Origin of the sequence: Klebsiella sp. CB_Kp196, assembly GCF_040061575.1 — a bacterium.
Lineage (GTDB): Bacteria > Pseudomonadota > Gammaproteobacteria > Enterobacterales > Enterobacteriaceae > Klebsiella > Klebsiella michiganensis.
Genome location: NZ_JBEAFH010000057.1, coordinates 1 through 57,671, shown reverse-complemented (window position 1 = coordinate 57,671; position 57,671 = coordinate 1). Strand labels below are relative to the sequence as shown.

General features: G+C 54.9%; 44 protein-coding genes and 2 pseudogenes (1 of these 46 running past the window's edge). 30 read left to right on the top strand and 16 right to left on the bottom strand.

Going from position 1 to position 57,671, the window contains the following annotated elements; all coding sequences use genetic code 11:
* The 9 genes and pseudogenes from rpsA to ABLU87_RS20750 all read left to right on the top strand — a co-directional run.
* Positions 1-391, top strand: the 3' end of a protein-coding gene (rpsA, locus tag ABLU87_RS20790) for a 30S ribosomal protein S1 (RefSeq protein ID WP_004100702.1). The gene continues 1,283 nt to the left of window position 1, outside the view; the window shows 391 of its 1,674 coding nt (coding positions 1,284-1,674); its start codon lies off the left edge, out of view; the stop codon is at positions 389-391.
* 150 nt (positions 392-541) lie between these two features.
* Entirely contained in the window at positions 542-829 is a 288-nt protein-coding gene (ihfB, locus tag ABLU87_RS20785; protein ID WP_004100704.1) for an integration host factor subunit beta, read from the top strand.
* Between the two features lie 215 nt (positions 830-1,044).
* Positions 1,045-3,301 (top strand): annotated as a pseudogene (locus ABLU87_RS20780) (ComEC family protein).
* A 45-nt stretch (positions 3,302-3,346) separates the two neighbouring features.
* Positions 3,347-5,095 (top strand): lipid A ABC transporter ATP-binding protein/permease MsbA, encoded by a 1,749-nt coding sequence (gene msbA, locus ABLU87_RS20775; protein ID WP_048261067.1) that lies wholly within the window; start codon positions 3,347-3,349, stop codon positions 5,093-5,095.
* Complete coding sequence (gene lpxK / locus ABLU87_RS20770) at positions 5,092-6,072, top strand: tetraacyldisaccharide 4'-kinase (protein ID WP_014228643.1); 981 nt, start codon at positions 5,092-5,094, stop codon at positions 6,070-6,072. The genes msbA and lpxK overlap by 4 nt, the downstream gene beginning before the upstream one ends.
* 45 nt (positions 6,073-6,117) lie before the next feature.
* Positions 6,118-7,347 (top strand): winged helix-turn-helix domain-containing protein, encoded by a 1,230-nt coding sequence (locus ABLU87_RS20765; protein ID WP_109240764.1) that lies wholly within the window; start codon positions 6,118-6,120, stop codon positions 7,345-7,347.
* A gap of 52 nt (positions 7,348-7,399) precedes the next feature.
* Positions 7,400-7,582 (top strand): protein YcaR, encoded by a 183-nt coding sequence (ycaR, locus tag ABLU87_RS20760; protein WP_004130952.1) that lies wholly within the window; start codon positions 7,400-7,402, stop codon positions 7,580-7,582.
* Complete coding sequence (gene kdsB, locus ABLU87_RS20755) at positions 7,579-8,325, top strand: 3-deoxy-manno-octulosonate cytidylyltransferase (protein WP_032748911.1); 747 nt, start codon at positions 7,579-7,581, stop codon at positions 8,323-8,325. The genes ycaR and kdsB overlap by 4 nt, the downstream gene beginning before the upstream one ends.
* Before the next feature lie 141 nt (positions 8,326-8,466).
* Positions 8,467-9,360, top strand: a complete 894-nt coding sequence (locus ABLU87_RS20750; protein ID WP_014228646.1) for a YcbJ family phosphotransferase — start codon at positions 8,467-8,469, stop codon at positions 9,358-9,360.
* Here the strand turns inward: ABLU87_RS20750 and elyC are convergent.
* Entirely contained in the window at positions 9,337-10,116 is a 780-nt protein-coding gene (gene elyC, locus ABLU87_RS20745) for an envelope biogenesis factor ElyC (protein ID WP_032748912.1), read from the bottom strand. The two genes, ABLU87_RS20750 and elyC, sit on opposite strands and share 24 nt — an antisense overlap.
* A 121-nt stretch (positions 10,117-10,237) precedes the next feature.
* Here elyC and cmoM point away from each other — a divergent pair.
* From cmoM to ABLU87_RS20710, 7 genes and pseudogenes are all read left to right on the top strand, one after another.
* Positions 10,238-11,024: pseudogene (gene cmoM, locus ABLU87_RS20740) on the top strand (tRNA uridine 5-oxyacetic acid(34) methyltransferase CmoM).
* Positions 11,021-12,343, top strand: a complete 1,323-nt coding sequence (gene mukF, locus ABLU87_RS20735; protein ID WP_014228648.1) for a chromosome partition protein MukF — start codon at positions 11,021-11,023, stop codon at positions 12,341-12,343. The pseudogene cmoM and the gene mukF overlap by 4 nt, the downstream one beginning before the upstream one ends.
* The gene (gene mukE, locus ABLU87_RS20730; RefSeq protein ID WP_004100725.1) at positions 12,324-13,028 is read left to right on the top strand and encodes a chromosome partition protein MukE; all 705 of its coding nucleotides are present in this window, start codon (positions 12,324-12,326) and stop codon (positions 13,026-13,028) included. The genes mukF and mukE overlap by 20 nt, the downstream gene beginning before the upstream one ends.
* A complete protein-coding gene (gene mukB / locus ABLU87_RS20725) occupies positions 13,028-17,476 on the top strand; it encodes a chromosome partition protein MukB (RefSeq protein ID WP_109240763.1) in 4,449 nt (1,482 codons plus the stop codon). Before mukE ends, mukB begins: the two co-directional genes overlap by 1 nt.
* A gap of 183 nt (positions 17,477-17,659) precedes the next feature.
* Positions 17,660-19,453: a L,D-transpeptidase gene (gene ldtD / locus ABLU87_RS20720; RefSeq protein ID WP_046878173.1), complete on the top strand. Its 1,794-nt coding sequence runs from the start codon at positions 17,660-17,662 to the stop codon at positions 19,451-19,453.
* A gap of 300 nt (positions 19,454-19,753) precedes the next feature.
* Entirely contained in the window at positions 19,754-20,305 is a 552-nt protein-coding gene (locus ABLU87_RS20715; RefSeq protein ID WP_004130967.1) for a YcbK family protein, read from the top strand.
* 13 nt (positions 20,306-20,318) lie between these two features.
* Positions 20,319-20,966, top strand: a complete 648-nt coding sequence (locus ABLU87_RS20710) for an MBL fold metallo-hydrolase (RefSeq protein WP_014837967.1) — start codon at positions 20,319-20,321, stop codon at positions 20,964-20,966.
* A 59-nt stretch (positions 20,967-21,025) separates the two neighbouring features.
* Here the strand turns inward: ABLU87_RS20710 and ABLU87_RS20705 are convergent, their stop codons facing one another.
* The 4 genes from ABLU87_RS20705 to pncB form a co-directional block, all read right to left on the bottom strand.
* Entirely contained in the window at positions 21,026-22,216 is a 1,191-nt protein-coding gene (locus ABLU87_RS20705; RefSeq protein WP_109240762.1) for an amino acid aminotransferase, read from the bottom strand.
* Between the two features lie 187 nt (positions 22,217-22,403).
* Positions 22,404-23,489, bottom strand: coding sequence for a porin (locus ABLU87_RS20700; RefSeq protein ID WP_014228653.1), 1,086 nt, complete (start codon positions 23,487-23,489; stop codon positions 22,404-22,406).
* A 591-nt stretch (positions 23,490-24,080) separates the two neighbouring features.
* Positions 24,081-25,481, bottom strand: coding sequence for an asparagine--tRNA ligase (gene asnS / locus ABLU87_RS20695; RefSeq protein WP_004849497.1), 1,401 nt, complete (start codon positions 25,479-25,481; stop codon positions 24,081-24,083).
* A 303-nt stretch (positions 25,482-25,784) separates the two neighbouring features.
* Entirely contained in the window at positions 25,785-26,987 is a 1,203-nt protein-coding gene (gene pncB / locus ABLU87_RS20690) for a nicotinate phosphoribosyltransferase (protein ID WP_196942096.1), read from the bottom strand.
* A 327-nt stretch (positions 26,988-27,314) separates the two neighbouring features.
* Between pncB and pepN the strand changes: the two genes are divergently transcribed.
* The gene (gene pepN, locus ABLU87_RS20685; protein WP_014228655.1) at positions 27,315-29,930 is read left to right on the top strand and encodes an aminopeptidase N; all 2,616 of its coding nucleotides are present in this window, start codon (positions 27,315-27,317) and stop codon (positions 29,928-29,930) included.
* A 65-nt stretch (positions 29,931-29,995) separates the two neighbouring features.
* On the opposite strand, the gene ssuB is transcribed toward pepN, so the two are convergent.
* Genes ssuB through ssuE form a run of 3 tightly spaced genes read right to left on the bottom strand, consistent with a single transcriptional unit; the run spans position 29,996 to position 32,189 of the window.
* A complete protein-coding gene (gene ssuB, locus ABLU87_RS20680) occupies positions 29,996-30,769 on the bottom strand; it encodes an aliphatic sulfonates ABC transporter ATP-binding protein (protein ID WP_014837971.1) in 774 nt (257 codons plus the stop codon).
* Positions 30,766-31,557, bottom strand: coding sequence for an aliphatic sulfonate ABC transporter permease SsuC (gene ssuC, locus ABLU87_RS20675; protein ID WP_004849501.1), 792 nt, complete (start codon positions 31,555-31,557; stop codon positions 30,766-30,768). Before ssuC ends, ssuB begins: the two co-directional genes overlap by 4 nt.
* A gap of 56 nt (positions 31,558-31,613) precedes the next feature.
* Positions 31,614-32,189 carry an NADPH-dependent FMN reductase gene (gene ssuE, locus ABLU87_RS20670; protein WP_009653287.1) on the bottom strand — a complete coding sequence of 192 codons (576 nt, stop codon included), beginning with the start codon at positions 32,187-32,189 and terminating at the stop codon, positions 31,614-31,616.
* 248 nt (positions 32,190-32,437) lie between these two features.
* Here ssuE and pyrD point away from each other — a divergent pair, with 248 nt between their 5' ends.
* A complete protein-coding gene (gene pyrD / locus ABLU87_RS20665; RefSeq protein ID WP_004130996.1) occupies positions 32,438-33,448 on the top strand; it encodes a quinone-dependent dihydroorotate dehydrogenase in 1,011 nt (336 codons plus the stop codon).
* A gap of 168 nt (positions 33,449-33,616) precedes the next feature.
* Positions 33,617-34,159: a cell division protein ZapC gene (gene zapC, locus ABLU87_RS20660; RefSeq protein ID WP_004849504.1), complete on the top strand. Its 543-nt coding sequence runs from the start codon at positions 33,617-33,619 to the stop codon at positions 34,157-34,159.
* Here zapC and ABLU87_RS20655 read toward each other — a convergent pair.
* The gene (locus tag ABLU87_RS20655; RefSeq protein ID WP_032720969.1) at positions 34,156-35,265 is read right to left on the bottom strand and encodes a YcbX family protein; all 1,110 of its coding nucleotides are present in this window, start codon (positions 35,263-35,265) and stop codon (positions 34,156-34,158) included. The genes zapC and ABLU87_RS20655 overlap by 4 nt on opposite strands.
* A gap of 98 nt (positions 35,266-35,363) precedes the next feature.
* On the opposite strand from ABLU87_RS20655, the gene rlmKL reads away from it, so the two are divergent.
* The 6 genes from rlmKL (at position 35,364) to rmf (ending at position 43,285) form a co-directional block, all read left to right on the top strand.
* Positions 35,364-37,469, top strand: coding sequence for a bifunctional 23S rRNA (guanine(2069)-N(7))-methyltransferase RlmK/23S rRNA (guanine(2445)-N(2))-methyltransferase RlmL (gene rlmKL, locus ABLU87_RS20650; protein WP_014228658.1), 2,106 nt, complete (start codon positions 35,364-35,366; stop codon positions 37,467-37,469).
* 12 nt (positions 37,470-37,481) lie between these two features.
* The gene (locus tag ABLU87_RS20645) at positions 37,482-39,389 is read left to right on the top strand and encodes an ABC transporter ATP-binding protein (RefSeq protein ID WP_004849507.1); all 1,908 of its coding nucleotides are present in this window, start codon (positions 37,482-37,484) and stop codon (positions 39,387-39,389) included.
* 14 nt (positions 39,390-39,403) lie between these two features.
* On the top strand, positions 39,404-40,672 hold the full coding sequence (gene pqiA / locus ABLU87_RS20640; RefSeq protein ID WP_049079884.1) for a membrane integrity-associated transporter subunit PqiA: 1,269 nt from the start codon (positions 39,404-39,406) through the stop codon (positions 40,670-40,672).
* Entirely contained in the window at positions 40,662-42,299 is a 1,638-nt protein-coding gene (gene pqiB, locus ABLU87_RS20635; protein ID WP_025107496.1) for an intermembrane transport protein PqiB, read from the top strand. The genes pqiA and pqiB overlap by 11 nt, the downstream gene beginning before the upstream one ends.
* Positions 42,299-42,862: a membrane integrity-associated transporter subunit PqiC gene (gene pqiC, locus ABLU87_RS20630; RefSeq protein WP_064377398.1), complete on the top strand. Its 564-nt coding sequence runs from the start codon at positions 42,299-42,301 to the stop codon at positions 42,860-42,862. The genes pqiB and pqiC overlap by 1 nt, the downstream gene beginning before the upstream one ends.
* A gap of 255 nt (positions 42,863-43,117) precedes the next feature.
* Positions 43,118-43,285 carry a ribosome modulation factor gene (gene rmf / locus ABLU87_RS20625; RefSeq protein ID WP_004100764.1) on the top strand — a complete coding sequence of 56 codons (168 nt, stop codon included), beginning with the start codon at positions 43,118-43,120 and terminating at the stop codon, positions 43,283-43,285.
* A 64-nt stretch (positions 43,286-43,349) separates the two neighbouring features.
* On the opposite strand, the gene fabA is transcribed toward rmf, so the two are convergent.
* Both fabA and ABLU87_RS20615 read right to left on the bottom strand, forming a co-directional pair.
* On the bottom strand, positions 43,350-43,868 hold the full coding sequence (fabA, locus tag ABLU87_RS20620; protein WP_004849514.1) for a bifunctional 3-hydroxydecanoyl-ACP dehydratase/trans-2-decenoyl-ACP isomerase: 519 nt from the start codon (positions 43,866-43,868) through the stop codon (positions 43,350-43,352).
* A 69-nt stretch (positions 43,869-43,937) separates the two neighbouring features.
* Positions 43,938-45,695, bottom strand: a complete 1,758-nt coding sequence (locus ABLU87_RS20615) for a Lon protease family protein (protein WP_032749746.1) — start codon at positions 45,693-45,695, stop codon at positions 43,938-43,940.
* A gap of 185 nt (positions 45,696-45,880) precedes the next feature.
* Here ABLU87_RS20615 and matP point away from each other — a divergent pair, with 185 nt between their 5' ends.
* The gene (gene matP, locus ABLU87_RS20610) at positions 45,881-46,333 is read left to right on the top strand and encodes a macrodomain Ter protein MatP (protein ID WP_014228663.1); all 453 of its coding nucleotides are present in this window, start codon (positions 45,881-45,883) and stop codon (positions 46,331-46,333) included.
* Positions 46,334-46,435: 102 nt separating this feature from the next.
* Here matP and ompA read toward each other — a convergent pair whose 3' ends face one another.
* Both ompA and sulA read right to left on the bottom strand, forming a co-directional pair.
* A complete protein-coding gene (gene ompA, locus ABLU87_RS20605; RefSeq protein ID WP_004849520.1) occupies positions 46,436-47,506 on the bottom strand; it encodes a porin OmpA in 1,071 nt (356 codons plus the stop codon).
* A gap of 353 nt (positions 47,507-47,859) precedes the next feature.
* On the bottom strand, positions 47,860-48,369 hold the full coding sequence (sulA, locus tag ABLU87_RS20600) for an SOS-induced cell division inhibitor SulA (RefSeq protein ID WP_122117201.1): 510 nt from the start codon (positions 48,367-48,369) through the stop codon (positions 47,860-47,862).
* 462 nt (positions 48,370-48,831) lie between these two features.
* On the opposite strand from sulA, the gene ABLU87_RS20595 reads away from it, so the two are divergent.
* Positions 48,832-49,455 (top strand): TfoX/Sxy family DNA transformation protein, encoded by a 624-nt coding sequence (locus ABLU87_RS20595; RefSeq protein WP_046878167.1) that lies wholly within the window; start codon positions 48,832-48,834, stop codon positions 49,453-49,455.
* On the opposite strand, the gene yccS is transcribed toward ABLU87_RS20595, so the two are convergent.
* Positions 49,443-51,578 (bottom strand): YccS family putative transporter, encoded by a 2,136-nt coding sequence (gene yccS / locus ABLU87_RS20590; protein ID WP_122117202.1) that lies wholly within the window; start codon positions 51,576-51,578, stop codon positions 49,443-49,445. The genes ABLU87_RS20595 and yccS overlap by 13 nt on opposite strands.
* 17 nt (positions 51,579-51,595) lie before the next feature.
* A complete protein-coding gene (locus ABLU87_RS20585) occupies positions 51,596-52,042 on the bottom strand; it encodes a YccF domain-containing protein (protein ID WP_004849527.1) in 447 nt (148 codons plus the stop codon).
* A 122-nt stretch (positions 52,043-52,164) separates the two neighbouring features.
* On the opposite strand from ABLU87_RS20585, the gene helD reads away from it, so the two are divergent.
* Positions 52,165-54,219 carry a DNA helicase IV gene (helD, locus tag ABLU87_RS20580; protein WP_032695058.1) on the top strand — a complete coding sequence of 685 codons (2,055 nt, stop codon included), beginning with the start codon at positions 52,165-52,167 and terminating at the stop codon, positions 54,217-54,219.
* A 28-nt stretch (positions 54,220-54,247) separates the two neighbouring features.
* Here helD and mgsA read toward each other — a convergent pair whose 3' ends face one another.
* Positions 54,248-54,706, bottom strand: a complete 459-nt coding sequence (gene mgsA / locus ABLU87_RS20575; RefSeq protein WP_014228668.1) for a methylglyoxal synthase — start codon at positions 54,704-54,706, stop codon at positions 54,248-54,250.
* 154 nt (positions 54,707-54,860) lie between these two features.
* On the opposite strand from mgsA, the gene ABLU87_RS20570 reads away from it, so the two are divergent.
* On the top strand, positions 54,861-55,274 hold the full coding sequence (locus ABLU87_RS20570) for a CoA-binding protein (RefSeq protein WP_014228669.1): 414 nt from the start codon (positions 54,861-54,863) through the stop codon (positions 55,272-55,274).
* Between the two features lie 602 nt (positions 55,275-55,876).
* Positions 55,877-57,671, top strand: a 1,795-nt coding sequence (locus ABLU87_RS20565) for an Ig-like domain-containing protein (RefSeq protein WP_348870738.1), incomplete at its 3' end; no start/stop codon positions are given.

The window sequence follows — 57,671 nt, the reverse complement described above, 5'->3', positions numbered from 1 at the left end:
TATCTCTCTGGGCGTTAAACAGCTCGCAGAAGATCCGTTCAACAACTGGGTTGCACTGAACAAGAAAGGCGCAATCGTAAACGGTAAAGTCACTGCAGTTGACGCTAAAGGCGCAACCGTAGAGCTGGCTGACGGCGTTGAAGGTTACCTGCGCGCTTCTGAAGCTTCCCGTGACCGCGTTGAAGATGCAACTCTGGTTCTGAGCGTTGGCGACGACGTTGAAGCTAAATTCACCGGCGTTGATCGTAAAAACCGCGCAATCAGCCTGTCTGTTCGTGCGAAAGACGAAGCTGACGAGAAAGATGCAATCGCAACTGTTAACAAACAGGAAGATGCAAACTTCTCCAACAACGCAATGGCTGAAGCTTTCAAAGCAGCTAAAGGCGAGTAATCTTAGTCTTTCGGGTTACAACAACCTGAATTACGACGAGTTTACTTGACAGATTGCAGGATTCGTCCTGTAATCAAGCACAAAGGGCGGCTACGGCCGCCCTTGTTTAAGCTGTTAGCTAATTTTGCCTTGAAGGAAACCGGAGGAATAATGACCAAGTCAGAATTGATAGAAAGACTTGCCAGCCAGCAATCTCACATTCCTGCGAAAGCAGTGGAAGATGCTGTTAAAGAAATGCTGGAGCATATGGCCTCAACGCTTGCTCAAGGCGAGCGCATTGAAATCCGCGGTTTCGGCAGCTTCTCTCTGCATTATCGAGCACCCCGCACCGGGCGTAACCCAAAGACTGGCGATAAAGTTGAACTGGAAGGTAAATACGTTCCCCACTTTAAGCCGGGCAAAGAATTACGCGACCGCGCCAATATTTACGAAGAGTAAGTTTCGCCGATCGGCGACAACATACTTAAACGTTAAAAAAGCACCTTCGGGTGCTTTTTTTATGCCTTTAAATCTCTCTTTGAAGTGACCTCACAAAACGCGGGTTCTGTTGCGTTAACGCGGTAGATTTTGCGGATGGCGCGGCGCAGTTCCTTTCCTTGCCTGGCGACACACTCCCCGTTTAGCGTAACACTCCCTCTGACAGGGAGGTGCTAATGCGTTTACCACAACTTGCCGGCTGTGTGATTATCGGTATTCTGCCGCTGCTCTGGCTGCCAGTGCTGCCCGGGCGGTGGGTTATCTGGGGGCTCATGGCCCTGGCGCTACTTATTGCGCAATGTCGACGCAGACCTGCGCAATATGCGGCATTGATAACGCTGTTTTTTGTCTGGGGAGCCCTCAGCGCAGGCGAGGTGCTGTGGCCGACGGAGAGGTTAACGGACAGGAATCGCCAGGTTGACGTTGAGCTAACCGCAACGGACGGGCAGACAACGCATCAGGGGAAGATTATCCGTCTGGATGGGCGACGGCTGTTTCCTGCGCCAGGGATTAGCCTCTACGGCAGCTACCTGCCAGAAACGCCCTGCGCAGGTCAGGTTTGGGCAATGACGCTGCGCGCGCGTCCGGTACACGGACAGCTCAACGATGGCGGGTTTGATAGCCAGCGTCATGCATTGTCGCAGCATCGTCCGTTAACCGGACTCTTTATCACCGCTGACGTTCGGGTGCGGACCTGTAGTTTGCGGGCGCGTTATCTTGCTTCGCTGAATCAAACGCTGAACGCGTTGCCGTGGCAATCGGTGATGCTAGGGTTAGGCATGGGGGAGCGTCTGGCAATACCGCGCGAGATAAAGACCCTGATGCAGGAAACCGGGACATCGCACCTGATGGCGATTTCTGGCTTACATATCGCGCTAGGGGCTTCACTGGGCTGGTTGCTGCTCAGAGGTGTGCAGTTTTTTCTCCCGTGCCGCTGGCTTGGCTGGCGGGCGCCGCTGCTCGTTGGCCTGGCGAGCGCGATTTTTTACGCCGGGCTGACCGGCATGCAGCCACCCGCGTTGCGCACCTGCGTCGCGCTGGCCGCCGGCTGCGCGCTGCGGCTATCCGGAAAACGCTGGTCGCCATGGCAGCTATGGGTCTGCTGCATTGGCGCAATACTGTTTGCCGATCCGCTGGCGGTGTTGTCCGAAAGCCTCTGGCTTTCCGCGTTTGCCGTTGCGGCGCTTATCTTCTGGTATCAGCTGGCGCCGATGCCGGGCGGCAAAAGGAGCGGGCTACTGCGTCAAAGCCTCGCGTTATGTCATCTGCAGATCGGTTTAATGTTTTTACTTGCTCCTCTACAGATCGCACTTTTTCACGGCATCAGCCTGACGTCCGTGCTGGCCAACTTGATTGCCGTGCCGCTGGTGACCTTTGTCGTTGTCCCGCTAATTCTGACCGCGATGTTTTTACACCTCTGCGCGCCGTTTATCATTGAGATGGCGGTCTGGCAATCGGCGGACCGTGTACTGGCCGCGCTATTCTGGTTCTTACGAAAGCTGCCGCCCGGCTGGCTGGCGCTGGATGCGCGCTGGCTTGGGATAAGCTTGCTGCCGTGGCTGGCGTTAATCGTCTGGCGTTTTCATGCGTGGCGCACGTTGCCCGCGTTTTGTTTAGCATTTCTTGGGCTATTGAGCTGGCCCTTCTGGCAGAGTACGGCTGCTAACGAATGGCGAGTCACCATGCTGGATGTCGGGCAGGGGCTGGCAATGGTGATTGAACACGAGGGCGCGGCGCTTCTCTATGATACCGGCCTGGCCTGGCCCGAGGGAGACAGCGGTCAGCAGATCATTATTCCCTGGCTACGCTGGCATCATTTGCAGCTTGAAGGCGTCGTTCTCAGCCACGAGCATCTCGATCACCGCGGCGGGCTAATTTCGGTGTTAAAGGCGTGGCCCCGGATATGGGTGCGAAGCCCTTTAGGCTGGGCGGGTCATTTAGCCTGCCAGCGCGGAGAAACCTGGCAGTGGCGGGGTTTAACCTTTCGCGCGCTCTGGCCGCTGCCCGGAGCGACAGCGCAGGGGAATAATCGCTCGTGCGTGGTGCGTATTGATGACGGTAAACACAGTATTCTGCTGACCGGGGATATCGAAACGCCCGCGGAACGGGCGATGATTAGCCGCTACTGGCAACATCTTACGTCTACACTTATCCAGGTCCCCCACCACGGCAGTAATACCTCGTCGGGAATCGCCCTGCTGCGGAGCGTTGGCGGAGAAGCTGCGCTGGCTTCCGCTTCGCGCTATAACGCATGGCGCATGCCATCAACCAAAGTGATTCAGCGCTACCGAAAACAGAGCTATCAGTGGTTCGACACGCCGCATCAGGGGCAAATTACGGTGGTTTTTTTCTCCGGATAGCTGGCAAATCCATGGCTTACGGGATCAAGTTTTACCGCGATGGTATCATCAGTGGTTTGGCGGGAAGGCGTAGAACGGGTAGAATATGCGGCTATTTCAACACAAGCTGGTTTATTGAATGCAGAACGATAAAGATCTCTCCACGTGGCAGACCTTCCGCCGACTCTGGCCGATTATAGCGCCGTTTAAACCCGGGCTAATCGTGGCAGCGGTAGCGTTAGTGCTTAACGCGGCTAGTGATACCTTCATGCTATCGCTTCTTAAACCGTTATTGGATGATGGTTTTGGTAAAACGGATCGCTCGGTGCTGATATGGATGCCGCTGGTGGTGATCGGGTTGATGGTTCTGCGCGGCATTACCAGCTACGTTTCGAGCTACTGTATCTCCTGGGTTTCCGGCAAGGTCGTGATGACGATGCGCCGTCGTTTATTCAGCCACATGATGGGGATGCCGGTTGCCTTCTTTGACAAACAGTCCACCGGGACGCTGCTATCGCGTATTACCTATGATTCCGAGCAGGTCGCGTCTTCTTCCTCCAGCGCGCTGATTACCGTTGTGCGCGAAGGCGCGTCGATTATTGGCCTGTTCGTCATGATGTTCTACTACAGCTGGCAGCTGTCGGTGATTCTGATCGTGCTGGCGCCGATCGTGTCTATCGCGATTCGCGTGGTCTCGAAGCGTTTTCGTAATATCAGCAAGAATATGCAGAACACCATGGGCCAGGTGACGACCAGCGCAGAGCAGATGCTGAAAGGGCATAAAGAAGTGCTGATGTTTGGCGGTCAGGCCGTCGAAACCAAACGTTTTGATAAAGTCAGCAATAAAATGCGCCTGCAGGGGATGAAAATGGTCTCCGCGTCGTCAATTTCTGACCCGATTATTCAGCTGATCGCCTCTCTGGCCCTGGCTTTCGTGCTTTATGCTGCCAGCTTCCCGAGCGTAATGGAGACGCTGACGGCGGGTACCATCACCGTTGTCTTCTCTTCAATGATCGCGCTGATGCGCCCGCTGAAATCACTGACTAACGTCAACGCGCAGTTCCAGCGCGGGATGGCCGCTTGCCAGACGCTTTTCGCTATCCTTGACTCCGAGCAGGAGAAAGATGAAGGCACGCGGGTTATCGAACGCGCGAAGGGCAACCTCGAATTTAAAAACGTCACCTTCAGATACCCGGGACGTGAAGTCGCCGCGCTGCGCAATATAGACCTGAATATTCCGGAAGGGAAAACCGTGGCGCTGGTAGGGCGCTCGGGTTCGGGTAAGTCGACCATCGCCAGCCTGATTACGCGTTTCTACGATGTCGATGATGGGCAGATCTTACTGGACGGCCACGACCTGCGTGAATACACCCTGAGCTCCCTGCGCGATCAGGTTGCGCTGGTGTCGCAAAACGTTCATCTCTTTAACGATACCGTAGCGAATAACATCGCCTACGCGCGTACCGAAGAGTACAGCCGCGAGCAGATAGAAGAAGCCGCTCGTATGGCTTATGCCATGGACTTTATCAACAAAATGGACAATGGCCTGGATACGATTATCGGGGAAAACGGTGTTATGCTTTCCGGCGGTCAGCGCCAGCGTATCGCTATCGCTCGCGCCCTGCTGCGTAACAGCCCGATACTGATCCTCGACGAAGCCACATCGGCGCTGGATACCGAATCGGAACGCGCTATTCAGGCGGCGCTGGACGAACTGCAGAAAAACCGCACCTCGCTGGTGATTGCCCACCGTCTGTCGACGATTGAGCAGGCCGACGAGATCGTGGTGGTGGAAGATGGCCAGATCGTTGAACGCGGCAGCCATACCGACCTGCTTGAGCACAAGGGCGTTTACGCCCAGCTGCATAAGATGCAGTTCGGCGCATGATTGCACGCATCTGGTCCGGTGAGTCGCCCTTATGGCGGCTGCTGCTTCCGCTCTCCTGGCTCTATGGCCTGGTGAGCGGGTTGATACGGCTGAGCTATAAACTGGGTTGGCAAAAAGCCTGGCGAGCGCCGGTGCCTGTGGTGGTGGTGGGTAATCTGACCGCGGGCGGTAATGGTAAAACGCCGGTTGTCGTCTGGCTGGTGGAACAGCTCCAGCAGCGCGGTATTCGCGTTGGCGTCGTTTCACGCGGCTACGGCGGTAAAGCGGCGAGCTATCCGCTGCTGCTGAATACGGCTACCCCCACAGCGGAAGCGGGCGATGAGCCGGTGCTGATTTACCAGCGTACCGGCGCGCCGGTTGCCGTCTCGCCGGTACGCAGCGATGCGGTACAGGCCCTGCTCGCCGCCCACGATCTTCAGCTTATCGTCACAGACGATGGCCTGCAGCACTATAAGCTGGCGCGCGACAAAGAAATTGTGGTGATTGACGGCGTGCGCCGTTTTGGCAACGGCTGGTGGCTGCCTGCCGGCCCCATGCGCGAGCGCGCTTCGCGTTTACGCAGCGTGGATGCGGTTATCGTTAACGGCGGTCTCGCCCGTCCGGGAGAGATCCCGATGCAGCTTCGCCCCGGGCAGGCGGTAAATCTGCTGACCGGCGAACGCCGGGATGCGGCGGCGTTGGACAACGTGGTGGCGATGGCCGGAATCGGCCACCCGCCGCGCTTCTTCGCCACCCTTGAAAGCTGCGGCGTCAGTCCGGTAAAAACCGTCGCCTTAGCCGATCATCAGGCATTGGCGCAGAGCGCAGTCGCCGCGCTGGCGACGCCGCAGCAAACCCTGCTGATGACCGAAAAAGATGCGGTGAAGTGCCGCGAATTTGCTCAGGCAAACTGGTGGTATCTTCCGGTCGACGCGATAATGACTGACCAACGCGCGCAGCGGTTGCTCACGGACTTAGTTACCCTGGCGCAACGCTAATTGTCGTATCACCGCTTGCGCCGGAACCCTTAACGGAGAAGCTGCATGCCGGTATTGTCCCTCTCGCTTAAAGAAGCCCGCCATCTTCACCTTGCCGCTCAGGGGCTGCTAAAAAAGCCCCGTCGCCGCGCAAAGCCCGGGGATATTCTGCAGACCATTAAGCAGATGTCTCTGCTGCAAATCGATACCATCAACGTTGTTGCGCGCAGTCCTTATCTGGTGCTGTTCAGCCGCCTCGGCCACTATCCGCAGCGCTGGCTGGACGAGGCGCTCCGCGCCGGCGAGCTGATGGAGTACTGGGCGCACGAAGCCTGCTTTTTACCGCGCAGCGACTTTTCACTGGTGCGTCACCGCATGCTGACGCCGGATAAAATGGGCTGGAAATATCACAAAGCGTGGATGACCGAACACGCCGAGGGCATTCAGGCGCTGTTGGCGCATATAGCCGAAAATGGCCCGGTTCGCTCGGCCGACTTCGAGCATCCGCGCAAAGGCGCCAGCGGATGGTGGGAGTGGAAACCGCATAAGCGCCATCTTGAAGGCTTATTCACCGCCGGTGAAGTGATGGTTATCGAGCGGCGTAATTTTCAGCGCGTTTACGATCTGACGCAGCGGGTCATGCCGGACTGGGACGATGAGCGCGACGGGCTCTCTCAGGAGCAGGCTGAAGCCATGATGTTACGTAATAGTGCTCGCAGCCTGGGGATTTTTCGCGCGCAGTGGCTGGCGGATTATTATCGTCTGCGTCAGCCCCCGCTGCCGCTACTGCTGGTGAGCTGGCAGGAGGAGGGGCTGGTGGTGCCGGTTAACGTTGAAGCGCTGGGCGAAATGTGGCTCCACCGTGATGCTCTGGCGCTGCTGGAATCTTCTCCCGGCGGTAGGCTCGCCGCCAGCCGCAGCGCGGTGCTTTCGCCTTTCGATCCGGTAGTCTGGGATCGCAAACGAGCGGAACAGCTGTTTAACTTTACCTATCGCCTGGAGTGCTACACGCCCGCGCCGAAACGGCAGTATGGCTATTTCGTATTACCGCTGCTGCACCAGGGGAGACTGGTTGGCAGAATGGATAGCAAAATGCACCGCAAAACCGGCGTTCTGGAAATTATCGCCCTGTGGCTGGAGGAGGGCGTCAAGGTGACGTCGGGTCTGGAGAGCGGGCTAAAACGCGCCATTGATGATTTTGCCCTCTGGCAGGAAGCCACGCGGGTGAGCTGCGGGAAGCTGCCGGCGGAACTTTTTGCCGGGCGGCAACAGGGTTGGGAAATTGACGCTGCCTGAGCCCACGTGTGATATGCTGCTGAAGAATCTATTCGGTCCATCTGGAGGAATCATGGATCACCGTTTACTTGAAATTATCGCCTGTCCGGTTTGTAACGGTAAGCTGTATTACAGCCAGGATAAGCAAGAACTGATCTGCAAACTTGATCGCCTGGCTTTTCCGCTGCGTGAAGGCATTCCCGTACTGCTGGAAACCGAAGCCCGCCCGCTTCCTGTAGAAGAGAGCCAGTCATGAGTTTCGTGGTTATTATCCCCGCGCGCTTTGCTTCTACCCGCCTGCCAGGAAAACCGCTCCAGGATATCAACGGCAAGCCGATGATTGTCCATGTTCTGGAACGCGCTCGCGAATCCGGGGCCGAGCGGATTATCGTTGCTACCGACCATCCGGACGTGGCCCGCGCGGTGGAAGCCGCCGGCGGTGAAGTCTGCATGACCCGTGAAGATCATCAGTCAGGCACCGAACGCCTGGCCGAGGTGGTTGAAAAATGCGCCTTCAGCGATGACACCATCATTGTGAATATTCAGGGCGATGAGCCGATGATCCCGCCCGCGATCGTGCGCCAGGTAGCCGAGAATCTGGCTGCCAGCACCAGTGGTATGGCAACCTTAGCGGTGCCAATCCACGATGCGGAAGAGGCGTTTAATCCAAATGCGGTGAAGGTCGTCATGGATGCTGAGGGCTACGCGCTCTATTTTTCCCGCGCCACCATTCCGTGGGATCGCGATCGTTTCGCTAAATCCCGCGAGGCTATCGGTGATTCGCTGCTGCGTCATATCGGTATTTATGGCTATCGCGCCGGTTTTATTCGTCGCTATGTGAGCTGGGCGCCGAGCCCGCTGGAGCAAATAGAGATGCTCGAGCAGCTGCGCGTGCTGTGGTATGGCGAGAAAATCCATGTCGCGGTGGCGGAAGTGGTTCCCGGTACAGGTGTCGATACGCCGGAAGATCTGGAGCGCGTTCGCGCGGAGCTGCGTTAATCCCCCCATCCCCTCCGCCAGGAGGGGATATCCCCAGGCCGTTATTCCATACTTTTTTACGTCAATTTTGATCTCACCCGATGACAACCCCGGCCCAGGCGCTCATTATGAAACCGGTAGTATTCATAGGGGTAATCAGAAATGGAACAGTTGCGTACCGAGCTGAGCCACCTGCTGGGTGAAAAACTAAGCCGCGTGGAGTGCGTCAGCGAGAAACCGTCGTCGGCGCTGTGGTCGCTATATGATGCGCAGGGAAACCCAATGCCGCTGCTGGCGCGCAGCTTTACGACGCCGGGCGTGGCGCGTCAGCTGGCGTGGAAGATATCAACCCTGGCGCGAAGCGGCACCGTCCGTATGCCGGTTGTCTACGGCGTGATGACGCACGACGAGCATCCGGGTCCCGATGTACTGCTGATTGAACGACTGCGCGGCGTCTCGGTTGAAGCCCCCGCCCGCACGCCGGAGCGCTGGGAGCAGCTGCAGGAGCAGATCGTGGAAGCGCTGCTGGCCTGGCATCGTCAGGATAGCGGCGGCTGCGTCGGGATGGTCGATAGCACTCAGGAAAATCTCTGGCCGTACTGGTACCGCCAGCGCGTGGAGGTGCTATGGAGTACGCTGAATCTTTATCAGGATACCGGCCTGACGATGCAGGACAAACGCATCCTGTTCCGCACGCGCGAATGCCTTATGGATTTGTTTAAAGGTTTCAATGATAACTGCGTGCTGGTACACGGTAGCTTCACGCTGCGCAGCATGCTTAAAGATCCGCGCAGCGATCAGCTGCTGGCGATGGTGGGGCCGGGCATGATGCTCTGGGCGCCGCGGGAATACGAGCTTTTCCGTCTGGCCGAGAGCGGTCAGGAAGAGGAGCTGCTGTGGCACTATCTGCGCCGGGCGCCGGTGGCGGAAGCGTTTCTCTGGCGGCGCTGGCTGTATCTGCTGTGGGACGAAGTGGATAATCTGGTGAATACCGGACGCTTTGACCGCGTCCGGTTTGACCTGGCGGCAAAATCAATCCTGCCCTGGCTCGCCTGAAGAACCTTTTAGCCACTGCCAGATGCGGCCTAACGTTTCGTAACCCACCCGATCGCTATGCATGAGCCAGACGGGCGAAGGAATAGCCCGCTCCCACGGGTTAAGCGGTGACTCAATCGCCAGCTGGTTGGCCGGCGCGGGCAGGGGAGTTAGCCCGGCGCGGCGAAAGAAAATCATCGCCCGCGGCAGATGAGAGGCGGAGGTGACCAGCAGGAACGGCGCATCGCCTATCGCCATCTTCACCGCAGCGGCTTCCTCTTCGGTATCTTTGGGTTTATCCAGAACAAGGATTTCGCTGCGCGGTATGCCCAGGCTCTCTGCCACTCTGGCCCCGGCTTCTGCCGTACTGACCGGATTTGTTTTTGCCGCTGCGCCGGTAAAGATGAGTTTCGAGCCCGGATTTTCATACCACAGGCGGATCCCCTCCGTCAGCCGCGGCAGGCTATTATTGATGAGATTGGAACTGGGCGCCCAGTCCGGATTCCAGGTGTAGCCTCCGCCAAGCACGACCACGTACTGCACGCGCTTTTCACCTCGCCACGTCGGGTACTTATCTTCAATTGGCTTGAGCAGGCTATCGGCGACCGGTTGCAGGCTCAACAGCAGCAACAGCAGCCAGCCGAGGCTGACGCAGAGCTTGCCGGTGCGCTGGAAACGGCTAAACCACAGCAGGGCTATGCCGAACGCAATGAGCAGCAGCAGCAGGGGAAGCGGCAGCATCATACCGCCTAAAACCTTTTTCAGCGTAAAAAGCATGCCGTACGGTTCCTTTTTTAACCATATAACCAAAGATATGCCCGGATCTTACAACAGATCGCTTCATTCTCCGCGCGGGTATGACAAAATAGCGGCTTTGTGTTGGCGTGTGGAGTCACCCGTGCAGGATCGTAATTTCGATGATATTGCTGAAAAGTTTTCGCGCAATATATACGGCACCACCAAAGGCCAGCTGCGGCAGGCGATCCTCTGGCAGGATCTGCAACCGCTGCTGGACCGGCTGGGGCCTGGGCCATTGCGAGTTCTTGACGCGGGCGGCGGCGAAGGGCAGACGGCGATCAAAGTGGCGGAAATGGGGCATCACGTCACGTTATGCGATCTCTCTGGTGAAATGGTGGCTCGTGCCCGGCAGGCGGCTGCCGATAAAGGTGTGATCGACAACATGCATTTTGTACAATGCGCGGCTCAGGATATTGAGCAGCATTTGGAAAGTCCGGTCGATCTGATACTGTTTCATGCGGTGCTGGAGTGGATAGCCGAACCACAGGCGATGTTGCGTACCCTTTGGTCGATGCTGCGCCCCGGCGGCGCGTTGTCGCTGATGTTCTACAATGCTAACGGTCTGTTGATGCACAATATGGTCGCCGGAAATCTCGACTATGTGCAAATCGGCATGCCGAAAAAGAAAAAACGCACGCTGTCGCCGGACTATCCGCGCGATCCGCAGCAGGTTTACGGCTGGCTGGAAGAGATTGGCTGGCAGATTACCGGCAAGACCGGCGTGCGGGTGTTTCATGATTATCTGCGTGAAAAACACCAACAGCACGATAAATTTGCGGCGCTGCTGGAGCTGGAAACGCGCTACTGTCGCCAGGAGCCGTATATTAGCTTAGGCCGTTATATTCACGTCACCGCGCTTAAGCCGCAGATGCAAGGATAAACTATGAGTGAATTTTCCCAGACAGTCCCCGAACTGGTTGCCTGGGCCAGGAAAAATGATTTTTCTATTTCGCTGCCGGTCGACAGACTCTCTTTTCTGCTGGCGATTGCCACGCTGAACGGCGAGCGGATGGAAGGGGAAATGACCGAGGGAGAACTGGTGGATGCGTTCCGCCACGTGAGTGATGCGTTTGAGCAGACCAGCGAAACCATCAGCCAGCGCGCCAATAATGCCATTAACGATATGGTGCGCCAGCGTCTGCTGAACCGCTTTACCAGCGAAATCACCGAGGGTAACGCTATTTATCGCCTGACGCCGCTGGGCATTGGGATCACCGACTACTATATTCGCCAGCGCGAGTTCTCCACCCTGAGACTGTCGATGCAGCTATCCATCGTTGCCAGCGAACTCAAGCGCGCCGCCGACTCGGCAGAAGAGGGCGGCGATGAGTTCCACTGGCATCGTAACGTTTTCGCTCCGCTGAAGTACTCGGTAGCGGAAATCTTTGACAGCATTGACCTGACTCAGCGAATCATGGATGAGCAGCAGCAGCTGGTGAAAGATGATATTGCCCAGCTGCTGAACAAAGACTGGCGGGCGGCGATCTCCAGCTGCGAGCTGCTGCTGTCGGAAACGTCCGGCACCCTGCGGGAACTGCAGGATACCCTGGACGCGGCGGGCGATAAGCTGCAGGCAAACCTGCTGCGTATCCAGGATTCGACCATGGCGCGCGACGATCTGAATTTTATCGATCGTCTGGTGTTCGATCTGCAAAGCAAGCTGGATCGTATCGTCAGCTGGGGGCAGCAGGCGATTGACCTGTGGATCGGCTACGATCGCCACGTGCATAAATTTATCCGTACCGCCATTGATATGGATAAAAACCGCGTCTTCGCACAGCGTCTGCGTCAGTCGGTGCAAACCTACTTCGACGCCCCCTGGGCGCTCACCCATGCGAATGCCGATCGTCTGCTTGATATGCGCGATGAAGAGATGGCGCTGCATGATGAAGAGGTCACCGGGGAACTTCCAACGGATCTGGAGTACGAAGAGTTTAACGAAATTCGCGAACAGCTGGCGGCGCTGATTGAAGGACAGCTGGTGGTCTATAAAGAGAAGGGACTGCCGCTGGATCTTGGCCTGGTGGTACGCGAATATCTGTCGCAGTATCCGCGCGCGCGCCACTTTGACGTCGCGCGTATTGTGGTTGACCAGGCGGTACGTTTGGGCGTAGCGCAAGCAGATTTCACCGGACTGCCGGCAAAATGGCAGCCGATTAATGATTACGGAGCCAAGGTACAGGCGCATGTCATCGACAAATATTGAACAAGTGATGCCGGTTAAACTGGCGCAAGCGTTGGCTAATCCGTTATTTCCGGCGCTGGATAGCGCCCTGCGCGCGGGCCGTCATATCGGCCTTGACGAGCTGGATAATCACGCATTTTTAATGGATTTTCAGGATTACCTGGAAGAGTTTTATGCTCGCTACAACGTCGAGCTGATTCGCGCGCCGGAGGGTTTTTTCTATCTGCGCCCGCGGTCGACCACGCTGATCCCGCGCTCGGTGCTCTCCGAGCTGGATATGATGGTGGGTAAAATTCTCTGCTATCTCTACCTCAGCCCGGAGCGTCTGGCCAACGAGGGCATCTTCACTCAGCAGGAGCTTTACGACGAACTGCTGACCCTCGCAGACGAAGCCAAGCTGCTCAAGCTGGTCAATAACCGTTCTACCGGGTCCGACCTTGACCGCCAGAAGCTGCAGGAAAAAATGCGCGCTTCGCTCAACCGCCTGCGCCGCCTCGGCATGGTGTGGTTTATGGGCCATGACAGCAGCAAATTCCGCATCACCGAATCGGTGTTTCGCTTCGGCGCCGACGTGCGCGCCGGTGACGATCCGCGCGAAGCCCAGCTGCGTATGATCCGCGACGGTGAAGCGATGGCGCTGGAAAATCGCCTGCAGCTTAATGATGAGAATGAAGAGAATCAGCCGGATAGCGGGGAGGAAGAGTAATGATTGAACGCGGTAAGTTTCGCTCGCTGACGCTGGTTAACTGGAACGGTTTTTTTGCCCGTACCTTTGATCTTGATGAATTAGTGACCACGCTTTCCGGCGGTAACGGCGCCGGTAAATCCACGACCATGGCCGCCTTCGTCACCGCACTGATCCCGGACCTGACGCTGCTGCACTTTCGTAACACCACGGAAGCGGGGGCGACCAGCGGCTCGCGCGATAAAGGCCTGCACGGTAAGCTGCGCGCTGGCGTCTGCTACTCCGTGCTGGACGTGATCAACTCCCGCCACCAGCGCGTGGTGGTCGGCGTTCGTCTACAGCAGGTCGCCGGTCGCGATCGTAAAGTCGATATCAAGCCTTTTGCGATCCAGGGCCTGCCAACCTCCATCCAGCCAACTCAGCTGCTGACCGAAACTCTTAACGAACGCCAGGCGCGCGTGGTGACGCTCAACGAGCTGAAAGATAAGCTCGAAGCGATGGAAGGGGTGCAGTTCAAGCAGTTTAACTCTATTACCGAGTATCACTCGCTGATGTTCGACCTGGGCGTGGTGGCTCGCCGCCTGCGTTCGGCTTCGGATCGTAGCAAATACTATCGCCTGATCGAAGCCTCGCTGTACGGCGGTATTTCGAGCACCATTACCCGCTCGCTGCGCGACTACCTGTTGCCGGAAAACGGCGGCGTGCGTAAGGCGTTCCAGGATATGGAAGCGGCGCTGCGTGAAAACCGCATGACGCTGGAAGCTATCCGCGTGACGCAGTCGGACCGCGATCTGTTCAAGCATCTGATCAGCGAAGCCACCAACTACGTTGCCGCCGACTATATGCGTCACGCTAACGAGCGACGCATTCATCTCGACAAGGCGCTGGAGTATCGTCGCGATCTGTTCACCTCCCGCGCTCAGCTCGCGGCGGAACAGTATAAACACGTCGATATGGCCCGCGAGCTGCAGGAACATAACGGCGCGGAAGGCGATCTGGAAGCCGATTATCAGGCCGCCAGCGACCATCTGAACCTGGTGCAGACCGCTCTGCGCCAGCAGGAAAAAATCGAGCGCTATGAAGCGGATCTTGATGAACTGCAGATTCGCCTCGAAGAGCAAAATGAAGTCGTCGCGGAAGCGGTTGACCAGCAGGAAGAGAACGAGGCCCGCGCCGAAGCTGCCGAGCTGGAAGTGGATGAGCTGAAAAACCAGCTTGCCGACTACCAGCAGGCGCTGGACGTGCAGCAGACTCGCGCGATTCAGTACACCCAGGCGCTGCAGGCGCTGGAGCGGGCAAAAGCCCTCTGCCATCTGCCGGATTTAACGCCGGAGAGCGCCGACGAGTGGCTGGAAACTTTCCAGGCGAAAGAGCAGGAAGCGACGGAGAAAATGCTGTCGCTGGAACAGAAGATGAGCGTGGCGCAAACCGCGCACAGCCAGTTTGAACAGGCTTACCAGCTGGTGGTGGAGATCAACGGCCCGCTGGCGCGTAATGAAGCCTGGAGCGTGGCGCGCGAGCTGCTGCGCGAAGGCGTTAATCAACGTCATCAGGCCGAACAGGCGCACGGGCTGCGCAGTCGTCTGACGGAGCTTGAACAGCGTCTGCGTGAACAGCAGGATGCCGAACGCCAGCTCAATGAGTTCTGTAAGCGCCAGGGCAAACGCTACGATATTGACGAGCTGGAAGCCCTGCACCAGGAGCTGGAAGCCCGCATCGCATCCCTTTCCGACAGCGTTTCCACCGCCAGCGAACGGCGGATGACCCTGCGTCAGGAGCTGGAACAGCTGCAGTCGCGGACGCAAACGCTGATGCGCCGCGCGCCCATCTGGCTGGCGGCGCAGAACAGCCTCAATCAGCTGTGCGAGCAGAGCGGCGAGCAGTTTGAGTCAAGCCAGGACGTCACCGAATATCTCCAGCAGCTGCTGGAGCGTGAACGCGAAGCTATCGTGGAGCGCGATGAAGTCGGGGCCCGCAAGCGCGCTATCGACGATGAAATTGAGCGTCTTAGCCAGCCGGGCGGTTCAGAAGATCAGCGCCTGAACGCGCTGGCGGAACGTTTTGGCGGCGTACTGCTGTCGGAAATCTACGATGACGTGAGTCTCGATGATGCCCCGTATTACTCCGCGCTCTACGGTCCTTCCCGCCACGCCATTGTGGTACCGGATCTGTCGCTGATTGCCGATCAGCTGGAAGGTCTCGAAGATTGTCCCGAAGATCTCTACCTGATCGAGGGCGATCCGCAGTCCTTTGATGACAGCGTATTCAGCGTCGATGAGCTGGAAAAGGCGGTGGTCGTTAAGATTGCCGATCGTCAGTGGCGCTATTCACGCTTCCCGACGCTGCCGCTGTTTGGCCGCGCCGCGCGTGAAAGCCGCGTTGAAACGCTGCACGCCGAGCGCGAAAGCCTGTCCGAGCGCTTTGCGACCCTGTCGTTTGATGTGCAGAAAACCCAGCGCCTCCATCAGGCGTTCAGCCGCTTTATCGGTAACCATCTTGCGGTGGCCTTTGAGGACGACCCGGAAGAAGAAATCCGTAAACTGAATACGCGTCGCGGCGAACTGGAGCGGGCGCTGACCGCCCATGAGAGCGATAACCAGCAGAACCGGGTGCAGTATGAGCAGGCAAAAGAGGGCGTATCCGCACTCAACCGCCTGCTGCCGCGTCTGAATCTGCTGGCCGATGACTCGCTGGCCGATCGCGTGGATGAGATCCAGGAACGCCTTGACGAAGCGCAGGAAGCCGCGCGCTTCGTCCAGCAGCATGGGAATCAGCTGGCAAAACTGGAGCCGATCGTTTCCGTGCTTCAAAGCGACCCGGAGCAGTTTGAACAGCTGAAAGAAGATTACGTCTATTCGCAGCAGACTCAGCGCGACGCGCGTCAGCAGGCATTTGCGCTGACCGAAGTGGTGCAGCGTCGCGCCCACTTTAGCTACTCCGATTCCGCAGAGATGCTGAGCGGTAATAGCGATCTGAACGAGAAGCTGCGCCAGCGTCTGGAGCAGGCTGAGGCGGAGCGCGCCCGTACCCGCGAAGCGCTGCGTACCCACGCCGCGCAGCTCAACCAGTACAACCAGGTGCTGGCATCGCTGAAAAGCTCCTACGACACCAAGAAAGAGCTGCTCAACGACCTGCATAAAGAGCTTCAGGACATTGGCGTGCGCGCCGACGCCGGCGCCGAAGAGCGCGCTCGTCTGCGCCGCGATGAGCTTCATGCTCAGCTCAGCAACAACCGCGCGCGGCGGAACCAGCTCGAAAAAGCATTGACCTTCTGCGAAGCGGAAATGGATAACCTGACCCGCAGGCTGCGCAAGCTGGAGCGCGATTACTGCGAAATGCGCGAACAGGTGGTCAGCGCTAAAGCCGGCTGGTGTGCGGTCATGCGCCTGGTGAAAGACAACGGCGTGGAGCGTCGCCTGCATCGTCGCGAGCTGGCCTACCTTTCGGCAGATGAACTGCGCTCGATGTCGGATAAGGCGCTCGGCGCGCTGCGTCTGGCGGTCTCGGATAACGAACACCTGCGCGATGTACTGCGTATTTCTGAAGATCCGAAACGCCCGGAGCGTAAAATCCAGTTCTTTGTCGCCGTTTATCAGCATCTGCGCGAGCGTATTCGCCAGGATATCATCCGCACCGACGATCCGGTGGAAGCGATTGAGCAGATGGAGATCGAACTCAGCCGTCTGACGGAAGAGCTGACCAACCGCGAGCAGAAGCTGGCCATCAGCTCCCGCAGCGTGGCCAATATTATCCGCAAGACTATCCAGCGCGAGCAAAACCGTATTCGTATGCTCAACCAGGGGCTGCAGAGCGTCTCCTTCGGCCAGGTCAACAGCGTGCGTCTGAACGTCAACGTGCGGGAAACCCACTCGATGCTGCTGGACGTGCTGTCAGAACAGCATGAACAGCATCAGGACCTGTTTAACAGCAATCGTCTGACCTTCTCGGAAGCGCTGGCGAAGCTGTATCAGCGCCTCAATCCGCAGATTGATATGGGGCAGCGTACGCCGCAGACCATCGGTGAAGAACTGCTGGACTACCGCAACTATCTGGAGATGGAAGTGGAAGTTAACCGTGGTTCCGACGGCTGGCTGCGCGCGGAATCCGGTGCGCTATCGACCGGTGAGGCTATCGGTACCGGGATGTCGATTCTGGTGATGGTGGTACAGAGCTGGGAAGATGAATCCATGCGCCTGCGCGGTAAGGACATTTCGCCGTGTCGTCTGCTGTTCCTTGATGAAGCGGCGCGTCTGGATGCTCGCTCTATCGCGACGCTGTTCGAGCTCTGCGATCGTCTGGAGATGCAGCTGATTATCGCGGCGCCGGAAAATATCAGCCCGGAAAAAGGTACCACCTATAAGCTGGTGCGTAAGGTCGTGAATAATCACGAGCACGTGCACGTCGTCGGGCTGCGTGGCTTCGCACCGCAGCTGCCCGAAACGCTGCCGGGAACGGCAAATGCTTCATAGGATGGTACAATAACCAGCCAAAGGGCGACGCGATGTCGCCCTTTTTGTTATCCGTTCCTGTATTTTAGGATTGTATAATCTTTTAACTTCTTTACATTTGGGAAGGCAAAAGCGTTTTCGTCTTCATATACTGAAAGTAAGCCCCATTTTAGCGGGCAGCAATGTGTTAACAGGGGGCAAGGGATGTTGCTAAAGAAACGGTATGGTCGTCAATTGTCTGCGCTCAGCCTGAGCCTGGCGTTTGCATTTGCTCCACTGTTCAATGTCCAGGCTGAAGAGCCTGAAGTGGTACCATCGGATAGCTCTGCCACCATCAGCGAGCTCTCTTCCGCGCTAAGCCAAAGCGCAAACCAATCCGCGGCGGTCGCCCAAATGGCCGGCGAGCAGGCTCTTTCTGCCGATGCGGCAGCGAAGAGCCGCGCCGGGATTCAGGCGGTACTGCCGTCCGGTTATCAACCCGTATTTATGAATCCGCTGGTATCGCTGTATGCGTCCAGGGATATGAAACCGATGTGGGATAACCGCGAGGCGGTGCAGGCGTTTCAACAGCAGCTGGCTGAGGTTGCTATCGCCGGTTTTCAGCCGCAGTTCACCACCTGGGTTGAGCTGTTGACCGACCCGGCAGTGAACGGTCTGGCGCGGGATGTCGTTCTGTCTGACGCCATGATGGGCTATCTGCATTTTATTAGCGGTATTCCGACTCAGGGCAACCGCTGGCTGTATGGCACGAAACCGTATGCCATGTCGACGCCGCCTCTGTCGGTGATTAACCAGTGGCAGGTGGCGCTGGATAACGGTTCGCTGCCGCAGTTTATTGCGGGTCTGGCTCCGCAGCATCCGCAGTATGCCGCAATGCATCAGGCGCTATTAGCTCAGGTTGCCGATTCCCGTCCCTGGCCGCAGCTCACCGGTAAGACGTCGCTGCGCCCGGGGGAATGGAGCAACGATGCCGGCGCGCTGCGCGAAATTTTACAGCGCACCGGTATGCTGGATGACGCGGCAAAAATTTCGTTGCCCGGCGATGAGGTGGTGAGTCCGTCCGCCGGGAAAAAGGCCAAGAGCAGCGGCCGTGGCGTTTACGATCGCCAGTTAGTGGAGGGCGTTAAGCGCTTCCAGGCGTGGCAGGGACTGGGCGCAGACGGCGTGATTGGTCAGGCGACCCGCGACTGGCTCAACGTTTCTCCTGCGCAGCGCGCCGGCGTGCTGGCATTGAATATCCAGCGTTTGCGCCTGCTGCCGGGTAATCTGGCGACCGGAATTATGGTGAATATTCCCGCCTTTTCGCTGGTCTATTACCAGGACGGTAGCCAGGTGCTGGCATCGCGGGTTATCGTTGGCCGTCCGGACCGCAAAACCCCTATGATGAGCAGTGCGCTGAACAACGTTGTGGTCAACCCGCCGTGGAACGTTCCGCCGACGCTGGCGCGCAACGATATTCTGCCGAAGGTGCGCAATAACCCAGGCTATCTTGAGCAGCACGGCTATACGATGATGCGCGGCTGGAATAGCAAAGAGACTATCGACCCGTATCAGGTGGACTGGGAAACGATAACCGCATCGAATCTGCCGTTCCGCTTCCAGCAGGCTCCCGGCGCGCGCAATTCGCTGGGGCGCTATAAATTCAATATGCCAAGTTCAGATGCGATATATTTGCACGATACGCCCAATCACAATCTGTTCCAGCGTGATGGACGCGCGCTGAGTTCCGGGTGCGTGCGCGTGAATAAAGCCTCAGAACTGGCCAATATGCTGCTTCAGGATGCTGGCTGGAATGATGCGCGTATTTCAGATGCGCTTAAACAGGGGAATACCCGCTACGTTAATATTCGCCAGAATATCCCGGTTAATCTCTATTATTTGACCGCGTTCGTCGGCGCTGATGGACGTACACAATATCGAACAGATATTTACAATTACGATCTCACCGCGCGATCCAGCGCACAAATTCTACCTAAAGCTGAACAATTAATCAGATAAATGAAGTAGTTCAACGGATTTGGTTGTCCTACCTCTGTGTGAAAACGGGCCTTGCACGCTGCAAGGCCCGAGTTTACTGGGGTTAGGCTACCTTGACGTTGGCAATAATGCCCGGTAAGGTGCCTTTCGTGCGCCAGAAGTGCATATACATATAATCCTGCAAAGGCGCTGTGGCAGTAAGCAGCCCGTTCTCCATAGCTGATATTTATTAGCCGTAGGGGAGCGAGCGCGTGCTGGCGGCTAACGGGCGCATTGCGGGAAAAGTATATTACGATTCATTTACCTGTAGACCTGATTATCATGGACAAATTTGACGCTAATCGCCGCAAACTGCTGGCGTTAGGTGGAGCCGCGCTCGGTGCTGCTGCCATTCTGCCTGCGCCGGCATTTGCCACCCTCTCGACCCCCCGACCGCGTATTTTGACGCTGAACAACCTGCATACCGGTGAATCACTCAAGGCGGAGTTTTTCGATGGCAGAGGCTATATTCAGGATGAATTAGCAAGACTTAATCATTTTTTCCGTGATTATCGCGCGAATAAGATTAAGTCCATCGATCCCGGTTTGTTCGATCAACTCTATCGTTTGCAGGGATTACTTGGTACCAACAAGCCTGTCCAGCTTATTTCCGGTTATCGTTCTGTTGATACCAATAATGAGCTTCGCGCGCGCAGCCGGGGTGTGGCAAAACACAGCTACCACACTAAAGGCCAGGCCATGGATTTTCATATTGAAGGCATTTCGTTAAGCAATGTTCGCAAAGCCGCGTTATCTATGCGCACAGGTGGTGTAGGATACTACCCACGTAGCAACTTTGTGCATATTGATACCGGGCCAGTACGGCACTGGTAACGAAAGGAGCCTCATGAACTATCGTATTATTCCGGTTACCGCGTTCGCGCAGAACTGTTCTTTAATCTGGTGTGAACAAACCAAACTGGCGGCGCTGGTCGATCCCGGCGGTGATGCTGAGCGAATCAAACAGGAAGTCGCGGCGGCAGGCGTTAGCCTGATGCAGATTCTGCTCACGCACGGTCATCTCGATCACGTTGGTGCGGCGGCGGAGCTGGCACAACATTATGGCGTGCCGATTATTGGGCCGGAAAAAGAAGATGAGTTCTGGCTGGAAGGACTACCGGCGCAGAGCCGGATGTTCGGTCTGGAAGATTGCCAGCCGCTGCAGCCGGATCGCTGGCTGAACGAAGGCGATACGGTCAGCGTGGGAAATATTTCCCTGCAGGTGCTGCACTGCCCAGGCCATACGCCGGGGCACGTGGTCTTCTTCGATCCTGCTTCCCGACTGTTGATTTCTGGCGATGTGATTTTTAAAGGCGGAGTAGGGCGTAGCGACTTCCCTCGCGGCGACCATAGCCAACTGATCGATGCGATTAAGCGCAAGCTGTTGCCGCTGGGCGATGACGTGTCGTTTATTCCGGGTCATGGACCGATGTCGACCCTTGGCTATGAGCGTCTGCACAACCCATTCCTGCAGGATGAAATGCCGGTCTGGTGACCTAAACCAGCATATAAAAAAGGCCGCACATGCGGCCTTTTGTTTGCCCTGCGCTGAGATTACAGTACGGCAACAATCGCTTCGCACAGCGGCGCCATGTTGTCGGGCGTCATACCGGCGACGTTTATACGTCCGGACGCCACCGCGTAAATTCCGAACTCTTCACGCAGACGCAGTACCTGCTCTTTGGTCAGGCCGCTGAACGAGAACATCCCGTTTTGCTGAATGATGAAAGAGAAATCGCGGCTGGCGCCTTTTTCCTGCAGGGTATTAACGAACAGCAGACGCATACGCTGGATGCGTTGACGCATGTCGGTCAACTCTTGATCCCAGATGGCGCGCAGCGCGTCATTGCTGAGAATGGTCGCCACTACCGAGGCGCCGTGAGCGGGCGGGTTTGAGTAGTTCGCGCGGATAACCGACTTCATCTGGCTGAAAGCGCGGTCTACCGCTTCCTGGTCAGCGGCGACCAGCGTACAGGCGCCCACGCGCTCGTTGTACAGGCCGAAGTTTTTCGAGTAGGAGCTGGCAACCAGCAGCTCTTTATGCAGAGCGGCGAAAGCGCGCAGGCCTTCAGCATCTTCTTCCAGGCCGCGGGCAAAGCCCTGGTAGGCAAAGTCAAACAGCGGCAGCCAGCCTTTCTCTACGGAGAGCTGCGCCAGCTGTTGCCACTGCTCCAGCGTCGGATCGATACCGGTTGGGTTATGGCAGCAGCCGTGGAACAGAACCACGTCGCCGGCCTGCGCTTCGTTCAGGCTGGCCAGCAGCCCCTCGAAGTCGAGTTTGTGATTAGCGGCATCGTAGTAGGTGTATTCGCGCACTTCCAGCCCGGCTGAATTGAACACGCTTTTATGGTTCGGCCAACTGGGGTTGCTCACCCAAATACGTTTAACGTCGGTGTTCTTCGCCAGAAAATCGGCGGCGACGCGCAGGCCACCTGTACCGCCGGGCGTTTGCGCGGTGCGGGCGCGTTTATCATTGATAATTGCGCTTCCTTTCCCGAACAGAAGCTCCTGGGTGCAGCGGCCAAATTCCGGAATACCATCGATACCCAGATAATTTTTAGTGGTTTCATTTTCCAGCAGATACTGCTCTGCTTTTTTCACGCTAGTCAGGACCGGTGTTTTACCCGTTTCATCTTTATAAACACCAATTCCAAGATTAATTTTTGTTGGGCGGTCATCGGCACGAAACAGATCGGCCAGGCCCAGAATTGGGTCGGCAGGGGCGGCGGTAATGTTCTCAAACATGACGAGGTTCCATTGTGATTACTGAAGGGAAATCCGCTATCAGGTTAACGGGAGTTATGTTAATTGCCAACCGTTTGCGACAAAAAGCGAGAAGGTTTTTGAAAGTTACGATCTTCCTCTCAGGAAAGCAGAAAAGCAGGACCGAAGTCCTGCTTTTTAGGCATATCACGAAGGGGTGTACTGCAGATTAGAACTGGTAAACGATACCCACTGCGGCCTGGTCGTCGGTCGCAACGCCAGCGGCTTTGGTGTAATCGTTGTCGTTCAGCTGGTTGAATTTATACGCAGCGTAGACGTTCATGTTTTTGTTGAAGTAGTACCAGGTACCCACTTCGACGTATTTAACCAGGTCAGCATCGCCGCCGGAGAAGCCAGCGCGAGAGCGCAGGTCTTTACCTTTAGTCTGTACGTAGCCGATGGACGGACGCAGGCCGAAGTCGAACTGATACTGAACAACGGCTTCGAAGTTCTGAGTTTTATTAGCGAAGTAGTTGCCTTCGTTTTCCGGCGTCATGTTGTAAGTCTGAGAGTACATGACCGCAGCATAGACGTTGTTCGCGTCATACTTAGCGGAGGTTGCCCATGCTTCAGCTTTTTCGCCCTGACGGTCAGCTTTCTGATCGCCGCTACGGTTGGAGTTCGCATAGCCTGCAGACAGCGCAATGCCGTTGTCAAACGCGTAGGTTGCCGCGGTGCTGAAGCCGTCGCCGTTTTGTTTCTTAACATCACGGCTAGAAGCGTCGTTTTTACCCTGGTACTGCAGCGCGAAGCTCAGGCCGTCAACCAGACCGAAGAAGTCAGAGTTACGGTAGGTGGCTACGCCGTTGGTACGCGCGGTCATGAAGTTGTCGGTGTAGCTCCAGCCGTCGCCGCCCCATTCAACCAGCATATCGGTTGCCGCTTCAACGTCGTAGATGGCGCCGTAGTTACGACCGTAGTCGAATGAACCGTATTCACCGGCTTTTAAGCCTGCGAAAGCCAGACGAGTTTTGGTGGTCTGTTTACCTTCAACATTGGACGCATCCATGTTGTATTCCCACTGACCGTAGCCAACCAGCTGATCGTTGATCTGGGTTTCGCCTTTCAGGCCGATACGGGCGTAGGTGGTATCATCGCTGCTGGTGTCGCCGTTGGTGGTCCAGACGTGCTCGCCAACCATTTTTCCGTAGAAGTCCAGTTTGTTGCCGTTTTTGTTATAGATTTCTGCAGCGTTAGCTGCACCGGCTACCAGCAGGGCAGGAATTACCGCTGCCAGAATTTTGCGCTTCATCATTATTTATTACCCTCATTTATATTTTTTTATGAACACTTGCCACTGCCGTCAATAAGTTTCGTCAATAAAAATTTACAGAACTATTGATGATAGTTTGGTGTCTGGAGGCATCTTTCCATTCAGAACAACGTTTCGCTAGCCTGAAAATGCTACCAATATCGCATATGAGTAACAAGAGGAAATCCTATGTAACTAAATATGTATTTTTGGGAACTTTGTGAACTCAATCAACATTCCGCCCCTGTTCGCCGATTAAATCACCTGTCTTTATATATCTATATGAATTAATTATGATTAATTTAGATAAGAGAGGGTTTGTGCATTTTACGTCAGCATTTTGCTTTATTTTTATTCAAATCTTGTCGTTGCAAGTTGTGCTGTGGTTGGTTAAAAAGCGATCAATATAATCAGCATGTTTGCCAATTTATGAACATAAGGTGCGGTTTTAATTAGCGGTCGCTAATGAAATAGTGCGTAACATAATTGTGAATCAGGATGGTTGATGTTTAAGTTTCCTGATATTCGTTAACGTAAATTGACATAAAAAAAGGCCAGCTTGCGCTGGCCCTGGATGAAAATTGCAGAAAAAAATCAGAAAGTCGCGTTACGCGGGGTCCGCGGGAACGGAATGACGTCGCGAACGTTCTGCACGCCGGTCACGTAGGCGATAAGACGCTCAAAGCCCAGACCGAAACCGGAGTGCGGTACGGTGCCGTAACGGCGCAGGTCGCGATACCACCAGTAGTCTTCTTTATTAAGACCCATTTCCGCCATACGCGCGTCAAGCACGTCCAGGCGCTCTTCACGCTGGGAGCCACCGATAATTTCACCGATGCCCGGCGCCAGAACGTCCATTGCGGCGACGGTTTTACCGTCTTCGTTAAGGCGCATATAGAACGCCTTGATGTCTTTCGGGTAGTTTTTCACCACCACCGGAGCTTTAAAGTGCTCTTCCGCCAGATAGCGTTCGTGCTCGGAGGAGAGATCCACGCCCCAGTAGACCGGGTTTTCGAACGACTTACCGCAGTTTTCCAGAATGGTGACCGCGTCAGTGTAATCAACCTGGGCAAAATCAGCGGAAACGAAACGCTGCAGGCGGTCGATAGCGTCTTTATCAACGCGTTCGGCAAAGAACTGCATGTCGTCTGCGCGCTCTTCGAGAACGGCTTTGAAGACGTACTTCAGCATCGCTTCCGCCAGACCTGCCACATCGTTCAGGTTAGCAAAGGCGACTTCCGGCTCCAGCATCCAGAACTCCGCCAGGTGGCGGCTGGTGTTGGAGTTTTCCGCACGGAAGGTCGGGCCAAAGGTGTAGATTTTGGACAGCGCGCAGGCGTAGGTTTCGCCGTTCAACTGGCCGGAAACGGTCAGGAACGACTCTTTGCCGAAGAAGTCTTTATCGAAATCGACTTTGCCCTGTTCGTTGCGCGGCAGGTTTTCCAGATCCAGCGTTGACACGCGGAACATCTCGCCGGCGCCTTCAGTGTCGGAAGCGGTAATCAGCGGAGTCGAAACCCAGAAGAAACCCTGCTCGTCGAAGAAACGGTGCAGCGCCTGCGCCAGGGTATGGCGAACGCGCGCCACCGCGCCAATCAGGTTGGTGCGCGGGCGCAGGTGGGCAACTTCACGCAGGTACTCGATGCTATGGCGTTTAGCCGCCATCGGATAAGTATCCGGATCTTCCACCCAGCCGCTGACTTCCACGTGGCTGGCCTGGATTTCAAAGCTCTGGCCCTGGCCCTGAGATGCCACGACTTTACCGGTCACCACGACCGAGCAGCCGGTGGTCAGGCGCAGCACTTCCTGATTGTAATTGGGAAGAGAATTACTAATAACGGCCTGTACAGGATCAAAGCAGGAACCGTCATAGACGGCGAGGAAAGAAAAGCCAGCTTTAGAATCTCGGCGGGTACGCACCCATCCGCGCACGGTGACTTCGCTGTCAACGGCAACGCGGCCCTGGAGTACGTCGGCTACAGGCACAACGCTCATAATAGTCTCTCTTGTTAGTCCAATAGAAAAATCTGTATTCCCCTGCAACAGGGGGATATCTATGTTACCTGTCATCTTCCATCAGACAAGTAGATTTCGCACAAGAAAGGGGGGTTTTAGGAAATAAATAAGGAGATAGCCTACTTTGCTGCGTGAGAGCCTGATATTCAGAGAGATTCGTTCATTGCGATTATCCCATGCAGGGCGACCGGGGTTCTTAATGCTTGATAACGTCTGGGGGTGATAAGCGGAGGCAAATAAAAATGCGCCCGTTTTGGCGGACGCATTTTGTCTTTATATGACCTAGCTGGCTTTTTTAACCGGCGGTAGATCGAAGGCTTTGCGCAGCGCGCGGACGAAAGCTTTATCGTGACAAATCGTTTTACCCGGGCTATCCGAAAGTTTCGCCACCGGTTTACCGTTGCACTCCACCAGCTTGATAACAATATTGAGCGGCTTCACCTGAGGAATATCGCAGGTTAAACGCGTGCCGATACCGAAGCTCAGATTCACCCGCGATGAGAAGTGGCGATAGAGATCAACCGCTTTTGTCAGGTCGAGATTGTCGGAAAATACCAGCACTTTGCTCAGCGGGTCGATGCCCAGCTTTTTGTAGTGGGCGATAGCCTTCTCGCCCCATTCCACCGGGTCGCCGGAGTCGTGGCGCAGCCCCTGATAGCGGGTCGCAAACTCCGGCCCGAAATCGCGCAGAAAAGCGTCCATCGTAATGCAGTCGGTCAGCGCAATCCCCAGCCGATCGGGATACTCTTCCAGCCAGGCAGCGAGAGCCGCGCGCTGGCTGCTCGCCAGGTTCGGGCTGATCTGCTGATGCGCCTGGAACCATTCGTGAGCCTGGGTCCCCATTGGGGTCAAATTCAAACGCCGCGCCAGATCGTAATTGCTGGTACCGGTGAACCAGGATTCTTGCTGAAGACGCTGAACAATCGCCTGCTGCACCTCGCGGGAGAAGCGGCGGCGGGTACCGAAATCCATCAGGCGGAAGCCCGACATATCGATATCAGCAGTGAGGCGGTTAAAGTCAGTCAGCTTATGCTCAAGGGTGTCCAGCGCGAGATCGACGCTGATTTCCGGCGAGCGGTAGCGATGAACCAGCTCGCTTATCACCGCCAGCAGCGGAACTTCCCACATAATAACTTCAAGCCAGGGGCCGGAAAGGCGAATATTCAGCTTGCCGTTGTCATTGATGACCGTGACCTGGCGCGGGTCGTAGCGGAAGCCGCGTAGCCACTCGAGATAGTCTGGCGCAAAGAAGGGCAGGCTCGACAACCAGTGATATTCATCGTCCTGCAGTCTCAGGTCGCGCATCGTCTCAACCTGCTCGCGAATCGCATCGGCGTAGATGCCGAGCAGATCGTCCCCGCGGCAGCGGAACTCCGCCGCAACCTGTACATCATTGTAGCGGTGGAAGACAGCCTGCTGCATGTGCAGCTTGTAGGCATCCGTATCAAGCAACGAGTGCAGTACAGGAGAAGTGGATTGGGTCATGGTGCGCAGTAGCATCCTCTCACTGGAGCGTTTCCATCAAAACCAAAGCGGTAAAAGGAGGCGGAGTATACCTGTAATACCCGACGCTGTCCCGCGGTGACGGCTGATGGCGACGCTGACGGTCATTTGCGAGGCCTAGTTTAATATATTGAACACGCATCACACCACAAGCTTTGCGCCTGGTCGAGCGCATTTCGTGCCTCTTGTGTTATCAAAATGTAGCAATTTTCATGTTTAGCATTGAAAAGATGAAGATTCTGCATAGCGAGATTTGCGCAACAGGAATAGACTGAGTCGACACTTTACAGGACACGCTAAAGGTTTTTTATGACACAACAGCCCCAAGCCAAATACCGCCACGACTACCGTGAGCCGGAGTATCTGATTAGCGATATCGATTTGACCTTTGACCTGGATGCCGCGAAAACCGTTGTGACGGCTGAGAGCAAGGTCTCCCGCCACGCGGCTACGTCTGATGTGCCATTGCGTCTGGATGGCGAAGACCTGACGTTGGTCTCTCTGCGGATTGATGGTCAGCCGTGGAGCGACTACAAGGAAGAAAATAACCAGCTGGTGATTAGCGGGTTGCCGGAACATTTCACTCTGACCATCGTCAATGAAATCAGCCCGGCGGCGAATACCGCGCTGGAAGGGCTATATCAGTCCGGCGAAGCGCTGTGTACCCAGTGCGAGGCGGAAGGCTTCCGCCACATTACCTGGTATCCGGACCGCCCGGACGTTCTGGCGCGCTTCACCACCAAAATCATCGCCGATAAAGCAAAATACCCGTTTCTGCTCTCCAACGGTAACCGCGTGGCCCAGGGCGAGCTGGAAAATGGCCGTCACTGGATCCAGTGGCAGGACCCGTTCCCAAAACCGTGCTACCTGTTTGCGCTGGTGGCCGGTGATTTTGACGTCCTGCGCGATACCTTCAAAACCCGTTCGGGGCGTGAAGTGGCGCTGGAGCTCTACGTTGACCGCGGTAACCTTGACCGCGCGCCGTGGGCGATGACCTCGCTGCAAAATTCGATGAAGTGGGACGAAACCCGCTTTGGTCTCGAGTACGACCTCGACATCTATATGATTGTCGCCGTCGACTTCTTCAACATGGGCGCCATGGAGAACAAAGGTCTTAACGTCTTTAACTCCAAATACGTACTGGCGCGTACCGATACCGCGACCGATAAAGATTACCTGGATATCGAGCGCGTGATTGGTCATGAATATTTCCATAACTGGACCGGCAATCGCGTGACCTGCCGCGACTGGTTCCAGCTCAGCCTGAAAGAGGGGCTGACCGTCTTCCGCGATCAGGAATTCAGCTCCGACCTCGGCTCGCGCGCGGTGAACCGCATCAATAACGTACGCACCATGCGCGGCCTGCAGTTTGCCGAAGACGCCAGCCCGATGGCGCATCCGATTCGCCCGGATAGCGTGATCGAGATGAACAACTTCTATACCCTGACGGTGTATGAGAAGGGAGCGGAAGTGATCCGCATGCTGCATACCCTGCTGGGCGAAGAAAATTTCCAGAAAGGCATGCAGCTCTATTTTGAGCGCCACGACGGCAGCGCCGCGACCTGCGACGACTTTGTCCAGGCGATGGAAGACGCTTCCAACGTCGATCTGTCCCACTTCCGCCGCTGGTATAGCCAGTCCGGTACGCCGATTGTCACCGTCCATGATGACTACAACCCGGAAACGGAGCAGTACACGCTGACCATCAGCCAGCGCACGCCGCCGACCGCTGAGCAGGCGGAGAAGCTGCCGCTGCATATTCCGTTCGACATCGAGCTGTACGATAACGAAGGCAAGGTAATCCCGCTGCAGAAGGGCGGTCACCCGGTGCATCACGTGCTGAACGTCACCCAGGCGGAGCAGACTTTTGTTTTCGACAACGTTTACTTCCAGCCGGTCCCGGCGCTGCTTTGCGAGTTTTCCGCGCCGGTGAAGCTGGAGTACAAATGGAGCGATCAGCAGCTGACCTTCCTGATGCGCCACGCGCGGAATGATTTCTCCCGCTGGGACGCGGCGCAGAGCCTGCTGGCGACCTATATCAAACTCAACGTCAACCGTCACCAGCAGGGGCAGCCGCTGTCTCTGCCGATTCACGTCGCCGATGCGTTCCGCGCGATTCTGCTGGATGAGAAGATCGATCCGGCGCTGGCGGCTGAGATCCTGACGCTGCCTTCAGCGAATGAAATGGCGGAGCTGTTTGCGATTATCGATCCGCTTGCCATCGCGGCGGTGCGCGAAGCGCTGACCCGCACGCTGGCGAAAGAGCTGGCTGACGAGTTCCTGGCGGTTTACAACGCCAACAAGCTCGACGGCTACCGCGTTGAGCATGCCGATATCGGTAAGCGTTCTCTGCGTAATACCTGCCTGCGCTACCTGGCGTTTGGCGATACCGAGCTGGCGGATAAACTGATTAGCGCGCAGTATCACCATGCGGACAATATGACCGACGCGCTGGCGGCGCTGGCGGCGGCCGTAGCGGCCCAGCTGCCGTGCCGCGATGCGCTGATGCAGGAATATGACGACAAGTGGCACCAGGACGGACTGGTCATGGATAAATGGTTTATCCTGCAGTCCACCAGCCCGGCGGATAACGTCCTGGAGACGGTTCGCGGCCTGTTGCATCATCGCTCGTTCAGCATGGGTAACCCGAACCGCGTCCGTTCTCTGATCGGCGCCTTTGCCGGCAGCAACCCGGCGGCGTTCCATGCAGAAGACGGCAGCGGCTATCAGTTCCTGGTCGAGATGCTGACTGAGCTGAACAGCCGCAACCCGCAGGTGGCTTCGCGTCTGATTGAGCCGCTGATTCGTCTGAAACGCTATGACGAGAAACGTCAGGCGCTGATGCGCGGGGCGCTGGAGCAGTTGAAGGGTCTGGAGAATCTTTCCGGGGATCTGTTCGAGAAAATCAGTAAAGCGCTGGCGTAACGCCAGCGCGAGTCCAAACCTGTAGCCCCGCTAAGCGCAGCGCGAGCGGGGGAACGTCGCAGTCGTTAACCGTGGCTCACTAAGCGTGGCGAGGATTCGTTCTTGCCGCGCTGCATCACCCGATTCAGTACTTCCGCTTCCAGTTCGGCCAGCTTCGCTGAACCCGTGCGTCGCGGACGGGGAATGTCCACCAGCAGATCCAGCCCTATCTTCCCCTCTTCAATCAGCAAAACGCGATCGGCCATCGCCACCGCCTCGCTGACATCGTGGGTGACCAGCAGAACGGTAAATCCGTGCTCCTGCCACAGCGAAACAATCAGATCCTGCATCTCCAGGCGAGTGAGGGCGTCCAGCGCGCCCAGCGGTTCATCAAGCAGTAATAATCCGGGGCGATGAATTAACGCGCGAGCCAGCGCCACGCGCTGCTTTTGCCCGCCGGAAAGCGCCGCGGGCCATTCACCGGCGCGGTCTTCAAGGCCGACGCTCGCCAGCGCCTTGAGCGCCGCCTCGCGCCACTGCCCCTTCAGCCCGAGGCCGACATTGTCGATCACCGTTTTCCACGGCAGCAGGCGGGAATCCTGGAACATCATCCGGGTATCCTCCTGGATTTGCGCCAGCGGCGTCGAACCCGCCAGCAGCTGCCCGGCGTTGGGTTTTTCCAGCCCGGCCAGCAGCCGCAGCAGGGTGCTTTTACCGCCGCCGCTGCGTCCGACCACCGCGACAAATTGCCCGGTGGGAATATGCAGATCGAGTTCATTCAGAATCGTCTTGCTGCCGTAACGCTTGCTTACGCCGTTTAGCAGTAGCGGGATCCCCGGATTAAGACGCGCGGTTGTCATGCGTTGGCCTCCTGAAGGTGGTAAGCCGGATTCCAGCGCAGCCAGACGCGTTCAAGAAGCTGTGCGCTGAAGTCGGCCAGTTTGCCGAGAATAGCGTAAAGAATAATGGCGACGACCACGACATCGGTCTGCAGAAATTCGCGGGCATTCATCGCCAGATAGCCGATACCGGCGTTAGCCGAGATGGTTTCAGCCACGATCAGCGTTAACCACATCAGGCCGAGCGCAAACCGGATGCCGACCATAATGGAGGGCAGGGCGCCCGGCAGGATCACGTGACGGAACAGAGCAAAACCCGATAAGCCATAGCTGCGGGCCATCTCCACCAGACCCCGGTCAATGTTTCGAATACCGTGCCAGGTGTTGATATAAATCGGGAACATCGTCCCCAGCGCCACGAGGAAAATTTTGGCGCTTTCATCGATGCCGAACCATAAAATCACCAGCGGAATCAGCGCGAGGTGCGGTACGTTGCGCAGCATCTGAATGGAGGTGTCCAGCAGGCGTTCGCCCCAGCGCGACAGGCCGCTGATAAGCCCGAGAACCAGGCCAATGGAACCGCCGATGCTGAAACCAATAAGCGCCCGCCATGAGCTGATGGCCAGATGTTGCCAAAGCTCGCCGCTGGCGGAGAGCGTCCAGAAGGCTTTGAGCACCCCTTCCGGTGACGGCAAAATACGGGTAGAGAGCCAACCAACGGAAGAGGCGAATTGCCATACAATCACGCTGCCAACCGGCAAAAGCCAGGGGGCTATGCGGATCAGGAGTTTTTGCGAAAGCGTCGCCATACAGTGTTCCTTTATTCTTTAGCGTTTTGCCTGGTGATGGGCATCAACGCTGAACTTTAAACGTGCTCAACCCGCTGTAAGGTTTTCAGCGCCGGCGCGCGGCTGCTGGGGCGATGCAGCGCCTGCCAGAAGGTTTCCAGCGCCTGGTCGAGGCGGCCCTGCAGATTCGGGGTAAACTGCGGTTTATGCTGATAATCCGTAACCTGGCTATCGTCAGCGAAAACGCCGTGGAGGATCTCCTGGGCTTTCAGCGCGTTGAGTACCGGTTTTAAGGCGTAATCCACCGCCAGCATATGGGCGATGGTTCCGCCGGTAGCCAGCGGCAGAACGATTTTGCCCTCCAGCGCGCGCTCCGGCAGCAGGTCCAGAAGCGTCTTTAACGCGCCGGAAAAAGAGGCCTTATAGACGGGCGTCGCAATGATCAGCCCATCGGCGCCGGCAAGCTGTTCATTTAACGCATGGAGGGCTGGGTTATCAAAGCGAGCGTAGAGCAGGTCTTCCGGAGCGAAATTCTGCAGATGCCAGTGGCAGACCTCGATATCCGCCGCCGAAAGCGTCTCTCTGGCGTATTCCAGAAGCGCGCTGGAGCGGGAAGGGTAGCGCGGGCTGCCCGCAAGTGTGATGACTCGCATACTCTCTCCTTATAACTAAATATTTGCATTTATCTATAATTGATAACATTTAGCCGCAGTGTGACAGAGCGCTTTTATTTCCCTAAATGATTTATCCGGCGTTGGATTGTCAGAAAGTGCATAACGAGCGGGAGAAAAGTAAACGTTTGCGTCGGAGGTAAGATTTTTTGTCGTAGGTCAATTCCCTTTCCGGGGTGGATCGCACATAATACGCCCCCGGTTTGCACACCGGGAATCCAGGAGAGTTCATGTACTACCCCTTCGTTCGTAAAGCCCTTTTTCAGCTCGATCCTGAGCGCGCTCATGAAGTCACTTTTCAACAATTACGCCGTGTTTCGGGTACCCCGCTGGAAATGTTGGTTCGCCAGAAGGTACCGACAAAGCCGGTAACCTGTATGGGGCTCACATTTAAGAACCCGCTGGGCCTGGCCGCCGGGCTGGATAAGAACGGCGAGTGCATTGATGCCCTCGGGGCGATGGGTTTTGGTTCCATTGAAATTGGTACCGTGACGCCGCGTCCACAGCCGGGCAACGATAAGCCAAGGATCTTCCGCCTGGTCGATGCCGAAGGTTTGATCAACCGCATGGGCTTTAATAACCACGGTGTTGATAACCTCGTGGAGAACGTAAAAAAGGCGCATTTTGACGGCATTCTGGGTATTAATATTGGCAAGAATAAAGATACACCGGTAGAACAAGGCAAAGATGATTATCTGATTTGTATGGAAAAAATCTATGCTTATGCCGGCTATATCGCCATTAATATCTCCTCGCCGAATACCCCAGGCTTGCGTACTTTACAATACGGAGATGCGCTGGACGATTTGCTTTCTGGTATTAAAAATAAGCAACGCGAGCTACAAGAGAAACATCAAAAATATGTTCCTGTGGCCGTAAAGATCGCTCCGGATCTTTCCGTCGAAGAATTGATCCAGGTAGCGGACAGTTTAGTCCGGCATAATATAGATGGCGTCATTGCCACCAATACCACTCTGGATCGATCGCTGGTGCAGGGGATGAAACATTGTGATGAAACCGGTGGCCTTAGCGGACGTCCATTGCAGCTGAAGAGTACGGAAATTATCCGCATGCTGTCTGCGGAATTAAATGGCCGCCTGCCAATTATCGGAGTCGGCGGTATTGACTCGGTGATTGCCGCCCGGGAAAAGATAGCCGCCGGAGCGACGCTGGTGCAGATTTATTCCGGATTTATTTTTAAAGGCCCGCCGCTGATTAAAGAAATTGTTACCCATATCTAATCTTTTCCCCCTCTGATACTCCTCCAGGGCTTTATTTATAGCCCTGGTTGTTTTATATTCCTTCATTGTTGCTTATTTAGACATTTTAGTCTTTTCTTAATTTTTGAAATATTCTGTAGCAGTTTACCTGTTTATTACAGACGGAAGTGGAAGAGGACGGGGGTAGAAATGCGGATCAAACCTGACGATAACTGGCGCTGGTATTACGATGAAGAGCATGACCGCATGATGCTCGATCTGGCTAATGGTATGTTATTCAGATCGCGTTTTGCTCGCCGCATGTTGACGCCCGACGCCTTCGCGCCTTCCGGATTTTGCGTTGATGACGCAGCGCTCTATTTTTCATTTGAAGAAAAGTGCCGCGATCTTGAATTATCAAAAGAACAGCGCGCTGAATTAGTACTCAATGCGCTGGTCGCTATTCGTTTTCTCAAGCCGCAAATGCCGAAAAGCTGGCATTTCAACACGCATGAAGAGAGCTGGCAGCCCGGCGTTGGCGATGCCGCCAGCGCATGGCTCAGCGATACCGGCCAGCAGGTGAATCTGCTGGTGGTTGAGCCCGGAGAAAACGCCGCGCTGTGCCTGTTAGCCCAGCCCGGTCTGACGCTTGCCGGGCGGGTGATGCAGCTCGGCGACGTGATTAAAATTATGAACGACAGGCTGCAGCCGGCGCCAGGCGTCGCCAGCTACAGCCTGGGTCAGGCGGTTTAAGGCGCCAGCCTCACCGCGGTTTTCGGCACGCAGCTACAGCATAAAATGGTGCCATCTGCGGCGACCGCGTTTTTCTTCAGCGCGCTGACTTCTCCTTCTTCCAGCCGGATGCGGCAGCTGCCGCAAATCCCAGCCCGGCAGGAGTAAGGAATACGAATTCCCTGTTGTTCCAGCTGCTCCAGCAAGATTTGCTGATTATTACCGGTAAAACTCACTCCCTGCCACGCTATTTCCACCGTCGCGTTCTCCTGCGCTTCAGGTGCCGGCGTAGTATCACTCTCGCCTGCGCCGTAGGCCTTCGCCGGGCCGCTGGCCAGCACTTCTAACGCATCGCCCACGCGGATTACGCCGCTATTTCGCGCGATCAGGTTCTGGCCAAAATCGACATCGCCGTTATCCAGCGCCGTGCGGAAACGCTGCAGCGTGCTTAAGGGCTCCCCGGAAGGATGCTTTTGCCCGCGCTCCGGGCTGACGGTGGTCAATACGCAGCGGCTGCACGGTTTGACGACATCAAAAATGACCTCGCCAATGCGCACCACTTTCCACGTATCTTCTTCCCAGGCGGCCGCGCCGGTCACCAGCAGATTTGGGCGAAATTGTTCTATGCTTACGCTGGCCGGACAGCGATTTTGCAGATCGCGCAGCGAGGCCTCATTGGCCAGCAGATAGGGAAAACCGTCGGCAAAAGAGAGGGGGACGGCATCGTGACGTTTTACCCTGCGGCTAAGCGCTGGCCCCAGCCAGCGGAGCTGAACGCTGCGGTTGAAGAACCCGCTTAGCCACTGGTTCACCCGGTCCGGGGCAATCAGGGCGGTAAAATGGTTGCCCCAGACTTCGGTCGGCTCCTGCTGTACGGAGAAATCGCTGAAGCGCACCATCGCGCTGCTGCCGTCCGGCGCGGTCAGATGCAGACCATCATGGAGCGGCGCGGGAATAAATTTGACCATTTGCGGAAACTGACGGGCGGTAATGAAGGTGCCATCGGTTTCCGTCACCATAAATATACGATCGAAGGCCAGCCCGCTGCTGTCTGCATAAGCGTGGCTGAGTCCCATTCCCCGCATCGATTTGACGGGATGAATGAAAAGTCGCGAAAGGGTTACCATACGCTGCCCCTGGCTTTAAAAATAAGCCTTTAACTTTATGACATGAGGCGCATATTGGCTATAATGCGCACCAATTTTCTTTTAGTAAAAGTGACGATATGAATTCTCTGTTTGCCAGTACGGCTCGTGGGCTGGAAGAGCTGTTAAAAACTGAACTGGAAGGGCTGGGCGCGGTGGACTGCCAGTTGGTCCAGGGCGGGGTCCATTTTCAGGGAGATACGCGGCTGCTGTATCAAAGCCTGATGTGGAGCCGGCTGGCTTCGCGGATTATGCTGCCGCTGGGGCAGTGCAGCGTATACAGCGACCTGGATCTGTACCTTGGCGTACAGGCCATTCCATGGACGGAGATTTTCACTCAGGATGCCACTTTTGCCGTGCACTTTAGCGGGCTGAACGAAGAGATCCGCAATAGCCAGTACGGGGCGTTGAAGGTGAAAGACGCCATCGTCGACAGCTTTACGCGTAAGAATCTGCCGCGTCCCAACGTCGATCGCGAAAATCCCGATCTGCGTATTAACGTCTGGCTGAATAAAGAGACCGCGCATATCTCCCTGGATCTTAGCGGCGAGGGGCTACACCTGCGCGGCTACCGCGACGGTACCGGTATGGCGCCAATCAAAGAAAACCTGGCTGCGGCGATAGTGATGCGTTCCGGCTGGGCTGCCGGTACGCCGCTGCTCGATCCCATGTGCGGTTCCGGTACGCTGCTGATTGAAGCGGCGATGCTTGCTACCGATCGTGCGCCGGGTTTACACCGCGGCCATTGGGGTTTCGGCGGCTGGGCGCAGCATGACGATGCTATCTGGAAAGAGGTGAAGTCCGAAGCACAAACCCGCGCCCGTCAGGGGCTGGCGGCGTATGAGTCGCGCTTTTACGGTTCCGACGTTGACGCCCGCGTCATCGAACGTGCGCAGCGCAACGCCCGTCGCGCCGGTATTGGCGAACTGATTACCTTCGAAGTGAAAGACGTTGCCCAGCTTAGCAACCCACTGCCGAAGGGCCCTTACGGCACGGTGATAAGCAACCCGCCGTACGGCGAGCGTCTGGAGAGTGAACCGGCGCTGATTGCCCTGCATAGCCTGCTGGGGCGGATCATGAAAAATCAGTTTGGCGGCTGGAACCTGTCGCTGTTTAGCGCCTCGCCGGATCTGCTGAGCTGCCTGCAGCTGCGCGCTGATAAGCAGTTCAAAGCGAAAAATGGACCGCTCGACTGCGTCCAGAAGAACTATCATCTTGCGGAAAACGAAGGCGGCAAAACCGCGATGCTGGCGGAAGATTTCGCCAACCGTCTGCGTAAGAACCTGAAAAAATATGAGAAGTGGGCGCGTCAGGAAGGCATTGAATGCTATCGCCTGTATGATGCCGACCTCCCGGAGTACAACGTCGCTATCGACCGCTACGCCGACTGGGTGGTGGTGCAGGAGTATGCGCCGCCGAAAACCGTTGACGCGCACAAGGCCCGCCAGCGCCTGTTTGATATTATCGCCGCCACCATTGCCGTACTGGGGATTGCGCCGAACAAGCTGGTGCTGAAAACCCGCGAACGGCAGAAAGGGAAAAACCAGTATCAGAAAATGGGTGAAAAAGGTGAGTTCATTGAGGTGCAGGAGTATAACGCACGTCTGTGGGTAAACCTGACCGACTACCTGGATACCGGGCTGTTCCTCGACCACCGTATTGCTCGCCGCATGCTGGGCCAGATGAGCAAAGGCAAAGATTTCCTCAACCTTTTCTCCTACACCGGTAGCGCCAGCGTCCACGCCGGCCTTGGCGGCGCGCGTTCCACGACGACGGTCGATATGTCACGTACCTATCTTGAATGGGCTGAACGTAACCTGCGCCTCAATGGCTTAACCGGCCGCGCGCATCGCCTGATGCAGGCTGATGTGCTGGGCTGGCTGCGGGAGACCACCGAACAGTTTGATCTGATCTTTATCGATCCGCCAACCTTCTCCAACTCCAAGCGTATGGATGATGCGTTTGACGTACAGCGCGATCATTTGCGCCTGATGACTGATTTAAAACGTCTGCTGCGTAAAGGCGGCACGATCATGTTCTCGAACAACAAACGCGGTTTCCGTATGGATCATGACGGGCTGGCGCAGCTGGGCCTGAAGGCGCAGGAGATCACGCAAAAAACGCTGTCTCAGGATTTTGCCCGCAACCGTCAGATTCACAACTGCTGGCTGATTACCGCAGCCTGAAAGGAATAAAGAATGTCTTTAATTAGTATGCACGGCGCCTGGCTCTCTTTCAGCGATGCGCCGCTGCTGGATAATGCTGAACTGCATATCGAAGATAACGAACGCGTCTGCCTGGTAGGGCGCAACGGTGCGGGTAAATCGACCCTGATGAAGATCCTCAATCGTGAACAGGGTCTTGATGACGGGCGCATTATCTATGAACTGGATCTGGTTGTGGCGCGTCTACAGCAGGATCCGCCGCGTAATGTTACCGGAACCGTCTATGACTTTGTGGCGGAAGGTATTGCTGAACAAGCGGCATACCTCAAGGGTTATCACGATGTTTCGCAGCTGGTGATGACCGACCCGAGCGACAAGAATCTGAACGAACTGGCGCGCCTTCAGGAACAGCTGGATAATTTAGGGCTGTGGCAGCTCGATAGCCGCATTAATGAAGTGCTGGAACAGCTGAATCTGGATCCTAACGCCGAGCTTTCCTCGCTGTCCGGCGGCTGGCTGCGTAAAGCGGCCCTCGGCCGCGCGCTGGTCAGCGGGCCGCGCGTGCTGCTGCTCGATGAACCGACCAACCACCTCGATATTGAAACTATCGACTGGCTGGAAGGTTTCCTGAAGATGTTCAAAGGCACCATTATTTTTATTTCGCACGACCGTTCCTTTATTCGCAACATGGCGACGCGAATTGTCGATCTCGATCGCGGTAAGCTGGTGACCTATCCGGGGAACTACGATCAATATCTGCTGGATAAAGAAGAAGCGCTGCGCGTGGAAGAGTTACAGAACGCGGAGTTCGATCGCAAGCTGGCGCAGGAAGAAGTGTGGATCCGTCAGGGGATCAAAGCGCGTCGCACCCGTAACGAAGGGCGCGTGCGGGCGTTGAAAGCCATGCGCCGCGAGCGCGGTGAGCGCCGTGAAGTGATGGGCAGCGCGAAGATGCAGGTGGAAGAGGCCGCGCGTTCGGGCAAGATTGTGTTCGAAATGGAGAACGTCAACTACCAGGTTGATGGCAAGGTGCTGGTTAAAGACTTCACCGCCCAAATCCAGCGCGGTGACAAAATTGCGCTGATTGGCCCGAACGGCTGCGGCAAAACTACGCTGCTGAAGCTGATGCTCGGTCAGCTGCAGGCGGATAGCGGACGTATTCATGTGGGTACCAAGCTGGAAGTGGCTTACTTCGACCAGCACCGCGCGGAACTTGATCCGGATAAAACGGTGATGGACAACCTCGCGGAAGGTAAACAGGAAGTGATGGTGAACGGCAAGCCGCGCCACGTCCTGGGCTATCTGCAGGACTTTATGTTCCATCCGAAACGCGCAATGACGCCGGTGCGGGCACTGTCGGGCGGGGAGCGTAACCGCCTGCTGCTGGCGCGCCTGTTCCTCAAGCCCAGCAACCTGTTGATACTCGATGAACCGACAAACGATCTGGATGTCGAAACCCTGGAGCTGCTGGAAGAGCTTGTCGACGGTTATCAGGGAACCGTGATGCTGGTTAGCCACGACCGTCAGTTTGTGGATAACACGGTAACGGAGTGTTGGATCTTCGAAGGCGCGGGGCAAATTGGCCAATACGTGGGCGGCTATCATGACGCCCGCGGTCAGCAGGCGCAGTATCTGGCGAAAAAACAGCCGGTTTCTAAAAAGACAGTTGAAGTTGCTCAACCGAAAGCAGAAAGTGTCAAACGTGCAGCCAGCAAACTAAGCTATAACCTGCAGCGCGAGCTGGAACAGCTGCCGCAAAAACTGGAAGAACTGGAAGCCCAGCTGCAGAATTTGCAGGAGCAGGTTGCCGACCCTTCTTTCTTTGGTCAGTCGCATGACCATACGCAGCAGGTGCTCGCACAGCTGAGTGAAGCGGAGCAGGCGCTGGAAACCGCCTTCGAACGCTGGGAATATCTCGAAGGTTTAAAAAACGGCGCATAAGCTGAGGAGTTTTCATGTGCGATCATCATCATGCTGCGCGGCATATCCTGTGTCGACAATGTGATCTGCTGGTGGCTTTGCCGCAGCTGGAGCATCGCCAGAAAGCTACGTGTCCGCGTTGCGGAACGACATTAACAACGTCATGGGACGCGCCCCGGCAGCGTCCCACAGCCTACGCGCTGGTCGCGTTGTTCATGCTGCTGCTGGCCAATCTGTTCCCCTTCATCTATATGAAGGTTGGAGGGATCAGCAGCGAAATCGAGCTGCTGGAAATTCCGAACGTGCTGTTTAGCGAGGATTACGCCAGCCTCGGTACCTTCTTTTTACTTTTCGTCCAGCTGGTGCCGGCTTTCTGCCTGGTCACCATACTGCTGCTGGTCAATCGGGTGAGCATGCCTTCCGGGCTAAAGGCGTTTCTGGCGCGGATCCTGTTTCACCTTAAAACCTGGGGGATGGCGGAAATCTTTCTCGCCGGGGTGCTGGTCAGCTTCGTTAAGCTGATGGCCTACGGCGATATCGGCATCGGCCTGAGCTTCGTTCCCTGGTGTATGTTCTGCCTGTTACAGCTGAGGACGTTCCAGTGCGTTGATCGCCGCTGGTTATGGGATGACATTGCACCAATGCCGCCGATTACACAGCCGCTGAAAGTCGGCGTCTCCGGCCTGCGTCAGGGGCTACGCTCGTGCTCATGCTGCACGGCGGTTTTGCCCGTCGATGAGGCCGTTTGTCCGCGCTGTCGGACAAGGGGAACCGCCCGGCGTAAAAACAGCCTGCAGTGGACGCTGGCGCTGTTGGTGACTTCGCTGATCCTCTATATGCCCGCCAATATTCTGCCGATCATGATTACCGATCTGCTGGGCGATAAAATGCCTTCCACGATTATGGCGGGGGTGATCCTGCTGTGGAGCGAAGGATCGTATCCGGTGGCGATGGTGATCTTTATTGCCAGTATTATGGTGCCGACGTTAAAAATGATCGCCATTGGCTGGCTATGCTGGAACGCCAGCGGCAAGGGAGCGCGCGACTCGGAGCGCATGCATCTGATTTATGAAGTCGTCGAGTTTGTTGGCCGCTGGTCAATGATTGATGTGTTTGTTATCGCAGTCCTCTCCGCTCTGGTTCGCATCGGTGGATTAATGAATATCTATCCGGCGATAGGAGCAGTGATGTTTGCGCTGGTCGTAGTAATGACAATGTTTTCGGCCATGACCTTTGACCCGCGTTTATTGTGGGATCGTGAGCCAGATTCAAGCCATGAGGAAAGACTGCAGCATGGAAAATAAGAGCGGAGAAGCGAAAGTGCAAAAGGTGAAGAACTGGTCACCGGTGTGGATCTTCCCGATAGTCACGGCGCTGATTGGCGCATGGATTCTCTTTTATCACTATAGCCACCAGGGGCCGGAAGTGACCCTGATAACCACTAACGCAGAAGGTATTGAAGGGGGCAAAACCCGGATAAAAAGCCGCAGCGTTGACGTCGGCGTGATTGAAAGCGCGACGCTGACGGACGACCTGACCCACGTGGAGATTAAAGCGCGGCTGAATTCAGGTATGGAAAAACTGCTGCATCAGGATTCGGTTTTTTGGGTGGTTAAACCGCAGGTCGGCCGTGAAGGGATTAGCGGTCTGGGAACGCTGTTATCCGGCGCCTATATCGAACTGCAGCCGGGAAGCAAAGGCTCTGTTCCTGCTCAGTATCCGCTGCTGGATTCACCGCCGCTGGCCTCCCCTGATGCTAAAGGTATTCGCATTCTGCTGGAAAGCAGCAAAGCGGGGCAGCTTTCACCCGGCGATCCGGTGCTTTTCCGCGGCTACCGCGTAGGTTCAGTTGAAACCAGCACCTTCGATGCGCAAAAACGCAATATTACCTATCAGCTGTTTATTAGCGCGCCTAACGATCGGTTGGTGACCAATAACGTGCGCTTCTGGAAAGATAGCGGTATTGCGGTGGATCTGACCGCTGCGGGTATGCGCGTTGAGATGGGATCGCTGTCGACCCTGTTTGGCGGCGGCGTCAGCTTTGATATTCCCGAAGGGCTACCGTTAGGTGAGCCGGTGGCGAATAAAACAGAATATCATCTGTTTGACGATCAACGCAGCATCCAGGATTCGGTGTTTACCCAGCATATTGACTACGTGATGTTCTTTAAAGATTCGATTCGTGGTCTGCAGCCCGGCGCGCCGGTTGAGTTCCGCGGTATCCGTCTGGGGACCGTCGGCAAGGTGCCGTTCTTTGTTCCTGGGCTGAAGCAGAACATCAACGACGATTACCGTATCCCGGTAGAAGTGCGAATTGAACCGGAACGTCTGATCAATCAGTTAGGCGCTAATCCTGACATTCGAAAGCATATCGATGATCTAATGAATCGCGGGCTGCGCGGTTCGCTTAAAACCGGAAACCTGGTGACCGGCGCGCTGTATATCGATCTCGACTTCTACCCGAAAGCCCCTCCGCGCGGCAAGATTCAGGAGTTTGGCGGTTATCCGATTATTCCAACCGTGAGCGGTGGCCTGGCGCAGATCCAGCAGCGCCTGATGGACGCGCTGGATAAAATTAACAATCTGCCAATTAACCCGCTGCTGGAGCAGGCAACCAGTACGCTGGCGCAAAGTGAAAAAACGATGCAGCACGTACAGGCGACGCTGGACAGTCTGAACAAGATAACGTCAAGTCAGTCGATGCAGCAGCTACCGGGCGATATGCAGAATACGTTGCGCGAGCTTAATCGTAGTATGCAGGGCTTCCAGCCGGGATCTGCGGCATACAATAAGATGGTTGCGGATATGCAGCGTCTCGATCAGGTTCTTCGTGAACTGCAGCCGGTACTGAAAACGCTCAATGATAAGAGCAATGCGCTGGTATTTGAGGCGAAGGATAAAAAAGATCCGCAGCCGAAGGGAGCGAAATAATGAAGAAATGGCTAATAGCGGCGGCGGTATGCGCGCTGACGGCATGCAGTAGCGGCGGTGAGAGTAAAACTTACTATCAGCTTCCCGTGGCGCAGGGTGGCGCGCAAAGCGCCGCCCACCAAAGCAAAAACTTGCTTTGGGTCGAGCAGGTGAGCATTCCGGATTATCTTGCCGGTAACGGGGTGGTCTATCAGACCACCGATGTTCAGTATGTGATTGCGAATAACAATCTGTGGGCGAGCCCGCTCGATCAGCAGCTGAAAACGACGCTGGTGGCGAACCTTAGCAACCAGCTTCCGGGTTGGGTGATTGCCTCTCAACCGCTGGGGAGCGAGCAGGATACGCTGAACGTGTCCGTCAGCGGTTTTCACGGCCGTTACGATGGCCGGGTCATCGTTAGCGGCGAGTGGCTGCTGAAGCATCAGGGGCAGCTGATTAAGCGGCCGTTCCATATTGAGCTTAAGCAACAAGAGGATGGTTACGACGCGATGGTGAAAACGCTCGCGCAGGCCTGGACCCAGGAAGCGACGGCGATTGCCAGCGAGATTAACCGCTTGCCATAAGTAAAATTAATAAGAATAAAAGCCGCTGCGACAGTGAAAATCGCAGCGGCTTTTTTATTTGTCTCATCAGTTTGTTACTTGTGCTGGTTCACAGTTTTTGTACAAACGAAGTTTCATGTAGCTCACAAATATGACAATGGCGTGAATTTTGCGCATTGACGCTATCCCCGATTCGCGGTATTCGTTAACCGTGGTTGCGTATTTAGTGACCATTGTTTTCTTTTCCACCAGATCAAAGTATGAGGGAAACGAGGCATGAAGAGACAAAAACGAGATCGCCTGGAGCGGGCACATCAGCGTGGGTACCAGGCCGGTATTACCGGAAGGTCTAAGGAAATGTGTCCTTACCAGACCTTAAACCAAAGGTCTTATTGGCTAGGAGGCTGGCGAGAGGCCATGGAGGACAGGGTACAAATTGCCTGACTGTCTCTTTAAAAAGAAGCCTCCGCTGCGCGGGGGCTTCGCCTTTTCTAACGCGTGATGTTTATCAGAACGCGGAAGTGTCCTGGAACAGGCCCACTTTCAGATCGGTTGCGGTGTAAATCAAACGACCGTCAACCAGCACTTCTCCATCCGCCAGCCCCATAATCAAACGACGGTTTATCACGCGTTTGAAATGAATACGGTAGGTCACTTTCTTCGCCGTTGGCAGTATCTGGCCGGTGAGCTTCACTTCGCCCACGCCTAATGCACGTCCTTTACCTTCGCCGCCTAACCAGCCCAGGTAGAAGCCAACCAGCTGCCACATGGCATCCAGGCCCAGACAGCCCGGCATCACCGGGTCACCAATGAAATGGCAACCGAAGAACCACAGGTCCGGGTTAATATCGAGTTCTGCCTCAACATAACCTTTGTCATAGTTACCACCGGTTTCAGTCATTTTGATGACGCGGTCCATCATCAGCATACTTGGCGCCGGCAGCTGTGGGCCTTTGGCGCCAAAGAGTTCACCACGACCAGAGGCAAGAAGGTCTTCTTTTGTATAGGATTCGCGTTTATCTACCATGTTTTCAGTAAGCCTTATTTTGAGTTCGGGACGCAGGATAGCTAACACGTGTACGCTGAACAAGTCCGATCAGTTCGAACCTGAACCGCCTAACCAGCGTAGCGGCCACGGAAAGCGATGACGACTCTCTTGCTGTGTCGCCTGCGCAATACGTTCCTGAATGGTTTGCCGTAACGTTTGTCCTTCGCCGTCCCAGAGTAGCTGGGTCAGAATGGGCAGCGCTTCCGTCACGTCATCGACTGCCCAGATAAAGAACTGCTCATCCGCAACGGCCTGTTGCAGTTCCTGCGCCAGGCTCAGGTGACGAACGTTGGCGGAGGGAATGATGACTCCCTGTTTACCGGTCAGCCCACGCTGCTGGCAAATAGCAAAGAAGCCCTCAATTTTCTCGTTAAGCCCGCCAACCGGCTGTACGCGACCAAACTGATCGACAGAACCGGTAATGGCGATGCTCTGATTAATCGGCACATTGGCCAGCGAGCTGATCAGCGCGCACAGTTCGGCCATGGAGGCGCTATCGCCATCCACTTCGCTGTAGGACTGCTCGAAGGTCAGGGAGGCGGTGAAGGGGAGCTGTTGTTCGAGCTCCAGCTCGGACATCAGAAACGCCTGCATGATCATCATGCCTTTTGCATGAATGTTGCCACCGAGCTCGGCCTTACGCTCAACGTCAATAAATTCGCCGTCGCCGATATGTACGACGCAGCTAATACGTGAAGGCTCGCCAAACGCACGCGGATGGCCCGGAAACTCAATGACGGAGAGTGCGTTGATTTGTCCGACGCATTCGCCTTCGGTCTCGATCAGGATTTGCTCCTGCAGTATTTCATCCTGGATGCGTTCAGCAAGGTAGCCTTCGCGCCACAAACGACGCTCCAGCATGGTTTGCATCTCTTCAGCGCTAATCTCTTCACCTTCACAGAACGCGGCGGCTTCGCGAAGCTGGCGAGCAATCCAGAGCACGCACAGCGGCAAGGTTTCCTGATCGCCTGTATAACGCGCACCTTCCTGGATCAGCAGCGGCCAGGCGTTAGCTGACAGCCCCGGGAGCTCGAGCAGCTGAGCATTTTGCCAGACCCACTGGCACCACTGCTTCAGCGTATCGGCGTCAGCGATTTGCAGATTATCTTCATATTCGCTGTAGATAGCCTGCGCAGAAAGCTCGGGTTCCATCTCCTGAAAATCAGCAAGAGATTCCCGCTCGCCGACCAGGATAACTTTCAAACTCAGGGGCATAGAGGGAATGCTGACCGGAAGAGGGCGGGACTCATCGAATGATAACCAGTCAAAACGCTGGCGGGTTACCATATTTTTTAGCCGCATCCACAGCAGGGGTTGTGCCAGTAATGCACGGAGGGAGAGAATTAATACCCCGCCGTTAGCGCGATGGACCAGACCGGGTTGTAACGTGATTTCACCATTAAACTGGCGCACGCAGCCAAAAAGCTGCTCTGCTTCGATCCAGTCCGCGGCTTCAACCGGCGCAACGCTGGCGAAATTATCTTCAGCCGTTTGTGCCGGGGAGAGCGAGATTTTTCCGCCATCAACCTGATAGCGAACGCCACAGAGCGTTTGTGCCGGTTGGTGTAAAGTACGGGTTTCGTTAGCCAGCCACTGCAGGTACTCCGGCTCTTCCGGAATTTTAACCAGCATAAACGGCGAAATGGCTGGAGTGACCAGGAGCTGCTCCAGGCCATAGAAGAGTCGGGGTTGCAGTTCGCCTGAGAGCGATGTCTCTGCGTGAGCTAAGTCGGCTTGTGCAAACAGCGCCTGATAACTTTCCGTATCAGGAGCGAGGTCGTTTCGGGTAAGTTTCGTAATGGTCAAAGTCGCTGTTTTTTAGTCAGATGTAAAACGCGCGATTATACATTATGCGGCGTCCGAGCACACGAGGGATTGCGATTGTCGCGGTGATAACGAATCTACCAACATCACGAAAGATCATTTATTCTCAGCACATCAGGAAAAAACTGATATCCTGAAATGAGTTACACGGTCACATTGAGATCGCAATGAAATATCAACAACTGGAAAATCTTGAAAGCGGCTGGAAATGGACTTATCTGGTAAAAAAGCACCGGGAAGGTGAGCTTATTACCCGCTACATTGAAGCCAGCGCTGCGCAAGCCGCCGTCGATTTATTACTGACGCTCGAAAATGAACCCGTGCTGGTGAATACCTGGATTGAGCAGCATATCAATCCGGCGCTGGTGAACCGCATGAAGCAGACTATCCGCGCCCGACGTAAGCGTCATTTTAACGCGGAGCATCAGCATACGCGTAAAAAGTCTATCGACCTGGAGTTCATGGTCTGGCAGCGTCTGGCGGGTCTGGCGCAAAGACGGGGTAAAACGCTTTCTGAAACCATTGTGCAGTTGATTGAGGATGCTGAGCATAAAGAGAAGTATGCCAGCAAGATGTCCAGCCTGAAGCATGATTTGCAGGTACTGTTAGGTAAAGAGTAGCGATGCAAGCATCGGGATATATCGGTGCGTTGCTGCTTTTTGATAGCGGAATTTAAGGTAAAAAAAACCCCGCATCGCGGGGTTTTTTATTAACGAGATAACTTAAGCCTGCGGCTGAGTTACAACGTCTTTGTAGCCTTTAACTTCGATTTCTACACGACGGTCCGGCGCCAGGCAGTCGATCAGAGCTGCGCGAGCTTTCACGTTGTCACAGGTGTTGCCAGTAACCGGGTTGGATTCGCCCATACCGCGAGCAGAGATTTTGCTAGCCGGGATACCTTTGGATACCAGGTAATCAACAACGGACTGAGCACGTTTCTCAGACAGCTGCTGGTTGTAGGCATCAGAACCGATACGGTCGGTGTAGCCCAGAACAACTGCGGAACCGTCTTTCGGGTCCATGTTGCTCAGCTGGGTGTACAGCTGATCCAGAGCCTGCTGGCCTTCTGGTTTCAGAGTAGATTTGTTGAAGTTGAACAGAACGTCAGACTTCAGGGTGAAGTGCTTGGTAGTCACTTCTGGAGCCGGAGCCGGCGCCGGAGCTACAACCGGAGCAACGTCGTCCTGACCGAAGCGGTAGGATACGCCCAGGCTCAGCATGCCGTTATCAGGACGGGTACCAACGGTGCCAGCGTCGCCGATGTTGTTAACCCACTGGTATTCCAGACGGGTTGCGATGTCACGAGTAACAGCCCACTCTAAGCCGCCCGCGAATACCGGGGAGACGCCAGTGTCGTGTTCGCTACGGGAAACGCCGGTAGAAGCGTAGTTACCTTTGGAGTCAGCGCGCCAAACCATACCACCCAGACGGGTATAGATATCCAGATCGTCAGTGATCGGGTAACCCAGTTTAGCAGTCAGCTGAACGCCCTGAGCTTTGAAAGCGCCGTTGTCAACGCTGCCTTTGTAAGCCATACGGCCCAGCCAGTCGTAACCCATTTCAAAACCGAGGTACGGGTTAACCTGGTAACCACCAAACGCACCAGCACCCAGCTGATCGTTACGGGTCGGGCCGTTGTTGCCCTGGAAACCGTTACCGTAGAAACCGGTGTCGTGATACTGGGACCAGCCCAGTTTAGCACCTGCGTACCAGGTGTTATCTTTCGGAGCGGCCTGCGCTACGGTAGCGAAGCCAGCCAGTGCCACTGCAATCGCGATAGCTGTCTTTTTCATTTTTTGCGCCTCATTATCATCCAAAATTCGCCATGAAGGTTCAGAAGACCTCACGGTTAAATCCTTCACCCGGGGCGTGACTTGTTGTTAACTATGCTGATACATGCAGCGTAAGCCGATCACCCCTGGCGATGTAAAGTCTACAACTTAGTTCGAAACTTACAAGTGTGAACTCCGTCAGGCATATGAAAAAAAAGGGTTGTGTACGCTATGTTTAACCAATACGGTTGAACTTAATCGAGGCAAAAAAAGTCGCGAAGCCGCATCAGACAAGCATTTTAACAAAAATGCCGTTCAAGAAAGCCCATCTCGCGCCAGGGCAAAAAAAATTCCAGGATTAATCCTAAACTCGGTTAATGATACAGGTTTGAGTGAATTTTTAGCCCAGAAAGTTGTCTGCCTGGCTGATTGGTATTTCTTACCGGACGCATGATAAAGCCCATCGCGTGACCCTCTTCTGCAGCGGCAACCAGGCGTTCATGTTCCTCAATGCTCAGTTCTTCTGATAGCCAGCCAATAACGACGCTATAATTTCCCGTGCGCAGTGAGCGAACCATGGATTCCAGGGTGTTAGCGGGGGAGAGCTGGCTGATCTGCATCACCTTCGACAGCGGCAAACCGGACGACTGCACCCATTCACGACTCAGCTTCTGTTGTGGCGTCAGCCAGAGCTGCCAGCGCGATTGCTGGCCAAGCTGTTGTAATAAAGGAAGCAATAGCAGCTGCGTCATCATGGGCTGGTCTTCTCGATAGACTATTTCACTGATCAGCCCATTAGCTGGCTGTTCGGCAGCGTCATGAGAGCGACGACGTACTGAAGTAGAAGTCAGTGTTGAACGATTTGCGTGAGCTGATGTAAACATAGTCTATCCCGCCTGTGGGTTACTGTATGCATATACAGTATATGCGGCCGGGTGAAAGATCAACCCTATTTTCTCTGTTGCTGGATGAAATTTGTACGTCGCCGGGAGTGAACCCGAACCGGTCGCATCGGATGTCCGCGCGTACACAATGTGAATTCATGGTTGTCGCGCTTTCTTGCTGGCTAAATTCTTCTCATAAATGATGGCATTAACGGTCTATGAGCGAACAGGGATGCCCTGCTCTCTGTACGCTACTGTGATGAATATTAATTAAGCATTTTATCTTTCCCGCGTTTAACTTCATCAAATGACTATTTTCTGAAAGCGGCTCGCAAAAAAACACGCTGATTAAAATGAACAGATAATTCATGTTGCCGCATGAAGAGAAGTCACTTATTTTCTCTTTTAACGGATCCGTTAGCACATTTATGTCTTATTTACATGATTAACAAAGGAATAATCATGAAGAAACTTATATGTCTTAGGATCCATCAGTTTCGGGCATGTTTGTCTCCATTAGGAAAAATAAGCTGTCGGCCCTTATTTGGTGGCTATAGCCTGGCGATAGATAATACCGTGTTTGCCATGATGGCTGAGGGAGAGATCTATCTTCGGGTTTGCGAGCAGAGCGCGGAGTACCGCGTGGCGCATAAAAACCCGCTGTTGAAGATGCAGAAGAATGGTCGTCTGGTCGCGCTGAAGTATTATCATATTGATGAGGAACTTTGGCGGGATAGCAAAATGCTTTTTCATTTATCGGCGCTGTCATTACAGAGCGCGCGTCATGAAAAACATCGGCAGCGACATTCCGGAAGATTAAAAAATTTGCCAAATATCAGTTTTCATATGGAACTACAGCTGATTAATTCAGGCATTACGGATGAATTGATGCTGCGTAAGATTGGGGCCAAAGAAGCCTGGTTGAGGTTACGAAAAATAAATAAAGCGCTAACGGTGAATATTCTTTATTCCTTACAGGGGGCTATTGAAGGCGTCCACGCGGCCACGCTCCCGACGCAGCAGCGTCAGGAGCTTGAGAAGTGGGCAACGGAACAGATGCGGGAGAGTGAGAGCTATTCAGGTTGAATCTCAACCTGTCGCTGTAGCCGGCAAATCTCTGGCAGCAGCGCCAGTAGCAGCCCGATTTGTTGAAGCACTAACGGCTCTTTGCTATCGGCACGAGGTTCAAGGTGCTGTATCCGGGTTTGCAGGCTTGTTAAAGCTTGCTGTACCCGCTGTTCATCGGCCGGTGAGTGGTGCAGCGCGTCATCAACATAACAAACGGCATCGTCCAGCAGCGCCAGGATATCTGGCGTTGTCAGCTTTTCCCTGTGTGCGCCCAGGGCGGAGATATAGCTGGTAAAAGTGTGGTTCAGGCATAACAACCGAAAAGCGGTTTCCCGCATTTGCGAGCCCGCTCTGGGTTCCGTTGATAAGTTTGATACAACGGATGCCAGCTCACCGTCCCTGCTGTGCGCCGCTCTTCGCGCAATACGATAGGCAAGACGGTTGTCGCGCCCCTGATGATATTGCACGAGTATGGCATCTAAATATCGGCAGTTGGCATTGATTGCTTGTTCAAGTACTCGGGGCAGGTTGCGGAATTTCCAGTCTGGCCAAATAAAGCTGACTGCGGCCCAGGCGATAGCGCAGCCGATCAGCGTATCAAATATACGCGGTAGGGCGACTTCAAAACCTTCCCCCAGGAGGTTAAAGCACAGCAAAACCAGAAGGGTAATGAACATGGTCGCATGGGCGTACTGTACATTACGGAACGCGAAGAACAGCACGCCGGTCAGGACAATTAAAAGCAGCTGGCCTTCGACGGAAGGGACGAGAAGCAGCACCGGCAGGCCTATCGCTACGCCGATGAGCGTACCGATTATCCTTAACGCCAGCCGGTGACGAGTGGCGTTATAGTTTGGCTGGCATACGAACAGGCTGGTCAGCAATATCCAGTAACCGTGGTTCAGTCCGGTTAACTGGATAAATGCATAACCTGCGCACAGGACTAATGACATTCGAACCGCATGGCGAAACAGAGCTGACTCTGGGGTCATATTACTGCGCAGGCGCAGCCAGATATCGCTGAAACTGCCGGGTTGGTCGTCGGCTAACAGGTTTTCCGTGTTGTGACTGGACTGTACAGTCGTCTGGACGGATTCAATTGTCGCCAGCTGGGCGTCAATGGCGCGTAAGTTATTAAGCAAAAATCCCAACGCCTTAATCTGTTCTGCCGGCGCGCCGCTGGCTTTTACGCGATCGAGCGCGGCGTCAAGATGCATAAAAGCGCGCTCAAAGTGAGTGTCATGAAGGTAGGGTTCGCGTAGCAGGATGGCACGAGACAGTTTCTGGCAGGCCTGCGCCTGCATTGACAGCATACGCTGGAAGCGGAACATCACGTCACTGTAGCGAAAATGATCGCGCAGCGTTTGGTATTGAATATGCGATGAGCTTGCGCGTTCGTGGATGTCCTGCGCCACGAAGTAATACTGCAAAGTGCGACGCGTTCCGCGCTGCCCGCGATCGCCGCGCAGGCGAGTCAGCAGGGAAACTTTCGTCTGATTCAGCGTGGCCACAAGCTGGCCATTGGCTATCGCCAGGTCATACAGCGGAGCCTGGCTTTCATCTTCAATATCCGGATCGAACAGGCGTGATTTAAGCTCCAGATAGTGAGCTAACTGCTCGTAGCTGCGTGCCAGATTGTCCTGAAGAGGACGGATAGGGAAAATCAGATGTCCGGAGAGGGTAAGTAAGTTGTACCACACCGCGCCAGCCAGCAAAAACAGCGGCTGAAGATACCAGTGGCTGTAAAGCGTAACGCCCAGCATGGTATAGATGGCGATTAACAAAGCACCAAAGGCGATGGTGGCATAGCGTTGGCCCAGGCCGCCGAGCAAAATAAAACCGATTGTTGAAACGGTTAATCCCGCCGCAAATAACCACGGCCAGGGAAAAAGGAGTTCCACTGAGGCTGAAGCAATAAAAAAGCACACGAGGGTAATGGCCAGATTACGCAGACGTCCTGTCAGGCGGTCATCAAGGTCGGTCAGCGCCGCTGCCACCACCCCGAGTGTTAGAGGAATCGTGAGTTTTACTTCGCCAAGCCACCAGGGAAATGCGGTCGTGCCGCAGAGTGCGATAAATATCCTGATGTTATATAACCAGGCACTGTTCCATGTATAGCGGCGTAGCAGGGGGGTGAGCATTTCTCTATTCCATTCAATTACTGAAAGCGGCGACGCGCATTGGCTTCACGCGCGGCGCGAGCGGTCTCGACGGAGACGACTCGTCGGCCTACTGGCCATAAAGCAATAGCGGCGATTTTAAAATTGGCGATACCAACCGGGATGCCAATGATAGTCAGGCATTGGGCGATACCACAAAAGATATGCATCAGGCACAGCCACCAGCCAAAGAAAATAAACCATAAAATATTCAATAGTGTCCCACCCGCGTTTAGCAGGCTATTCTTTCCCTGAGGATCGAGTTCGTCGACATGAACGGCCTCATTCCCATAGGGAAAAAGAGAGAGTTTTGTTATCTCCCAGCAGGAGCGGGTGAGAGGCAGGGTAAAGATCAGCACAATGCTGACCAGCGTCGCCAGAAGCCAGCCGAGCGTGGTGGCGAATCCGCCAAGGATAAAGTTTAAAATATTCAGAACGGTACGCATAAACCCTCTGCTTAATACGGTGGATAATAAGGCACGGCCATTGTAGCGTTTTTTACGCTGGAGCACCCGGTCGCTGGCGGTTAAACTTAAAAACATCCAACCTGATTGAAATTCGACATTATATGGAACTTAGAGCGACAACATTGGGCAAGCGTATGGCTCAGCATCCTTATGACAGGGTGCAACTTCTTAATGCCGGAGTAAAGGTTTCCGGTGATAGCCATGAATATCTTATACCTTTCAATCAGTTATTATCAATTCATTGCAAGCGTGGGCTGGTTTGGGGGGAGCTGGAGTTTACCCTACCGGGCGAGAAAGTTGTGCGTTTGCACGGTACCGAATGGAGTGAAACCCAGCGCTTTTACCATCATCTGAACACGCTCTGGCAGCAGTGGAGCGCGGAAATGAGCGATATTGCCGCTGATGTACTTCGCCAGCAGCTGGCGGAAGTGGCGCGTTCCAGCGCGGAAGGTAAATGGTTGACGCGTCAGCAGGTAAGCGATATTCAGCGCAAAATACGCCATGCGCTGAGCGGATTACCAGTGCCGACAGTCCGTCTTGATGCTTTTGATAACTGCCGCGAGCTATGGCGGCAATGCCAGAGTTGGTTGAGTAATACGGAAAAAGCCAGGCTCGAGCATAACCAAACTTTTACGGAATCCATGCTGGAGCAATACCGCGGATTTTTTGCCGCAGTGGAATCATCGCCGTTGAATCCGGCTCAGGCACGCGCAGTCGTAAACGGCGAGCGTTCGTTATTAGTTCTGGCGGGTGCCGGAAGCGGTAAAACTTCCGTGTTAGTGGCGCGCGCAGGCTGGTTATTGACCCGTGGCGAGGCGGCGGCTGAGCAAATTCTGCTACTGGCGTTTGGTCGGCAAGCCGCGCAGGAGATGGATGAGCGCATCCGCGAGCGCCTGGGCACTGAAGAGATCTCTGCGCGTACTTTTCACTCCCTTGCCCTGCACATTATCCAGCAGGGCAGTAAAAAAGCCCCGACGATCAGCAAGCTGGAGAGCGACAGCGCTGCACGGCAAAAACTTTTAGTACAGAGCTGGCAGCAGCAGTGCCAGGAGAAAAAAGCGCAGGCGAAAGGCTGGCGATTGTGGCTGGAGGAGGAAATGGGGTGGCAGATCCCTGAAGGGGATTTCTGGCAGGACAAAAAGCTGCAACGTCGTGTTGCCAGCCGCCTTGACCGCTGGGTTAGCTTGATGCGTATGCATGGCGGCTCGCAGGCTGAGATGATTGCCGGGGCCCCTGAAGAGGTACGCGACCTTTTTGGCAAGCGCGTTAAGCTGATGGCCCCTCTGCTAAAAGCGTGGAAAACGGCGTTAAAAGATGAAAACGCCGTCGATTTCTCCGGCCTGATTCATCAGGCGATCAATATTCTGGATAAAGGGCGGTTCGTCAGCCCGTGGAAGCATATTCTGGTGGATGAGTTTCAGGATATCTCCCCGCAGCGGGCATCCCTACTCGCCGCGTTACGTCGGCAAAACACGCAGACGACGCTGTTTGCCGTTGGCGATGACTGGCAGGCCATCTACCGTTTCAGCGGTGCTCAGCTCTCTTTAACAACGGCCTTTAATCACTATTTTGGCGAAGGGGATTGCTGTGCGCTGGATACGACGTACCGATTTAATAGCCGGATAGGCGAGATAGCCAACGGGTTTATCCAGCAAAATCCGCACCAGTTAACGAAACCACTAAACAGCCTGGTCGCAGGGGACAAAAAAGCGGTGACGTTATTGGCGGAGGACAAACTCGACGATCTGCTTGATAAAATGAGCGGCTATGTCAAACGAGAGCAGCGGATTTTATTGCTAGCGCGCTATCATCATTTGAAGCCGGCGGCGCTGGAGAAAGCCGCCACGCGCTGGCCGCATCTGCAGCTCGATTTTATGACTATTCATGCCAGCAAAGGACAACAAGCTGATTACGTCATAATTCTTGGCCTTCAGGAGGGGGATGATGCGTTTCCTGCACCGGCGCGTGAGTCGATTATGGAGCAGGCGCTCTTACCGCAGCCGGAGGATTTTCCCGATGCCGAAGAGAGGCGTTTGCTGTATGTCGCCATCACCCGCGCCCGCCTGCGCGTATGGCTGTTGTTTAATAAAGAGCAACCTTCGCCGTTTGTTGAAATGCTAGAGGCGCTGGATGTGCCGGTAGCAAGAAAGCCATGATGGCTGGCGGCGTGGCCGCCAGCGGGGCTTATTTCAGACGCTCTGCAAGGTAGCGCTGATAATCAGGGATCAGGATATCAACGGGGTCGCTGAAGTGCGGGGACTGGATAATAAAGTCGGCGGTTGAGACATTGGTGGCGACGGGAATATTCCATACCGTCGCCAAACGTAATAACGCTTTAACATCCGGGTCGTGCGGCACGGCATTTAGCGGATCCCAGAAAAAAATCAATACATCGATTTTACCTTCTGAAATCAGCGCACCCACCTGCTGGTCGCCGCCCATGGGACCACTCAGCATCGCATGCACCTCCAGCCCGGTTGCGCGTGACACCAGATTTCCGGTCGTTCCTGTCGCCGAGAGCGTGTGTTGCGCCAGCAGTGGCTGGTGGCGCTCGACCCACTTCATCAGCATATCTTTACAGTGATCGTGAGCAACCAGCGCAATATGCTTGCGTGCTGGCAAGGTACGTGTTGTTAGTTCCATCATTTCATTCCACATTTTGGCCTGTAGACAGATTACTGGAAGTGACTGTTGCTGCAAGCGTCGGGATGAAAAAATTTGACGCATCTGCAGGTCAGGACTCATGCGGGTTCATCCGGATTAGCATACACTTGGGCTAAATAGCAGGAGGATGATGATGAAAGAAAACGATATCGCAGGTATTTTGACCTCGACACGGACTATCGCCCTGGTGGGGGCAAGTGACAAACCTGACCGCCCAAGCTATCGGGTGATGAAGTATCTTCTGGAGCAGGGATATCACGTCATTCCCGTTTCCCCTAAGGTTGCGGGTACCACGCTGCTGGGGCAAAAAGGGTATGCCACGCTTGCTGACGTGCCGGAAAAAGTGGATATGGTCGATGTTTTCCGTAACTCAGAAGCGGCCTGGGGCGTCGCCCAGGAGGCAGTGGCTATCGGTGCGAAAACGCTATGGCTACAGCTGGGGGTAATCAATGAACAGGCGGCTGTTCTCGCCCGAGACGCCGGTCTAAATGTGGTGATGGATCGCTGTCCGGCGATAGAGATCCCGCGATTAGGATTAGCCCGTTAAACCTAAAACCCCGCCTGGCGGGGTTTTTTATTATCAATATTGATTAAGTTATTTATGGTCAATATTTTAATTAAAACTACATCGAAACGTTTCTTTATTTTAAAATAAAACCCATTGTCTTTGTGGATTTAACAGGCATCGTCCAGGTTTTATCTCCCTTATTACTTAAAATTTCCTTGCGAGGATAATTTATTTCTTATAAATAAACCATAGAAAATATATGGGGAATCCTTATAAAATATTTTAAAATTTAAAAAAATAATTGTTTTTTCTCATGTCATTTATATGACTAATATCACAGATATTTTTGGCGTAGCGTTAAAATGGAGGTTTGGTGATATAAGAAATGTATTATCCATGATTTTATCTTCATTGTAATAACCGTGAGCAATCATTTTTCTTATGGTCTATATTAACATCTCAAAATGTAAGTTTATTATTTTAAGTTGTTGTAATTTAAGTAATTTAATTTATTACAGAATGTAATTGGATTATTTTGCTTTCACCTTGCGGGACTCCGTTAAGTGGTATATCTAATAAGATGCATAATTAAGAATTATCTCATACCTCTGACTGCGTCTTCATCTCAAGGGTGCAACCTGATGAAAAATATAAATGTGACAGTGAAAGAAACTGGTGCTGAATACACCGTCGATGGCAATCAAGTTAATCTCAATACGCAGTCAGTGGTCCTCCTGCACGTTAAGCGTGAGGATATTCGTTCATATACCCGACAAGGTAATGATCTTGTTCTAAAACTCCAAAACGGTGACACCGTTACAATTAAAAACTTTTTCGTTGTGGATGAGCATGGACAGCACAGTGATTTGGTTCTTATGGATGATGAGACCGGCGCGCTATGGTGGCTAGAAGGTGCGGGTACCGATGGGGCACACTATTCGCTGATTAGCGATCTTTCAGAAGTCATCGCGACCGGTGGCGCGGGACAAAGTATTGCCGGTTGGGTCATGGCTGGTGCGGCTTTGCTGGGTATTGCGGCAATGTTCGCCGGCACCTCAAACAAAGACCACCACTCTTCGGTTTCTGAAAGCGATTCTGATGCTGACAGTGATTCAGACTCCGACAGTGATACGGATGCTGACAGCGATAGCGACTCTGATTCAGACAGTGATTCTGATTCAGATAGTGATTCCGATTCTGACAGTGATTCCGACTCGGATTCAGATAGTGATTCGGATGCTGACAGCGACGCGGATAGTGATTCTGATGCTGACAGCGACTCCGATACTGATACCGAGCTACCTACCGCGGCACAGAACATAGCGGTCATTGACAATGTGGGCCCCATCACCGGTGTGCTGCATTCTGGTGATGTCACTGACGATACGACCCCGGAGATTAAAGGGACAGCAGAGGCTGGGGCAACGATAACGATTTATGACGGCGATACCAAACTGGGTTCTGTCGTCGCGGATGAAAATGGCAACTGGAGCTTCACGTTACCGGAGCTGAGCGAGGGTTCCCATAGCCTGAGCGCGACGGTGACGGACAAAGCCGGCAACGTCAGCGAACGTTCGCCGGCGTTTGAACTGACCATCGATACCACTGCGCCGGCAGCCAGCATTCCGCAGGTAACCGACAATGTTGCAGAGCACACCGGCCAGCTGCAGAGCGGGGATCTGACTAACGATGCGACGCCCACCCTGAACGGCACGGCGGAAGCGGGATCCACGGTGACGATCTATGACGGCGACACCGTGCTGGGCACAGTGGTTGCCGGCGAGGATGGACGCTGGAGCTTCACGCCAGCTAGTCTGGAGGAAGGCGCCCACAGCCTGAGCACTACGGTAACGGACAAAGCCGGGAACGTCAGCGAACGTTCGCCGGCGTTTGAACTGACGGTAGACACTATAGTGAACCCGGTTAGCGATCTGCAGGTAACTGATAATGCAGGAGAAGACACGGGTACACTGAACAGCGGTAGCGTGACGGATGATGATACACCAACCTTGAGCGGTACGGCGGAAGCGGGCGCCACGATCACAATTTATGACGGTGATACCGTACTGGGCACCGCGATTGCGGACGAGGACGGACGCTGGAGCTTTACTCCTGACGCCCTGGCTGAAGGATCCCATAGCCTGAGCACCACGGTGACCGATCTGGCCGGCAACGTCAGCGAACGATCCCCGATATTTATATTAACTGTCGATCTTAGCGATGACACCGACTCCGACAGCGACTCGGATTCAGACAGTGACTCCGACTCTGACAGTGACTCCGACTCGGATTCCGACAGCGACTCAGATTCTGACAGCGATTCGGACTCCGACTCCGACAGTGACTCGGATTCAGACAGCGATTCGGACTCTGACAGCGACTCGGATTCCGACAGCGATTCGGACTCTGACAGCGACTCGGACTCTGACAGCGACT

Bases quoted from the DNA above. Each gene is read 5' to 3' on its own strand.
- ihfB (WP_004100704.1), top strand. From the start codon at position 542: ATGACCAAGTCAGAATTGATAGAAAGACTTGCCAGCCAGCAATCTCAC.
- msbA (WP_048261067.1), top strand. From the start codon at position 3,347: ATGCAGAACGATAAAGATCTCTCCACGTGGCAGACCTTCCGCCGACTC.
- lpxK (WP_014228643.1), top strand. From the start codon at position 5,092: ATGATTGCACGCATCTGGTCCGGTGAGTCGCCCTTATGGCGGCTGCTG.
- ABLU87_RS20765 (WP_109240764.1), top strand. From the start codon at position 6,118: ATGCCGGTATTGTCCCTCTCGCTTAAAGAAGCCCGCCATCTTCACCTT.
- ycaR (WP_004130952.1), top strand. From the start codon at position 7,400: ATGGATCACCGTTTACTTGAAATTATCGCCTGTCCGGTTTGTAACGGT.
- kdsB (WP_032748911.1), top strand. From the start codon at position 7,579: ATGAGTTTCGTGGTTATTATCCCCGCGCGCTTTGCTTCTACCCGCCTG.
- ABLU87_RS20750 (WP_014228646.1), top strand. From the start codon at position 8,467: ATGGAACAGTTGCGTACCGAGCTGAGCCACCTGCTGGGTGAAAAACTA.
- elyC (WP_032748912.1), bottom strand. From the start codon at position 10,116: ATGCTTTTTACGCTGAAAAAGGTTTTAGGCGGTATGATGCTGCCGCTT.
- mukF (WP_014228648.1), top strand. From the start codon at position 11,021: ATGAGTGAATTTTCCCAGACAGTCCCCGAACTGGTTGCCTGGGCCAGG.
- mukE (WP_004100725.1), top strand. From the start codon at position 12,324: ATGTCATCGACAAATATTGAACAAGTGATGCCGGTTAAACTGGCGCAA.
- mukB (WP_109240763.1), top strand. From the start codon at position 13,028: ATGATTGAACGCGGTAAGTTTCGCTCGCTGACGCTGGTTAACTGGAAC.
- ldtD (WP_046878173.1), top strand. From the start codon at position 17,660: ATGTTGCTAAAGAAACGGTATGGTCGTCAATTGTCTGCGCTCAGCCTG.
- ABLU87_RS20715 (WP_004130967.1), top strand. From the start codon at position 19,754: ATGGACAAATTTGACGCTAATCGCCGCAAACTGCTGGCGTTAGGTGGA.
- ABLU87_RS20710 (WP_014837967.1), top strand. From the start codon at position 20,319: ATGAACTATCGTATTATTCCGGTTACCGCGTTCGCGCAGAACTGTTCT.
- ABLU87_RS20705 (WP_109240762.1), bottom strand. From the start codon at position 22,216: ATGTTTGAGAACATTACCGCCGCCCCTGCCGACCCAATTCTGGGCCTG.
- ABLU87_RS20700 (WP_014228653.1), bottom strand. From the start codon at position 23,489: ATGATGAAGCGCAAAATTCTGGCAGCGGTAATTCCTGCCCTGCTGGTA.
- asnS (WP_004849497.1), bottom strand. From the start codon at position 25,481: ATGAGCGTTGTGCCTGTAGCCGACGTACTCCAGGGCCGCGTTGCCGTT.
- pncB (WP_196942096.1), bottom strand. From the start codon at position 26,987: ATGACCCAATCCACTTCTCCTGTACTGCACTCGTTGCTTGATACGGAT.
- pepN (WP_014228655.1), top strand. From the start codon at position 27,315: ATGACACAACAGCCCCAAGCCAAATACCGCCACGACTACCGTGAGCCG.
- ssuB (WP_014837971.1), bottom strand. From the start codon at position 30,769: ATGACAACCGCGCGTCTTAATCCGGGGATCCCGCTACTGCTAAACGGC.
- ssuC (WP_004849501.1), bottom strand. From the start codon at position 31,557: ATGGCGACGCTTTCGCAAAAACTCCTGATCCGCATAGCCCCCTGGCTT.
- ssuE (WP_009653287.1), bottom strand. From the start codon at position 32,189: ATGCGAGTCATCACACTTGCGGGCAGCCCGCGCTACCCTTCCCGCTCC.
- pyrD (WP_004130996.1), top strand. From the start codon at position 32,438: ATGTACTACCCCTTCGTTCGTAAAGCCCTTTTTCAGCTCGATCCTGAG.
- zapC (WP_004849504.1), top strand. From the start codon at position 33,617: ATGCGGATCAAACCTGACGATAACTGGCGCTGGTATTACGATGAAGAG.
- ABLU87_RS20655 (WP_032720969.1), bottom strand. From the start codon at position 35,265: ATGGTAACCCTTTCGCGACTTTTCATTCATCCCGTCAAATCGATGCGG.
- rlmKL (WP_014228658.1), top strand. From the start codon at position 35,364: ATGAATTCTCTGTTTGCCAGTACGGCTCGTGGGCTGGAAGAGCTGTTA.
- ABLU87_RS20645 (WP_004849507.1), top strand. From the start codon at position 37,482: ATGTCTTTAATTAGTATGCACGGCGCCTGGCTCTCTTTCAGCGATGCG.
- pqiA (WP_049079884.1), top strand. From the start codon at position 39,404: ATGTGCGATCATCATCATGCTGCGCGGCATATCCTGTGTCGACAATGT.
- pqiB (WP_025107496.1), top strand. From the start codon at position 40,662: ATGGAAAATAAGAGCGGAGAAGCGAAAGTGCAAAAGGTGAAGAACTGG.
- pqiC (WP_064377398.1), top strand. From the start codon at position 42,299: ATGAAGAAATGGCTAATAGCGGCGGCGGTATGCGCGCTGACGGCATGC.
- rmf (WP_004100764.1), top strand. From the start codon at position 43,118: ATGAAGAGACAAAAACGAGATCGCCTGGAGCGGGCACATCAGCGTGGG.
- fabA (WP_004849514.1), bottom strand. From the start codon at position 43,868: ATGGTAGATAAACGCGAATCCTATACAAAAGAAGACCTTCTTGCCTCT.
- matP (WP_014228663.1), top strand. From the start codon at position 45,881: ATGAAATATCAACAACTGGAAAATCTTGAAAGCGGCTGGAAATGGACT.
- ompA (WP_004849520.1), bottom strand. From the start codon at position 47,506: ATGAAAAAGACAGCTATCGCGATTGCAGTGGCACTGGCTGGCTTCGCT.
- sulA (WP_122117201.1), bottom strand. From the start codon at position 48,369: ATGTTTACATCAGCTCACGCAAATCGTTCAACACTGACTTCTACTTCA.
- ABLU87_RS20595 (WP_046878167.1), top strand. From the start codon at position 48,832: ATGAAGAAACTTATATGTCTTAGGATCCATCAGTTTCGGGCATGTTTG.
- yccS (WP_122117202.1), bottom strand. From the start codon at position 51,578: ATGCTCACCCCCCTGCTACGCCGCTATACATGGAACAGTGCCTGGTTA.
- ABLU87_RS20585 (WP_004849527.1), bottom strand. From the start codon at position 52,042: ATGCGTACCGTTCTGAATATTTTAAACTTTATCCTTGGCGGATTCGCC.
- helD (WP_032695058.1), top strand. From the start codon at position 52,165: ATGGAACTTAGAGCGACAACATTGGGCAAGCGTATGGCTCAGCATCCT.
- mgsA (WP_014228668.1), bottom strand. From the start codon at position 54,706: ATGGAACTAACAACACGTACCTTGCCAGCACGCAAGCATATTGCGCTG.
- ABLU87_RS20570 (WP_014228669.1), top strand. From the start codon at position 54,861: ATGAAAGAAAACGATATCGCAGGTATTTTGACCTCGACACGGACTATC.